Genomic DNA, 57,671 nt, shown 5'->3' on the forward strand with positions numbered 1-57,671 from the left:
CCTCCTTCAGTGCGGTACCTACATTGTACCATGAAATATTAGATTAGGAATTCTCATTTTGACTTGTACTATTTATATTCTAGCACCAATATATACTATTATTCTACATGCTTTTTGACCTATGCAGTGTGCTACGAAGCCCTGACCTCATTAGCAATCAGCCTCTTTATCTTGTCCTTCATGCTTTCCTTTGCATCCTCATTGAAATGCACCCTGACTACATAGGTTGTACCGCCTATCTGCTTTCTTAATGCTACCGGTGTGTTTGTTTTTTTATTCTCCATTTGTTTGTTCTCCTTTTTTGTTAATGCCCGATAAGGAAGTGCCTCTATCTCTCGACAACGGGCAACGACAACGGACACCTAAAAACTCCTAAACCTTATCATTTATAGTTACTTTTCTGCTTTTATTCTTTTTTTCAAATATTCCGTTGCTTTCGTTGTCAGAACTGTATCTATCCCTAAAAAATGTAGGAAATATAAGGATTATAGAAATATAGAACCGACAACGAACCCGACAACGGAAGCGACAACAGACCGACAATCTACCGGGCAGTTTTTACTTCATCCACTCTTCCGGCAACGATAACTGTTGCATCTGTTCTTCGGTTAATGGTTGAAATTCACTCTCTTTGTTGTCGGGCTTTTCCCATCCTCTCTGTCTGTTGTATGGGCTTGGGAAATATCTCGGATTAGTAAATGCTATCCAGCCACTACAATTATTCATAATATCGTTAATCTCCCGAATTTCCCACTGTGCCGGACTTCCGTCATTCCCCAGTGCCTCTGCATAAAGCAATCGGGAACACACCATATTGCCCTTGCAATGCTCCAAATAATCAAGAATAAGCTCCTTTTTGGTATCTTCCTGCATAAATCTCTTCTGATACTCACAAAGCTCTTCCTGCGTCTTTTTAGGCAGTTTCAGCATATAATTACCACTTCTGTATATCTCCATTGCCTCTGCCCACATCTGTGCTATATATTCTCTTGATACTTTCTCATCATCAAGGATGTGAACCTCTGCCTCATTCACATTGCACTGAATAGGAAGAAATCTTCTGTTCCCCGACCTATCCATAGGCAGGAAATCAAGAGAATTTGACGAACCGGCAAATACGCACTGCCTCTTATGGTCTTTCGGATGCTTGTCATACGGTGTTTTGTAGGTATCCTTCTGCCTGCTCATAAAGGACTTGGTATCCTCTACATTCTTCGCATTCAGGATTGCTACCATTTCAGGGAACTCCACTATCAGATGCCCCTGCAATTTCCGGTATACATTCTCGTCATCCATTTTCTTTAGGTCATCCGTGAACCAGTCATCTTTCATGGCGAGAAATCTGAAAAAAGTGGATTTACCGGCACCCTGCCCACCGACAAGACACAGCATAACCTCAAACTTAATGCCAGGGCGGAAAACTCTTGCGATTGTTCCCAGCATAAAGAGTTTCAACACTTCATAGGTATAATCACTGATTTCAGCCCCCAAAAAGTAATGCAGGGCATATCTGATACGCTCCACCTTATCCCATTGCAGGGCATTCAGATAGTCCTGCACCGGATGATAACGGTTTTCATTTGCCACTACCTTGATTGCATCATCAATTCTCTTTTCATTTGCCAGACCATAATTCTTTTCAAAGTACAGCACCAAGAATTTCAAATCAACATCTGTCAGATTTTCACTTTCCCGATACCAGCCCAAATCTCTTGTAATGTCGATTTTATCGGTAAACATATTCAAACGGAATGCTCCGCCTAAATGTGGGTCATGGAGCAAAACTGTACGATAATTACCGGCAGTCTGCCTTACATTTCCCTGCTGTGTGCACTCCAGCATCTCTCTCACTTCTTCGATACTCTTCAATTCTTCCGACAATGCTCTTTACCCCCTTTCCTATGTCTGAAATAACAAAAGCCCTGTCAGGAATATCTTTTTCAAGAAGAGTGTCAAGCTGATACTCCACTCTGCTGATATTCTGCAGGGCTTCCACAAAGAGCGGATGCAGTTCTTCATCCATGCTCTTCGGTGCATATTTTATTTTCCATTCCTTTAGCAGATGATAATAGTCGGATAATTCCCTAAAACATTTCTTCTGTTCCTCATCCAATATCTGCTCTTTCGATTTCTGCGGTACTGCCGGTTTTGGTAATGGACGGTTGGTTGCATCATAGTTTAGACCAAAGTCGGAGGCAATCTTCATTGCAGCCTCCTTTGGTGCAAGTCCAAAATATTTTGCCACCAAATCAGTAGCATCTCCGGTTTCTCCACAACCAAAACAGTAGTACCTCTTATCAATCTTCATACTGGGTGTCTTATCCCTATGAAACGGACAACAAGCCAGCCCGCTCCGATTGATTTTTATGCCATATCTCATAGCCACATCTTTTGCGGTAACATTATCCTTTACCACTGCAAAAACATTCATAACAGCCTCCTATCCAAGTTCTTCCGTTTTCTGCTTTTTCACTTTTGGAAGTTCCGCTTTTCTCTGCTTTTCCATTTCCACTTGCTTCTGATGTTCTGCCAGCCTCTCTCTGACAGACACTCTCGCCCTTTCCTTTATTTCTTCTTTTTTCTGTTCCTTTATCTGTGGACTCTGTAAGGCTCCCAGCACTTTCTTTGCAACTGCCTGTGCCATTTTTCTAAAGCGTGCTTCCAAATTGTCAAGGCACTTCCCCACAAAATCTCTCTTGTCTTTTGGAGTTTTCCGCTCATCCGAAGTCAGCCATTTTTTATAACTGCGAAGCTCTGCTATATCTTCTGCTCTGGTATGCTCTGCCACTGTATCAGCTACGACCTCACACGCTTTTTCATAGGCATCATCCGCTATCTGCTCCACCATATTTTCCATATCCAAGACCTTCAAGGTAATGTCATCCAAAGCCGCCTGCATCTTGGCAATTCTCTTCTGCTGATTTTCTATGATATAGTCCTGCTTCTCCAAATAGCTTGCTCCACCATATTCCGGTTCATATTCAAGCTCCACACCGTTCTTCTGCCCAATATCCAAAAACAGCTTCCTGCACTCTGCATCAAAGCACATCTTCCGGTTATTGAATCGACTTCTCTTTTTTGTCGGGTCAGGTAATTCAAACCCCAACTCTTCCAGTGCTTTTTCCTGCTGTGGACAAAGCTCCCCATATTTATTCAGGGCATCATAGACTTGTCTTACATGAACATGAGGAGTGGCTTCATCCAAGTGCAATGCCCAGTCAAGAATGTGAACATGGCTACCATATCTTTTTTCAAATTCCTCAAAGAACTCTGCCACCACTTTTGCCAATACATCGGGTGTCACTGAACAATCAATATTACCAAGTTGCAATATACTCTCTTCCGGACAGGTCTTATTATTTTTCAGAACATCATCTGTCGTTCTGTTCCGTTCTGCGTGACCCGCTTTCTCATTTCTTTCATTTTGTGCATCCACATGGTCTCCGTAATGCTCAAAATAATATGCTTTTTCAATTTCCGTGAAAGTCATTTTCCTTTCCGATGTATCACCGTTCAAACAGTAACCCTGATAGCAGTCCCAGTAAACATTCAGCTTCGTTCTCTCGGCATCAATATGCTCACTGTTGGCTACATCAAAGTTTCTGTCATTGTGCTTTACGTCATAAACACCATGCTTTCCGCTTCTTCCGTTGTGCCTTGAAGCTCTCATTTTCTCTTTGCTCATTTCTTCTTTTTCCTTTCAACTAACTTCCGTGGCGAAGCCAATTACTTGAGATTTTTTCGACAAGTAATACCCAGTACTTATTGTCGAAACGACAATAAACTGGGCAAGGCTTCCGCCCTTGACCTGATGAAGGCTCTGCCTCTCAACTCCGACAAAGGTTGCACCTCTGTACTCTGCTCCGAAGGAGTTGAAAACTGCCACCAAATAGCCGGTAGCACTGTTCAACTTCTTCGGTATGCCCTGCATTTCCTTTTGAAATTTGGGCATGAAAAAAGCACTCAAGATTATCTCTCAAGTGCTTTTTCCGAAATCCTATTCAGGTGTTCCGACTGTCGGTTTTAATGCAAGGCTTCCCACCGTTGCATACACTCCGTTCTCCCTATCCTGCTTACGGATTTCTTCTTTCATGGCTTGCAGTTTCTCACGCTTTTCACTCTTCACACGCTCCTCATATTTTCTCTGCCAGCCACTTTCTTTTCTGCGAAGATACTGCTGATGCCTCTTATCCTTAATCCGGTTAATTCGGTCTATCTCCGCCTGCTCTTCCGGTGTAAGTTCCACTTCCATTGCCGGTGGTACATACCGACCTACGAAATTGAAATAAATCTCAATCTCCTGCGTGGTCTGAATACTCCCTTTTCTGTCTCTCTCATGCACCAGCACCTTATCAACAAATTCATTAACCATTGCCGGTGTAAGTTCTTCAAATTTCTCGTATTTATCAATCAGTGCCATGAACCGGCTTGCTGAATTTCTGTTTCCGTCATACTCTGCAATCCTCTTCTCAAGCTCCATGATTTCCGCATCCAGTTCCGATTTTTCATTTGCGTACTGCTTATCAAGAACCTCATATCTGCTATCCGGCAACTTTCCGAGAATGTTATCCTCATAGATACGGCAGATTAGCTTCTCAAGCTCCTCACAGCGATTTCTAGCCACTTTAATCCTTGCCTTGACCTTTTTTACCTCTGCATCCTCTTGTGAGGACTGTGCGGTTGTTATCGTCTCCAAAAACTCTGCTCTGTCATACTTGGCACTTTCAAAGATTGCTTTCAGCATATCCCCTATCAGTTCCAGCACCACAGACTCGTTAATTCTGTGCTGTGTCTTGCATAGCGTACCGCACGGAACTTTGGTATATGCCGAACAAGTATATTGTGCAATTCTCTTACCATTGCTTGTTCTGTGAACATACATTTTAGCACCACAATCAGCACAATACATAAGACCGGTAAGTACATGATGCTCGCCCCATCCGTCCGGATATCTTCGTACATTCGCCCGAAGCTTCTGCACCGTATCAAAGGTATCTTGGTCTATAATGGCATCCTGCGTATTCTCAAAGATTACCCAGTTATCTTCCGATACATAATGGCTCTTTTTGTCCTTAAAGTGCTTCTGCGTTTTGAAGTTTACGGTATGTCCTAAGTACTCCCTTTTCTTCAAAATGCCGACCACCGTAGATGAACCCCACCCATACGGGTCTTTTACCTGCTTGTGCCTGTTGTTACCCTGCCCGAAGCGTGCCATGTGTACTGCCGGTATTTCCACTTTCTTCTCCTGCAATAAATTAGCTATCTGATAAGGACCCAGACCATCAATAGTCCATTTAAATATCAGACGAACCACCTCGGCAGCTTCTTCATCAATTATCCAGTGATTACCGTCATTTTCATCTTTCAGATAACCGTATGGAGTAACGCTTGCCACATGCTTGCCCGACTTACCTTTTGATTTAAAGGTAGACCGGATTTTCTTGCTGATGTCTTTTGCATACATTTCATTCATAACATCCCTGAACACAAGAAAATCATCATCTCCGTTGGAACTGTCATGGTTATCGTTAATGGCAATCAGCCGTACTCCCTTTTTACGGAAGAACTCTCGAAGCTGACCGACCACAAGATAATCTCGCCCTAATCGGCTCATATCTTTTAACACAATCGTTTCCACTTCTCCATCTTCCACAAGGCTAATCATTTCCTTAAAGGACGGTCTTTCAAAGGTTGTACCGGATATTCCATCATCAGTGAAGTGCCTGAACCTAGTCCACCCTTTTTCTCTACAAAAATCTTCTAGCAACTTCTTCTGGTTTTGAATACTGTACGACTCCCCCAAGTTCTCATCCTCACGACTTAGTCTCTCATACAATGCGATTATTTTTTCGCTACTCATGCTCTGCTCCTTTCCTCTGTATTTGAACCTAAAAGTAATAAGCTCAAAGAGAATTTCTAATATGTACTAAAAAGTCTCTTTCATCTTATTACACCGCTTGCCAGCTTGTACTTCTTATACTGCCTCACAGCGAAGTGCTGGGGACTGCGACGTTCCAACCCGTCAAACATATAGTCCACCGCATTTTTGAAGGTTTCGTCATCCTCCCGGACTTCCATGCTGTTTATCATTTCCACCAGCGTATTCATGTTGCGTTCTTCCTCCGGCCCCTCAAATACGATGTAGGCCACAAGGGCGCAGTACAAAAGGGTTTCGGCTTTAGTCCAGAACTCGTCGCCCTCCTTGCCGTCGCCTTTGGTGTTGGCAATCAGGGCGGTAACGAATTTCAGCACGTCGCTTTCCGTTTTGATGTAGGCCAGCGGATTGTAGTGCATGGATTTGGAGAAGTCGATACTATTGAACACCCGCACCTTATATTTCTCCCGTTGCAGGAACCGTCCGCATTGGTCGAGGGTGCCGCCCTTCGGGTCCACCACCACATACGAGGAATGGGCTTGAAGGAGCTGCGGGGTCAGCCAGAACCTTGTTTTGCCCGAACCGGACGAGCCGATAACGCAGGCGTTCAGGTTGCGGGCGTTGGCGGGTATCTTCGGGCGTGTGTTCATGGTAAGGAACTCCGTCCCGGTCAGAATGACATTGTTCTGAAATTTGGGGTCTACAAACGGCTTTATATCCTCCTTTGTTCCCCAGCGGGCGGTGCCGTACTCCGCATCCCGCCGGAATTTCTTTGCCTGCTTGATTTTGGACTGTATCAGCAGATACACCCCAGCCGCACCGGCGAGGCCCACCAGCAGGTCAATGCCGCCCAGTCCCGGCCAGTAGGTTTCAAAGGCTTTGGGGAAGGTGTCGAGCATCCCCATGAGCTTTGTCCCGAAGTCTGCACCGGACGCGATACGGTAGGCCGTCCCGATTTTGGAGAAAAACCAGAACACAAAGAGGTACGGCAGGTTGGGGAGCACATATTTTCTGATCTTGTCACTCAACGTCCGTCCTTCACCGCCTCTCTGGTCCGCTGCTTCTCCTTCGGCTTTGTCCTGATCTGCTCTGTGAGCTTGCGGAGCTGGCCGAGGATAGAAGCCTTGTCCTGGTCTTTGTTCAGCACCTTTGTACTGTATTTCTGGAAGGCCGCCGTGATGGCGTCCGCCTGATTGGCTTTGAAGAACAGCAGATAATGGCCGGGGCTCACTTTATGGAAAGCGTAGTCCACATGGAACTCCTTCGCTATCCGGTCAAAATCCTTCGGCGCGCCCACATACTGCATGGCGTTTTTACCGCCGTAGTGGTTCATCAGCTTTTTCACGCTCTGGCGGCCCTGTGGGGTCAGCGCCTTCCGGTGGTGCTTTTGCAGCGCCCGAACCACCTTGCCAAGAGCGGCGGCCAGCACTTTTCCCGTCAGCTTTGCCGTCTTGATCGAAAGGGCAACTGTTTTTTGGTTTACTTCTTCCTGCATAAAACCTCCTTTCCGTTAGGGCTCCCGGTAGACGGGAGGCCCCCGTACACTCCGGGGCAACAGAAAACCTCGGGCCAATGTGGCCCGAGGCTTACCGCTCGGCATCCCTGCCGGACGGAGCTTTCTTTTCCGGCTCCGTCTGGACTTTTTCGCCCTGTTCCCGCATGGTCTGCAAGATAGAGGGCTTCTTTTGAAGCTGGGAGGGCTTTTCGCCGGACAGCGGCTTGATACATTCCAGACGGTCAGCCGCCCGGATGGCGTTGTCCGTGAGCTGCCGCTGCCATGCGCCCACGCTGGGAGCCCAGCGAAAGCCGTTGCTTTTCAGCTCGGCTCGGGTGTCCGCGTCAGGCTTTCCGTCAAAGAACACCTGCAAGCGGTTGTCCTCCCGGTTCATTTCCACACGGCCCCCGTCAAACTCCCAGCCGGAAAACTCCCGCTGCGCCTGTTTGGAAAGCTGTTCGATACGGGCCTTTACCCGGCGGATCTCCGCGTTGTTGTTGGTAAGCTGGTAGCTTTCAAATGGCCTCGGGTCGCTCCGCCAGCTTGACGCCATGCTGGCTTTCAGCTTTTCGATCTGGTCAGGCGACAGCAGCGCACAGCCGTCCAGCTTGCCATGCTTGCGGTAATAAGCGTTGACCTCCTTCATAATGAGCTGGGAGCGTTCCAGCCCGTCCAGCTTTTTCTGGAGCTTTTCAATGGCCGCCGGGTCATCGGCGCTGATACCGCCCATGCCGGTGCTGCGTATCTTATCCAGCAGCCCTTGAATATGCCGCCATTCCTCCATGTTGCTGTCCCGGGCCCGGTTCTGTTTTTCCTTCTTTCCCACCGGGAAATTGGCAGGTCCGGCGATCATCACAGAGGGAACCCTTGCGTCAATGGCAAAGCCCTGGTTCATGTTTTCGGCCAGCTTGCGGGCGTAGGTGTCTAACAGATGGTCGATCTTCTCATGGTACATGGGGTCCACCCGGGATTTCTGCTTTTCCGCTATGGCGGCGGCCTTGTCCACCATTGCCCGGTATTCCGCCGTTGCGCTCCCTTCCTTGTAGTCGGAAAAGCTGTTCATTTCTTTTGCCCGGCGGGCGGCTCCTTCATTGATAGGGTAATAGTTGATGGTATGCACCTCCTTCATGCTTCGGGCCATGCTGGCCCGAAGTCCTACCGTTCTTCATGGGAAGGCCCCGCCTTGTCCTTTTTCGGAGCGGGCGGGGCTTCTTGAAACCGTTTGAGTGCAGCGAGAATGGAGTGGACAGGCTCGGCCTTTTCAGGATAGGCAAATATCCGGTGTTCCGGCGGAATGTCCTGCGGCCCGTGGTAATACTCCTTGAAGCCCTCCGGGACTGCCGAGACATACCCACCGGGAGCGAATACGCCGCCCTCGTTGATACGCACATCCCGCCCGTATGCCTCATAATCGAAGTAGTTCTGAATGTGCTCCGGTATGTCGATAGTCCCAAGCTCGTCGGCGTAAAGACGGCCCAGCCCTTCATCATCGGAAATATCCGGGTAAAAGCGGTAAAGGTCAAGGTTCTGCGTCAGGTTTATCAAATCCTTCACGCTCCGTGTGTGGTTTCCCAAGACAAGAGCGGCTTCAAAGGTTTCCAGTCCGCCCTTATCCCGTACTTCCAGCAGGGCGTGGCCCAGCTCGTTCAGCTCGTCGATGTTCTCACATTCGTAGAGATGATCGTAGAGCCCCAGCACATCACTGTCAAAGCTGGTAAAGAACACTTCGCTGTACCGTTTCCCGTCTATCCCGATTTTGGCAAGGGCGGCCTGCAACTCCTGTGTCGTCATGGGGAAATGTACCGTTGTCCCTACCTCAATCCCCATTAAGGGGTATAGGGCTGTATTGGTTATATAGGCTTCAAACATGGGCTTATTCCTCCTTTCCGGCCCGGTCAGCCAGCACCTCATAGATCCCGGCCATAATGTAATCGGCACAAGGGAGGGCAATCGCATTTCCCAGCGCCTTGTAGCGTTGCAGAGGCCGGATCTCCATGCCGTCCGCCCCGTACTTTGTCCAGCCCTCCGGCAGCCCCATCAGCCGTTCACTTTCTGTTTCCGTCAGAAAACGGATACAGCCGCCCTCCGGGTCGCCCTCATACCAGAAGGCAAAGGGCGTTACATCACTGGCTAAAAGAGTGGGAAAAGGGTCAGTTGGTAATCCGAAGCTGTTTCGGAAGGCCGTTTCTTCCTGCCTTTTTGCCGCTCCCCGCATACGGAAGCACTGAAAGGGGTGGATGACTGGTATCTGCCGCCCTGTTTCAAAAGAAGCTGTTCGATCTCCTTCGGCGGCGGCCCGCCCGCCCTCTCCGCAAGGCGGAGGAAGTGGGAGCATTGGACGGGGCTTAAATAGTATGTCTGCGGCACGTCTGCCTCCAAAATCCGCCACGACGAAAATCCGCTGCCTTCGTGCCAGCCTTCGGGAGCCTGCCCAATACTGGGCGTCCATGAGCCGCCAGCACACATCAGGCGTTCCCCCTCGCACCATTCCGGCGTTTCCCCATCTTCCCGAAGGAGGCATTGGAACTTCGGTGTCCGAGAAGGCGGATAGGACGGCTCTAAAGTCCATCCGGTCATTTGTAGAAAACGCTCCCATGACGTTTTCCCAAACAGCGATAGCTGGATATAGGTTATCAGTAGCATCCCTCATTTCCTGTATGATACGAAACGCCTGATAGAACAGGCTTGATTTTGCCCCGGCAAGGCCGGAGCGGTTGCCGATCAGAGAAAGGTTCTGACAGGGGGAACCGAAGGTAATTATATGGACAGGTGGGATTTTCCCGCCGTCCACCTTCGTAATATCTCCCAAATGCGCCATGTCGGGAAAGTGCCTTTTGGTTATGGAGATGGGCGCTTTTTCAATCTCGCTGGCCCATACCGGACGAATACCGCACCGGGAAGCAGCCAGAGGGAACACGCCGATCCCGTCAAAAAGGCTCCCCAGCTTAATGTCCGGCATGGCCCGGGATGCCGTGTCCCTTCACGGCAAGCACCCCTTCCAGCGTTGTCGCCGCAATGCCCAGCCGTCCGGCAACCGCAATATCATTTTTTACATCCTCGTCCACAACGCTGCCGCAGACGATCAGGGTATGGGAACGCCGCAGCATATCCCGGCGCATATCAATCCCGGCTTTGTGTTCCTCGGGAACGCTGTCATTCAAAAACAGCGGCAGATACAAGAGCGGGCAGATCGGGGAAAAGCCCGCCTCATAAGCAAGACGGCAGTAGTGGGCCGCCAGTTCCATATCAACATCCGGCTCGCCGCTCCATGCAGCGGTCAGGTACGCTAAAGGTCGTTTCATTGGTTGAGCCTCCATTTCTGTTTTGGTTTAGGGAAAAGCAAGAGTTCGCCCAACCCCTCCGCCCCTTCCCCCGGGAAGGGGAACGGCTCTGGAGAATTTATATCCCCGTCGCTTGACCGGGAAAAAGCATAACCGGGAGAAATCCGTCAAGGGTGCCTCTGGCACCGCCTGCGGCGGCGCTGCCCTTGACTGATTTTCCCGGCTATGCTACGGAATAACTGGCGACGGGGAATAATTTATATCTCCAGAGCTTCGGGGCGCGGGGCAGAGCCCCGCAATCCTCGGGCCATGCTGACCCGAAGTTTGGGCTTACTTTTCCTGTTCGTTTTTCTTCTCCGGCTTTTCGTGTTCCTTCTGCTGACCCTTCCAGTCGTCCAGCAGCTTGATGATCTGATCCTTCATTTCCCTCGGCGTAGTTTCCTTGCCGAAATACTTGCTCAGTTCCGCACCTGTCAAAATCACTTTGTCTACCTCCTTTTTGTCCTCCATCATAATGCCGTCGATCACATCCCCGTTGAGCAGCTTCTTTTCGTCCAGCTCACGCATACGCTTTGCCTGCGCCTGCGAAGGAGAGGACTGCTGGCTGTCAATGGCAACGGCGATATAGTTCTGGTTCTTTTTGCTGACATAGGAAAGCTCCACCGCCGTAGTAAAGCCCAGCTTTTTTTCATCCATCAGCTTCATCAGGTCGGGAACCAGCTCATTGAGACGGATATACCGCTGCACCTGCTTGACCGCCATCTTATTGCGCTCGGCCACGATCTCGTTGGAGCGTTTGCCAGCGTCCTTCGGGTCAATCTGGCCCGAAGTGCGGGAGCCCTGGTGCTTGATAGCCTCAAGCTGCATTTTCAAGGCTTTGGCCCGCTCACTGGGTAGGATTTCTTCACGCTGGTTGAGATTGTCCTCAACCATCTGTGTGATGGCTTCATCGTCTGTCAGGTTTCGGACGATACAGGGCATATCCGCATACCCGGCAAGCTCGCTGGCTTTCTGGCGGCGGTGGCCGGACACGATCTCATAGCCGCCATCCTCACGGGGACGAACAATAGCGGGCTGGGTCACGCCCTTGTCCTTAACGCTGGACACCATAGCCCGCATTTCTTCATCATCCCGGACTTCAAAGGGATGGTTCTTGAATGCGTAGAGCTCGTTCAGCTTGATATAGACGATCTGCTCCTTGCCCCGGCGTGGTGCATCCTTCGGCTTTTCGGGTTCCTTCGGAGTGGGAGCAGTCTGCACCGTTGGAGCCGTTTTTTTCTCCGGTTCCTTTTTGACCGCCTTTTCCGGTTTCTGTGCGGGAGCTTTGGGCTTCGGGGCTGCGTCCTTGTCCTTATCTGCCTTCGGGGGACGGCCCCGGCGCTTCGGCTGTTCCGGCTCTTTGGGTTTTTCCTCCGCTTTCTTCGGAGCCTCCGGCTGCTTTTCCGGTTTTTCCGTTTTTGCCGGGACAGGCTTTTCCCCGCTGGGAGCTGCCGCCCGTTCCTCGACCTTCTTTTCCTTCATAATTTCAGCGAAGTTATAGACGGAAACCTGCGGGTTCTTTACCTCCGGTTCCGTCTTTTTTTCCGGCTCCGGGGAAACGGAAACCTTCTCCGGCTCTTTTGGGGGAGTAGGCGGTGTTTCTTTGCCCGGTCCGGTATCCGTTACCGGCTGTTCCGGCGTTTTTGTGGTTTTATCATCTGCCATAAGCATTTACCTCCTGTTTTTTGGCATGAAAAAAGGGGCTCAACTTTTCAGTCAAGCCCCCGTGGGAAGTTCCTCCTTTCTCCGCCATGATACAAAAATACCGCCCGTAGTCTCGTTTGGGCGGTACTTTGCGTAAGATTGGCAGTCCATTATTAAGTTTTTTATTATGTTCCCTTTGTACACCGTTGCAAGCTGTACCATAATGAAAGCCGCTACAATAGCTTTTGTGTGAATATTACAGACATTGCAAATTACGGGAAGAAGCCGAATATTCTTGCAGTAGAGATTGACTGCAGTATCTGGGAGGGCTGGTGGTATGAAGGCTCGGGGATATACCGGCATGTCTGGCTGTTGAAGGAGCCTCTGGTACATCCGGTTTACAGCGGTATCTTTGTGCGGCCGGAACGGGTAGATGACGGCTGGAAGACGCATATAGAGGCCGAACTTGAAAATGCATCCGGGGAAGAGCAGCGGTATCAGTGCATCGTAGAACTGTGCGATGAGGATGGGAATGTACTGCCGGATATGCAGTACAGCACAGAGGGAACGGCAAAAGCGTTTGAGAGATTCAAGGTATGCTGTGAAATGAAAATAGAGGATCCCTTTTTGTGGGATATTGACCGCCCATATCTCTACCACTGCAAGGTGCGGCTGAAAGCTGGGGAAACCACAGATGAAACAGTCATCCCCTATGGTTATCGGACAATAAAAGTTGATGCAGACAAGGGCTTTTGGCTGAATGGACAGAGGGTGAAGCTTCTGGGGACATGTAATCATCAGGATCATGCCGGAATCGGGGCCGCACTGCCCGATGAGGTTCAGAGATACCGTCTGAAAATTCTGAAGGATATGGGCTGTAATGCCTATCGGTGCGTTCACCATAATCCCACGCCGGAACTGCTTGACCTATGTGACCGGATGGGCATTCTGGTGATGGATGAAAACCGGACATTCAGTACGGCGGAGGACGCAATGCGGCGGCTTAGGGGGATGGTGCGGCGGGACAGGAACCATCCGTGCGTTGTCATATATTCCGTATTTAATGAAGAGCCGCTGCAGGGCACCGCAAAGGGAAGAAAGATAGCAGAAAGGATGACGGCCCAAATAAAAGCGCTCGATCCGGACCGCCCTGTTCTGGGTGCATTTAACGGCGGTTATATGGAGGAAGAAGGAGCTGCCACAGTATTTGACATCACAGGTATCAATTATTATACGGACAGTTACGATGCTTTTCATAAAAAATATCCGCATCAGCCGGTTGCAGCCTCTGAATTAGTGTCCGCATTTTCTACAAGAGATACTTACAGAGATAATGAAGAAGAACAGGTATTCAGCAATTATGATGAAAAAACGGCACCCTGGGGAGAAACAGTGCGGGCAGCCAATGAGTCCGTTTTATCCAGAGACTTTATTATGGGGATGTTTGTATGGACCGGATTTGATTACCGGGGGGAACCCTCTCCTTATGAATGGCCGAGTGTAAGTTCTCATTTCGGAATAATAGATACCTGTGGATTTCCCAAGGATACTTATTATCTATATCAGGCCTGCTGGAAAAATGAGACAGTACTCCATCTTCTGCCGCATTGGAACCACAAAAGAGGGGAGACAGTACGGGTAATGACTTTCAGCAATTGTGAGGAAGTGGAACTCTTCTTGAATGGGCGGTCTATGGGCAGAAAGAAAAATGAGATATATGAACAGTGCGCCTGGGATATTGAATTTGAGCCGGGAACGCTGCGCGCGGCAGGCTATATCTCAGAAAAGCAGGTTATAGAGGCAGCACGTAAAACTGCAGGGGAAGCTGTTTCAATCCGGGTAGAATCCAATCGCAATTATGTGAATTACAGTACAAAGGATGCGCTGATACTAAACATATCGGTGGTTGATGCGAAAGGGGAAGTCCAGCCTTTGGAGGAGGGATATATAAAGGCTGCCGTTTCGGGGGCGAAGCTGCTCGGGGCAGGTAACGGCGATCCGAACAATCATGACCGTGAGGAAGACGGGCGGGTCAGGTTATTCCGCGGACGCTGTCAGATCATACTGCAGGCCGAGGATCAGGAGTACCTGCAGGTAACATTAGTTTCTGAGAAATTGGGGGAGTACACCGGAAAGTGGGAGATCCGCAGAGCGGAAGACGAAAAAGAAATATTGAGTGTGGATGCGGTGTTTGTGGGCGGCTGGAGGATGTCTCATAAAGCAGTGAGGGAAAAACCGGATCTGCACCTGAGTATGGATAAGTCTGATATGAACACGCTGGAACCTGTTGAATTCGAGGGAAAGGCACAGTCACAGTTATCCGGAAAAGACGGTTGGCACTGCCTATACCGGTCGACAGAGATTTCGCAAAAGGACGCTGGAAAAACCCTATGCTTTCACAAGGTGGCAGGCGATGTTGAAGTGTATCTGGGAGAGGAATGCCTGGCCCGAAATTCCTTTGTAATGCCCGGTGAATTGACGGTAACAATTCCAAGTCGAGCCGGGGAAGACTGTGTGCTGTCCGTGATTGTAAGAAATACGGCGGCGGACCGGAAAGCGGGAATCTTCGAACCGGTGTTATTGATTCCATGACTGATATACAGAAGCTCCAAAAAACTGCAAAATTCCATCTGACTGTGTTAGAATAGAAAAAGATAAAAGTTACTATGCACGGCCCATGGTGCGTGTATAGTAACAGATAAAATCAGATGGGAGATGGAAAAATGTTTAAATTGAGTACATTATGTTATATTGAAAAAGATAACCGTTACCTGATGCTGCACCGGACCGTGAAAGAGAATGATGTGAATAAGGATAAATGGATCGGTGTGGGCGGGCATTTCGAGGACAGGGAGTGCCCGGAGGAATGCCTGCTCAGAGAGGTTTGGGAAGAGACCGGCTTTATCCTGACCTCCTACAAATACCGTGGACTTGTTACCTTTGTGTATGGTGAAGACACGGTTGAATATATGTCGTTGTATACTGCGGACGGCTTTACAGGCGAGCAGACTGCCTGCGATGAAGGGGAGCTGGAGTGGGTAGATAAGAAAGAAGTCCTGGGCCTGAATCTATGGGAAGGGGACAAGATTTTCTTCCGCCTTCTGGACGAGGGCAGAGAATTCTTTTCTCTTAAGCTAGTATATGATGAGACGGATACGCTCCAATATGCGGCGCTGGACGGAAAAGAGATGGAATTATTCGATATACTGAATCCCGACGGCAGTAAGACAGGGATTGTCAGGGAGCGGGGCGTTGCCCACAGAGAGGGCAGCCTTCATGCTGCCTCACATATATGGGTAGTGCGGAAAAAGGAAAAGGGCGGTTATGATGTTCTTCTGCAAAAACGCAGCGCTGTCAAAGATTCGAATGCCGGATGCTACGATATTTCATCTGCAGGACATGTGGCGGCAGGGGATGAATATTTGACTACTGCGGTAAGAGAGCTTAAGGAGGAGCTTGGACTCCGGGCAGCGCCTAAAGATCTGAAGTTTATAGGTATTCACCATGGCGGGTTCGAGGACGTATTCTATGGCATGCCCTTCAAAGATGACGAGCTCAGCGCCGTGTATGTGTACAGTGAACCTGTGGACGTCGAGGGACTGAGGCTGCAGGAGGAAGAGGTGGAAGAAGTGATATGGATGGATTATGGCGATTGCCGCAGGGGGATTCTGGACGGAACACTTGACAACTGTATTTATATAGAAGAGTTTGAGATGGTAGGAAAATATCTTGGGGTGCTGTAGCTGCCGGGGACTCCGGCCTCTGTCAGACCGTACCGTGCAGCGGCCTGACGGGGGATGATACCCGCATGATCCGTTTCGTTCTAACAGAGAATCAATCCCGGATTGATCTTTTCTAATTTTTCTTTTTTATCTGGATCCAATTCATTATCAGTCAGAATGTAGTCAAAATCTGAAAGCTCCGCGTATTTTACAAAGCTGTTTCCGGCAAATTTTGTGTGATCCGCCATAAGAAAGGAGCAGCTGCTCTGCTCACGGAAGGTTCTTTTTAGCGCAGCATCCAGTTCATCTGTAGTGGTGATGCCAAAATCCAGTGAACAGAACATCGTGCCTACAAAGCTCTTATCCACATGATAATGCCTGCAGAATTCTATGGTCGAAAGGTCGAGAGTACCGCCGATCTGCTCCTGATAAGTTCCAGGCGCAACAAGGAGCCTGATTTTCCGGTTGGTGCTGAGCTGTTGGATGGCAGAGAGGGAATTCGTAATCAGCGTGGCGTGGATGTCGGGAAAGTATTTTATAAGCTGAATGGTGGTGGTGCCTGAATCCAGGAAAATGGTGTCGCCTTCTTTTATAAAGCTGGCGGCTTTTTTTCCGATTGACTGTTTGTACTGCCTCATTTTTTCATTGCGGGACGAAAAATTCGGAACCACTGCTCTGTTTTTACTTAGATGGGCGCCGCCGTAATGGGTCTCTAGGATTCCCTGCCTGGCAAAGAAGTGAAGGTCCCGACGGATTGTCATGGGAGAAACGGAAAATGCCTGTGCCAGTTCATTGACAGACACCTCCCCATTTTCCTCCAGGATCTGCAGAATTTTCTGGCGTCGTCCGATTCCGTCAAGATTTGTTTGATCTGGTTCGTTTTGATGATTCATGGCACATAATCTCCTTTGAAAATGGGTAAATAAAACATAAATAAACATTAATAAATGTTCCTACATGTGTTATTATAAACCTGTAACAAACAGAATGCAAGGCAGGGGGAATAGGAGATTTGAAATATGACGCAGTGATTTTTGATGTAGATGGAACTTTAATTGATACGGAGAATACGATTTTGCTGTCTTTACAGCACATGCTGCTGCGGATGACGGGGAAAATGTACCGGCCTGAGGAACTCTATTTTGCTTTGGGAATTCCAGGCGCCAGGGCCCTGGAGCTGCTTGAGCTAGAGGAGGCGGACAAAGCGATGAAGATGTGGCTGGACTACAGCGCCAGATATGAATTTCTCCAAAAACCTTTCCAGGGAATTCCTGAAACACTGCAGCGCCTGAAAGACGCAGGCCTCAGATTAGGGATCGTAACTTCCAGAACCAGGGAAGAGTTTAAGAAGAGCGTGGAAAGATATGATTTTGTCCGGAAACTTGAAGTCATCATCTGTGCGGATGACACGAAAAAACATAAACCGGATGCGGGGCCACTTCTTGCGGCGCTGGAAAAGCTTGATCTTGCACCCTCCCGTGCGCTGTACGTGGGAGATTCCACGTACGACATGGCTTGTGCCAAGGCAGCAGGGGTCCACGGGGCACTGGCGCTTTGGGGGGCTCACGAGACGGAAAAGATCCCTTCTGTATACCGTCTGGCGGATCCGGTGGACATTACAAGGATTTTGCTGCAGATGAAGGAAGTTTCCTAATACACCTACCTGGATGGAGGCGTCTGCCGGAATGTGTTGCAAGAAGTGTCTGTTCTGTAGGAAATACGATCCATTGTGCGGAGAAGCAGTGAGAGGAGATCTGTAAAATCAGCCGGAGCCGAACACATTCACCCCTTAATCAGATGATTAAGATCCTCAAGTGTTTTGATAAGCTGCCCTGGCAGTACTATTATTCCGGCTGATTTTGCAGATTTCCTCTTACTGCTTTTTCGCACAGCGGATTGTATTCAGAAAAAATTTATGGATAAAATTTATCAAAAAATATGTTGCATTTTATTCGACTTTGTGTTTATACTGAAAGTACGACATAAGTATTCAGGCTTCGTGGAAAACTGAAATGTTCTATGTGACTGACGGAAAAGTGGAGTATACCACATGGGAGCATAGGATAGAACGCCGACCGTCTGGGCAGCTCAATGATTTGGGCTGTCTTTTTTGTTTTTAACTTAGTGTGCATTGGAATTGTCTCCATGGCATCAGAGGGAGGAACGAGAAAGGCAGCGGGATGATTGGGAGAAATTTAATGACCTTGATAAATGGAGGATAATGTCATGGAACAGAAAAATTTTGAGCAATGGAATGGATTTGCAGCAGGAGATTGGCAGAAAGAGATTAATGTCAGGGATTTTATTCAGAAGAATGTAACCCCATATGAAGGCACGGACGAGTTCCTGGAAACGAAAACGGAGAGGACGGAGCGCTTGATGGAGCGTCTTAATAGTCTTTTAAAGCTGGAACAGGATTTTGGCGGCGTGCTGGATATCGACACGCAGTCAGTATCGTCTCTGACTGCATACCAGCCAGGTTATCTGGATAAAGCGGAGGAACTGATTGTAGGTCTGCAGACGAACCGGCCATTAAAGAGGGGGGTGAATCCCTTCGGTGGAATCAACATGGCCAGAAAGGCCTGCAAGGCTTACGGCTATGAGCTTTCTGATAAGATCGAACAGGAATTCCAGTACAGGACAACCCACAATGACGGTGTATTCCGCGTGTATACGGAAGAGATGCGCAAAGTCCGGCACGCAGGCATACTGACGGGGCTTCCGGATGCTTATGGGAGAGGACGAATTATCGGCGACTACCGCAGGGTGGCCCTGTACGGAGTGGATATTCTGATAGAGGAGAAGCAGAATGACAAGAGAATCATCGGCGAGGGGGATTTTGATGTCGAGTCCATCCGTTTATCGGAAGAAGTGTTCCAGCAAATCAATTTCCTTAATAAGATGAAGGAAATGGCACAGATGTACGGTTACGATATTTCAGAACCTGCACATAATGCCAGGGAAGCTGTCCAATGGACTTATTTTGCGTATCTCGCAGCCATCAAGGAGCAGAACGGCGCCGCCATGTCACTGGGGCGGACCAGCAGTTTTCTGGATATTTATATTCAGAGAGACATCGATGCGGGACTGCTGGACGAGGTGCATGCCCAGGAGCTGATTGATGATTTTGTGATGAAGCTGCGCATGGCAAGGCATCTGCGCACGCCGGAATATAATGAATTGTTTGGCGGGGACCCCATGTGGATTACAGAGTCCATTGGCGGGATGGACGAACAGGGCCGCACGCTGGTGACAAAGAACAGCTTTCGTTTCCTGAATACGCTTTACAACCTGGGACCGGCTCCGGAGCCGAACCTGACGGTGCTGTGGTCCGAAAAGCTGCCCCGGGGCTTTAAGGATTTCTGCGCAAAGGCTTCCATTGATACAGATGCGATCCAATATGAGAACGATGATCTGATGAGACCGGTATATGGGGATGATTATGGAATTGCCTGCTGTGTATCTGCGATGAAGATCGGGAAGCAGATGCAGTTCTTTGGGGCAAGGTGTAACCTGCCGAAGCTGCTTCTGCTGGCGCTTAACGGCGGATATGATACCTATACCAAGTCTCCGGCTGGACCGGAGATGCCGGTATATGAAGGAGATATACTGGACTTTGATACTGTAATGCAGCGGTTTGAAAAGTACAGGGAATGGATCTGCCGTCTCTATATAAATACCCTGAATGTGATCCACTATATGCATGATAAGTACGCCTATGAGAAGACACAGATGGCGCTTCATGATACCGAAGTGGAACGTTTTATGGCATGCGGGGTTGCGGGGCTGTCTGTACTGACAGATTCCCTGAGCGCCATCAAATACGCAAGGGTAAAGGTTATCAGAGATGAGAACGGATACATAGTGGATTTTGAAACACAGGGAGAATTTCCAACCTATGGAAATGATGACGACAGAGCCGATGAAATTGCAAGGAACATTCTGGCCGATATGTCTGCGGAGCTGAAGAAGACGAAGACATACCGTGATGCAGTACACACGCTGTCTGTCCTGACCATTACCTCCAATGTCATGTATGGGAAGAAGACCGGCGCAACCCCGGATGGGCGCAAGGCGAAAGAGCCGTTCGCACCCGGAGCAAATCCGATGCATAACCGGGAGAAGAACGGAGCGCTGGCATCCCTGAATTCTGTAGCCAAGCTCTCCTATGAAGACTGCCGTGACGGGATATCCAATACCTTTTCCATTACTCCGGATACGCTGGGCAGGACAGAAGAGGAACGGCTTGAGAATCTGGTGAATATCCTGGATGGATATTTCCGGCAGATGGCGCACCACGTGAATGTAAATGTAATAAACCGTGCAATGCTGATGGAGGCTTATGAGAATCCGGCAAAATACCCGAATCTGACAATCCGGGTTTCCGGATATGCGGTAAACTTCCACAAGCTGTCCAGGGAGCAGCAGAAGGAAGTAATTATGCGTACTTTCCACGAAAAGATGTAGAATAAAAAGAGAGCACTCAAAGAAAAGAAGGGACAACTATGACATATGAGATCGTATTTGACAGTGCAACCGGCAATACAAAGCTGCTGGCGGAGAAGATAAAAGAGAGCATGGAGCGGGGGGAATGTGCCTATTTCGGCGGCCCAACGGAGGCTCCTGCACAGTCTGAACTGATATTTGCAGGATTCTGGACGGATCGCGGAAACTGCAGTGAGGGAATGAGGAACTTTCTGGAGAGGCTGAATGAGAAAGAGGTATTTCTGTTTGGTACAGCGGGCTTCGGCGTCATGCGGGAATACTTTGACAGTATTCTGGAAAGAGTAGAATCATATCTACCGGATAGTTGTACTGTGAAGGGGACATTCATGTGTCAGGGCCGGATGCAGGAGAACGTAAAGAAGCGTTACGAGGCCATGCTGGAGAACGACCCGGCGGATGCACGGATAAAGGCAATGCTGGATAACTATGAAAAGGCGCTGCTGCATCCCAACAGTGAAGATTTGCAGGAATTAGAAGAAAGACTGAAGAAGCTATGAATATGACAGAACAGGTAAGCCACGAGTTTGAACCCGTATTTGACAAGAATTCCAGGGTGTTGGTCCTGGGCACATTCCCATCCGTAAAATCCAGGGAAAACCAGTTTTATTACGGTCACCCACAGAACCGTTTTTGGAAGATTATCGCACGTTTAACTGAAAGCGAAGTGCCGGAGACGATTGCAGATAAGAAAAAGATACTGCTGGATCATGGCATTGCAGTCTGGGATGTCATCGCCAGCTGTGAGATCCGGGGATCTAGTGACAGCAGTATCCGAAATGTGGTGCCCGCAGACTTATCCAGGATACTGGACAACTGCAGCATCAAACAGATCTATGCCAATGGGGGAACTGCCAAAAAACTATATGAAAAATACAGCAGGCCGAAGACCGGCAGGCCAATAACCGGCCTGCCCTCCACAAGTCCGGCGAATGCCGCTTACTCAGCAGACCGTCTGATGGAAAGCTGGGGAGAAATAAAAAAGTTTATTTTTTAGCTCAAAGGGGTCAGACCCCTTTGAGTTCTTTTCTGTTTACAGGAGTTTAATACAATATTAACATCCGCATGCTGGAGGTATGTTCCGCAGGCTGCTAACATATATTAGTAAAAGACTCGTTATTATTCACGGCCCATAGGCCGTAGATAGTACAAAGCCCCTATTATGAGGTCTTATATGAAATATAAACAGAGAGAAGCATCGTTTGAATGAAAAAGAAAAATAATAAGTTGAAAGCGAATTTGGTTAACAGTGATTTTAGTATTAAGGGCGAGTGTGCGATCAGCCTGCTTCTGACAAAACTGGATATCATTAATATCGAGCTGTCGATGGAGCTGGACCGCAATGTGATTCAGATGAAGACAGGGCGTATGAAATCCTACGAGAGCACCTGCAAGAAAATGGACAGAAAGGGGATTGAGAAAACCTTTTCGAATGCGCTGGAAAAAGTAAATGACCTGATCGGGGTGCGTGCGGTCTGCTCTTATATGGATGATATTTACCGAATCGCAGAGATTTTTTCGGAGCAGAAGGACGTTAAGATTGTAAAAGTAAAGGATTATATAAAAAATCCGAAGACATCCGGATACCGGAGCCTTCACTTGATTATGGAAATCCCCATTGGATTCCAGGGCGGCACCCAGTGGATGAAGGCAGAGCTTCAGCTGCGCACTGCGGCCATGGACTACTGGGCGAATCTGGATCATCAGCTGAGATACAAAAAGGGCAGGCGCGAAGCGGAACTAATCGACAATGAGCTGCAGAAATGTTCGGAAACTATTGGAAAACTGGATCAGACTATGTTGGAAATCCGAAAAAAAATAGATAAAATATAAAGCCCAGGCCTAAATAATAACAGGACAGTCATATTTGCTTTCTTAGAAAAACTGTATTATACTGATACTATGCGGGATATGAGCCAAGAAAAAGCGGATGTGCCATACCCCCAGAATACGGGAGAGGAGCCGGGAAAATGGTCGAGACAGGGGTTATACATGGAAGATTTCAGATCTTTCATTTAAAACATATGGAGTATTTGCTGGCAGCAAAAATGAGATGCAAAAAGCTTTTTATAGGGATTACACATCCTGATATCTCATCATTCGCAGCTACATCGGATTTGGATCAGCACGGAACAACGAGAAGAGATAACCCGCTCACATATTTTGAGCGTCTGGAAATGATAGAAGGAGCGCTGGCTGACTTTGGAGTAGGTCGGGAAGAATACGAGATCATCCCGTTCCCCATCAGCCATCCAGAACTCATTCTCCAGTATGCACCGAAAGATGCAACCTACTATATGAGTATCTGCAGTGACTGGGACGAAGAGCGCTGCCAAACACTCCAGGGCCTGGGGCTGGAGGTCGAGGTACTGTGGAGAAAAAGCAGAGAAGAAAAAGGAATCACAGGAGACGAAATCAGAAGACTAATTGCTGCTGATAAAGAATGGCAGCAGTATGTACCAAAGACCGTGGGTGAATACCTCACCAGCCATTCTATCACCGAGAGGATACGTGGGGTGCAGTATTTGTATGAGTAGGGGGGCCGCTGCCGGAGCCGGACATAGGGATGGTTGGAAACGGGATGGGGGCTGTAAGCTGGAGTAGAGGAAAAAAGACGGCAGACAGGGGGAACCTGGACACATCACCCAAAGCCTTGATGGCTTTGCGCGCTGGGTCCAGGGAATATTGTAATTCGGAATTACAATATTCCCCCCTGTCTGCCGTCTTTTTTCCTCAACTCCACCTAACAGCCCCCAAGACGCTTCCAGCCATCCCTATGTCCGGCTCCGGCAGCTGGGTACATCAAATCGGAAATAATGCACATGTGGGACGTATACGGTAGAGGCGGATCTGCGCGGCGGAAGCGGTTAATTGCTACTCCTAAAAACTGTATACACAACCCCGTATATTAAGCTCCCGCTTATCCAACTCCATCCGCTGCTACCGAATTGCCCCCCACCATAAGGCATGCCTTCAAATCCGGAAGAAGCCCAGCCTGTCTGGAATGGGGAACGGGAGGGCGGCGGGAAAGAAGGGATGGTTCCTGGAAGTATAGAGTGCGCGGTTTAGAAGTACTTACACAAAAGAAACTGCCCACGAGGGATGGCAAGTGATTTACCAAATCACTTGCCAGTACAACCTAAGACGAGAAAGCATCAAGCTTTCTCGTTGCATGTTGTACGTGCCCTCGTGGGCAGTTTCTTTTGTGTTAGTACTTCTCCGCAAACGGGTGACTTCCAGGAACCATCCCTTCTTTCCCGCCGCCCTCCCGTTCCCCATTCCAGACAGGCGGACTATTTCCCATGAATCCTGCCTTAAGGAAGCAAAAAAGCATACATCAATACGAAGTGGCAGGCGCTTCCCCCCATTACGAACAAATGGAAGATTTCGTGGCTTCCGAAATTTTTATGTTTGTTATCGAAGATGGGCACTTTCAGTGCATAGATGATTCCTCCGATTGTATAGATAATCCCTCCTGCAAGGAGCCAGAAGAATCCGGCTCTGGACATGTTATTCAAGATCTGCGTGAATGCCAGTACGCAGGTCCATCCCATTCCGATGTACAGAACGGAAGATACCCATTTTGGACAGAAGACCCAGAATGCCTTGATGAGGATTCCTACAATTGCTATGCCCCAGACAAGTGTCAGAAGGATCCGGCCGGTTTTACCGGGCAGAACAAGGAGACAGATCGGGGTATAACTTCCTGCGATCAGAATAAAAATCATCATATGGTCAATCTTTTTCAATATGGTATTGACCTTTTCTGATAAATCAAATGTATGATAAGTCGTGCTTGCTGCATATAATAAAATCAGGCTGGCTGCGTATATTGCCAGGGAAACCACATAGACACTGCGTGGTTCATGTGCCGCCTTTATCAACAACGGAATAGCGGCAAAGATTGCCATTAACATTCCTATAAAATGTGTAATTGCACTGCCCGGGTCTTTAATATGCTGCGTCTTAGTCATAATATCATGCCTCCTAAAAATGAAAACTTTTACATGTAGTTTTTAAAACTATGTTTAGTATATGCTTATATTACAACTATTATTACAAAATTGCAAGCGTTTCAGAGATTTTATTTTTTTAGAAACGGACATATTCCGGACGATTTTCAGGCTGCATGGGAAGCCGATCGTAACAATTCCGGCCTTCCTGAACTGTAACAGCCGATTACTGGCGGAAAATACAGGCAGCCTGTACTCAAAATTGACAATTGGCGCCAAGTCTGCTATGATAGCAACTGAGACTATGTGTATATCCTTTACTTGGTGTCCGGTAAAGGGTATTTTTTTGAGATTTTAAAGGTCTGTAAAAATGACACAGAATTAAGAATAAGAATAAAGGAGATTTATGGAAGAAGTAAAATTTGAAGATTTGGGGCTCTGCTCCGAGATAGTTAAGGCAGTTAAAAAAATGGGCTTTGAGGAAGCGTCACCAATTCAGGCCAAAGCAATTCCCATCATGCGGTCGGGAAAGGATATCATCGGCCAGGCACAGACAGGAACCGGTAAGACGGCTGCTTTTGGAATTCCTCTTCTGGAGAAGCTAGAGCCTAAGAATAAGAAACTGCAGGCAGTTGTTTTATGCCCCACAAGGGAATTGGCTATTCAGGTGGCGGAAGAGATCCGCAATCTTGCAAAATATATGCACGGCATTAAAGTGCTGCCCATTTATGGAGGACAGGAAATTGTCACACAGATCCGTTCTTTAAAGAGCGGCACACAGCTGATTATCGGGACTCCGGGGCGTGTGATGGACCACATGCGAAGGAAAACAATTAAGATGGATGAGGTCAGCACCATCGTACTGGACGAAGCGGACGAAATGCTGAATATGGGATTCCGCGAAGACATCGAGACTATTCTGGAAGGGGTTCCCGAAGACAGGCAGACGGTTCTCTTTTCTGCGACGATGCCACAGGCAATTCTGGATATCACGAAAAAGTTCCAAAAAAATGCGGAGATCGTTAAAGTTACAAAAAAGGAACTGACGGTACCGAATATTGAGCAGTATTATTATGAAGTAAAACCAAAGAGCAAAGAAGAAGTTCTTGCCCGTCTGCTGGATATCTATTCACCAAAGTTATCGGTGGTATTCTGTAATACGAAAAAACAGGTAGATATCCTAGTCAATGGACTGCTGGGCAGAGGTTATTTTGCCGCGGGACTGCACGGCGACATGAAACAGCAGCAGCGTGACAGGGTAATGCAGGGATTTCGTTCCGGTAAGACAGACATTCTTGTGGCGACAGACGTGGCCGCGAGAGGGATCGATGTGGATGAGGTAGAAGCCGTGTTCAATTATGACCTACCGCAGGACGATGAATATTATGTACACCGTATCGGAAGAACTGGAAGGGCAGGGCGCGAGGGACGTTCTTTCTCATTCGTTTCAGGAAAAGAAGTCTATAAGTTAAAAGAGATCCAGCGCTACTGCAAGACCAAGATCTATGCGCAGAAGGTTCCTTCCTTAAATGATGTGGAAAGTACAAAGATCGAAAATATACTCGGAGAGATCGACAACATCATCGAGACAGAGGATCTGACAAAGTATCTTCAGGCCATTGAAAATAAGGTAAACGAATCCGACTATACGGCGATGGACATGGCGGCAGCCTTCCTGAAGCTCAGCTCCGGACAAAATGAAGCTGGACCGGAGGATATAGAATTCGGAGATACCGGGGCAGAGGAGGCAGGCATGGTTCGCCTTTTCATTAATATAGGCAAGAAAAACAAGGCAAAACCGGGAGATATCGTCGGGGCAATTGCCGGAGAGAGCGGAATTCCGGGTAAACTAATCGGATCTATCGATATGTACGATAAGTACACTTTTGTAGAAGTGCCGAAAGAATATGCAAGAGAAGTGCTCGGTGCGATGGATCATGCAAAGATAAAAGGCAAAAATGTGGCTGTTGAGCCGGCTAACCAGAAATAAAGCGGGCAGCCCCGCGGTTAATAAAGTGTGTCATACAGCGCCAAATGAGCAGGCGCTGCCGAATTGCAGACAGAGAGAGCAGGAAAAAGGGGCAGGAGTGATTGTATTTTATCACACCTGTCCCTTTAGATTTACAGGAAAGAAAAAAGACGGCTGACGACAGCCGTCTTTTTTCTGTTAAAATATATTATCTTTTTATGAAGCTATAAGCATCCTACTTATCACAGAAAATGTCAGCAGATAATCGTTCCTGCTTTTCTTTTCATTCCCTCGCTGACTTTATCAAATGAAGTGATAAGGGCGCTGCGTCCTTCACGCTTTTCGATAAACTCCACTGCGGCCTGGAACTTAGGAAGCATATTATAGATGCCAAAATGGCCCTGCTCCATATATTCCCGGGCCTGGGCTGCAGTAATCTTTCCAAGCTTTTCTTCATCCGGCCTGCCCAGGTTGATGCATACCTGTTCCACACTGGTAAGGATGATCAGTTCGTCCGCATCGATCCCTTCGGCCAGCTTGCCGGCTGTCAGGTCTTTTTCAATTACCGCGCTGGCTCCTTTTAGATGATTGTCCTGTTCCAGGACGGGGATTCCGCCTCCCCCACAGGCGATGACAACCTGTCCCGCATCCAGCAGGGCAGTTACTGCATCCAGTTCTACAATCTTAACCGGATGAGGAGCGGAGACTACACGACGGAAGCCCTTTCCGGGTTCCTCGATGACATAATTTCCTTTTTTGCGTTCTTCATTGGCCTCCTCGGCTGTCATGTAACGTCCCAGTACTTTTGTGGGAGTATAGAATGCTTCATCGTAAGGGTCAACGATCACCTGGGTCAGTACCGTACTGACTGTCCGGTAGATCCCACGGTTCAGAAGCTCTTCTCGGATGCCGTTCTGCAGGTCATAGCCAATATAGCCCTGGCTCATGGCGGAACACACAGACATGGGGGCAGCGGTATAATCATCATGGGTTTTGCCGAATTCATTCATGGCAGTGTGGATCATGCCGACCTGCGGCGCATTGCTGTGCGTAACGGCAACCTGGTATCCTTCTTCGATTAAATCAGCAATAGATTTGGCTGTATTTTTTACGGCGACCTTCTGCTCCGGAAGCGTAGTTCCTAAAGCACGGTGTCCTAATGCGACAACAACTCTTTTTTTCATAATCTGGTCCCTCTGTTTCGTAATTAGATTAGTATCTGGCACATCGCCTAATCATTAACGGCACTTCAACTGGCTTACATGTTCGATAGCGCTGTGCCCAAGTCTCAGTGCAAGCATCATATCTGCGTTTGTAAAGCAGCATTCTCCGAAATTGAACTGAGCTTAAGGGTCAGCCGCCTTTTTTACGATGTACTAGTGAATATATAAGATTATATTATTTTTTCTGTAAAAAAGCAACGGTGAACTGCCTGAAAAAAGACGGCCATTCATTTCGCGCCCCTCATCAGAGCGATACAACACGGTAGCGATGGCCGGTATATTTTAAAAACTTCTTCAATATGTCCCCGGTTTTAATTTTCAGGCTTGTGGTATTCATACAAGGATGGCATCCCATATACTCCTGATCCAGGAGTTCCTTATCAACCAGCAGATCAACATACCAGTCTTTGTCATTCATAAGTCCGAGCACACTGACTGAACCGGGTGTAAGTCCCAGATACTGCTCCATAAATTCCGGCTCCGCAAAGGAAAGGCGTGAGATGCCCAGTTGCGCAGACAGGTCTTTTGTGAAAAACTTTTTTTCTCCGGGCATGAGAAGAAGAAAAAATGTGGTCTTTTGTCGGTTGCGCAAAAACAGATTCTTGCAGGGGAGAATACCGAGTTCCTCCTCCACGGCCCTGCAGGCTTCAATCGTAGGTGCAACATCATGGTCAACGCCCTCGTAGGTAATATGCAGCTGATCCAACAGGTCATAAACGCGGGCTTCTTTGTCAGTCCGGCCGGAGCAGTCGGGTTTCCCCGTAAAATGCTCCTTGCTTACATAGATTTCACTCATAATCATAGTCCTTTCTTAATTCAAGTATGTAACACATCCCGTGTATAAAGCAGAGGATCTTAAAATCACTCACACACTCATAAAAATCGTCCCCGGATTCAAAAGCCGGGAAATCAGCTCCGGATGCAGCGCGGCATAGATGAGATCGGTGACAAAAAGTATGCACAGTACGATGCACAGAGCTATGCGGAGATATAAAGGCAGCCTTAAAAACATTTCTTCCCATCTGGGAGCCAGATAATACAAAAATGCACAGCCCATCATCGCGAAGAACACGGCTCCGCCTAAAAATGTGCGGCCATTTAGGTTTATAAAATAACCGGTGTAATCCGATTGTATGATATCCAATTCGTATTCCAGCAGCCAGCTCATCAGGTATTCAATGGCCATGTAAGCCGCCATCATCATTGTAAAAGATAAGATCGGCCTGTGTGCAAACTTCTTAATAAAGATCAGCAGTATCAGTGCGCAGACGCCATAGAGCGGAATCCACGGGCCGAATAAGAATCCCCGGTTTAGAAAGACTCCGTCGCGTATGAGGTGAATTGCGCTCTCCACAATCCAGCCTAAGATGGAAAAAGCGAAGAACAGGAATACGCAGGACACAAAGCTATATTTTTTGTCGGCCTGTATGGGGGCTTTGACAGCCCTTTCAGGCGGCTGGATAGAATACAGGAACACCGGATACTGGTCCGGTGCAAAATATGAAATCTTGGTATAGGGACCCTCTGAGTCATCGTAAAGCGCCTTGCTGATCAGAAGCTCATCCTCGGAGGGAACACGTTCCAGCATGGGATCATTGAATGCCTCGTAGTGCGGAGCCCTTGACAGCACATAGCTGCGTCTCAATTCCATATATAGTTCAGTATCTGTTCCGGTCATATAGGGATTCACATAGAGAAAATCCAGTACTCCCAAAGTCAGGAGCGAAAGAATCTCCCAGCCTAAAAACGAAAAGTGCAGCAGGAACATTCTCCATTTATTTCCGTGCATCAGCTGCCGGGACAGCTGAAACGCATCTTTACGTGAAATGGCCGGATTCTCTGCGAGAATAAAGGGAATCATGCTGTATTCGTAGTGCTTGATGATACCGCCTATGACGGTAAGGTTCCAGAGCCACTGGAACACATTACGGCAGAACATAATCCAGGCCGGATTGCGTATGTATCTCAGTTTATATAGGAAGAAGATTTTACTGATTCTGGTCTGATGATAGTTCCGTGCCTCCAGGAAAAATCTTCGTTCGCCAACCAGGATCAGGTTTGCAATAAAAAACTGAAAGAGTATGGCTGTAACAGCGCCGGCGGCCAGAAAGAGCGAGGAGAGATAGGAGTGATCGGTAAAAATACTGTTCACGGTCTTTAATATGGAAAAGAGTACGGACTTTCCGCTGGTATACATGTCGATAAGCAGCTGTGCAGCAGTCCTGACAGGGGGCGTAAGAATCGTTTCCTCCTGATCCGTATCGGCAATCTGCTCTACGGTATCCGTTATGACTGCAGAGTTAGACTGGCCGCCGGTGACGGCTGGTTCGGTATCCGCATGTACTTCAGTTTCCGGATCATACTGGTTGAGAAACGTAGTAGAGGAAGTGTAGGCAGTCGTCAGCATTGCAGCCAGAAAACAGACTGCAATCATACGCCAGTAGTTAATTTTCACAGAAAACCGTGCCTTTTGCTTCAGTACTTTTCTCTTCCACATAAAATGGAACCTCCATAGAAAGTGATTATTATCTCCATTATAGTAAAGAAGTAAAAATAACGCAATCGTAAAAGGGAAGAAACCCCAGATTGTATTTTATATAAAACCATTTAGATTTTCCATGTTTATTCAGCCGCAGATCCTGTACTATTTTTATAAACTAGTACATCGTAAAATCAGTTACTTATTTTACAATGTACAAGGAAGGAGGAGACAGCATGGGGCAGACAATATTGGAGCTGCATGATATTGTAAAAACATTTCCTGGAGTTCTGGCGTTGAACGGCATTAATTTTAATCTGCAGAGCGGCGAGATACATGCAATCTGCGGCGAGAACGGGGCCGGGAAGTCCACCCTGATGAAAGTGGTTTGCGGCGTACACAAGGCCGACAGCGGAACAATGGTGGTAAACGGCAAAACAGAAGACTTTGCCAATCCGATGGAAGCCTATGGGAAAGGCGTATCCATTATTTTTCAGGAAACAAGTCTGTTTGAAGAAATGACAGTGCTCGATAACCTGTTTCTTGGACATGAGATGACTAAGAAAGCAGGAATCATAAAGGTGCTGGATTACAGTGCAATGAGGAAAGAGGCGGAGAGGATCTTCCAGCGTCTGAATACAAAGATAAGCCTGGATGCACAGATAAAAACACTTGGCATGGCACAGAAACAGATGGTTGAAATCGCAAAGGCGCTGACCTTTGATGCGAACATTATCATCTTCGACGAGCCTACTGCATCCTTGACACAGCGGGAAGTAACGGCACTGTTTAAGATCATCAATGACCTCAAATCAAGCGGGCTTGGAATCGTATATATCAGCCATCGTATGGAAGAAATTTTTGAACTGTGCGACAGAGTGACGGTTGTCCGGGACGGACAGTACATTTCTACAAAAAATATTGCAGAGACAAATAAAGACGAATTAGTGGCCGATATGGTCGGACGAAAGATGGGGAGCTATTATCCCAAGTCAGAGACTGTCATCGGCGGGGAAATATTCCGGGTAGAGGGATACTATGATGAGGGTTTTCTGGAGAATATCAACTTCCATGTAAATAGAGGCGAGATTCTGGGATTTGCCGGCCTTGCAGGGGCAGGACGCACAGAGCTGATGGAATCAATCTGCGGGTTCACCGGCAGGGCGGCCGGCAGTGTCTGGCTGGAAGGAAAAAAGCTGAACATCCACAGTTATAAGGATGCCATGGCAGACGGAATCGTGTATGTGTCGGAGGACAGAGGAAAGTACGGCCTGATTGTGGATATGAGCATTCAACAGAACATTTCACTCCCCCAGCTGGAAAACTTCAGCAAAGGTCCTGGCTTTCTGGATGAAAAAAAGGAGAGAGCGAAAGGGGAAGCGTACATCAAGGAGGTTGGAATCAAAGCTCCGGCCCCGGATTTCCTGGTTGCGAACCTGTCCGGGGGCAACCAGCAGAAGGTATCCGTATCCAAAGCGCTGGCAATGGGGCCGAAGCTTTTGATTCTGGATGAACCAACCCGGGGGGTTGATGTCAACGCAAAAGCAGAGATACATAAGATCATCAGTGAACTGACGCAAAAGGGCCTTACGATCATTATGATTTCATCCGAGCTGCCCGAACTGATCGGCATGTGTGACCGGATCTATGTTATGAAGGACGGCTATATTGCAGGATGCTTTGACCGGGAAAATGTAACACAGGAAAAGATCCTGACGGTTGCATTGGAATCTAAGAAAGACAGGCAGGAGGGCTAACAGATGACTGAGAAGAAAAAGAAAGCATCCTTTCTGACAACAGAATTTTATCTTGCGGTATTTTTGGCAGCGGTACTGCTGCTTCTGGGCGTGCTGGCAAGAGATTTTTACTCGATTAATAATATGATGAGCCTGCTGAATACATTCAGCTACATCCTGATTTCAGCCATAGGCATGAATATGATCATCATCACCTCCAATATCGATGTTTCCACGGGCGCGCTGATCTCGGTGGTCTGCCTGTTTACCGCCGCTCTGGGGAAAGCAGGAGTTCCCTTTGCAGGGCTCCTTCCGGCGGCGATGCTGATGGGAGCAGGCTTAAGCACCCTGAATGGCCTGTTCATAACCAAGATGAAGATACCGGCCATCGTGGCAACGCTTGCGACAACTCAGATCTTCCAGGGAGTGCTTCCGCTGCTGGTGGAGGGCTCGATTTACGATCTGCCCGCAAGCTTTACCTGGCTGGCGTTTGATGCCAAGATCTTTGGAATCATACCTGCAAGCGTACTGATCTGTCTGATCGTGACAGTGTGCGCGCTGCTGTTTATGAAGTATTCCAAGTTTTCCAAGAAGATTTACGCGATTGGGAATAATGCCAACGGCGCAAGGCTCGCCGGGGTAAATGTAAACCGGACAGTGGTAATTACCTATGCCATTGCAGGCGCGCTGTTTGGAATCTCGGCCATCATCATTGCCACGGCAGGACAGCGCGTGACAAACACAATGGGAACCGGGCTGGAGATGACCTTTATCGCCGCTGTCGTACTCGGAGGAACCAGTACGGCCGGCGGATCCGGAAAGATCATTGGTACGGTAATCGGGGCCTTTATCCTGGCTCTGATTGCACCGGCGATTAACTATTTGGGAATCAGCCCCAACTGGTCAGATGCGGTAAAAGGCGCAATCATCATTATTTCCGTCGTTGTGAGCGGAGCTAAATATCTGAAGAAAAAACGGGTGATTCCGGCAGAAAAGCTGATAAAAACAGGAGGTGAGAGAGCCTAATGAAAAAAGTACTGAAGTTTTCATTTAATAAAGCCCTGTTTTTGATCTGGCTGGTCATATTCAGCGGAATCGCGGTCAAGAGCCCGTCGTTTCTGACCGCGCCATATATTATCAACGTAATGCTCAGAAACATTGTGGAGATCGGTATGGTTGCGCTGCCTATGACGCTTATCATCATCACAGGGGGAATCGACCTGTCTGTAGGCAATACGATGATCCTTTCCGCCATGCTGGGAGGAATCGCCTATACAAAATGGGGGACCGTGGCAGCGGTTGCGGCAACCCTGCTGACAGGAGCGGCCTGCGGGCTGCTGAATGGGGTGATCATCGCAAAGGCGAAGATTTCCGCCATGGTCACCACGCTGGCAACCATGTACCTGTTTCTGGGGCTCGCGAGAGGAATTTCAAAGGGAGACAGTGTTTACTCCTACGGTTTTGCAGAGTTTATGGGTAATATATCGATCTCCGGTCTCCCGATACAGATCTGGTTGTTTATCATACTGGCGGTTGTGTTCACGCTGCTGCTGGGGAAAAGCATTTTCGGAAGAAAACTCTATGGGATTGGGCTGAATATCAATGCCACAAAATACTCCGGCGTCAATACAGACCGTATGCTGATTGTTATCTATACATTATGCGGAATTGTCTGCGCCATTGCTGCATTCATTTTCCTGGGAAGATTTACAAGCGTGAAATACGATGCGGGAACCAGTTTCAATCTGAAGGTCATTACAATCGTAGTTCTCGGAGGCACAAGCATCATGGGGGGCGTCGGCGATATGAAAGGAACGATTCTCGGCACACTTATTATTGCAACTCTGAACAGCGGCCTCACGGTCATGAATATACCGATCGATGTACAGACCATCGTACAGGGGGCGGTACTGATTATTGCCCTGATCGCATGTGCAATTGTAACAGAACGTACGAAGAAAAAGCGGATTATTAAAGTGGATTCACACGGATAAAGTTCAGGCCGTGCCATGGCTGCACGGCATCGGAGCCAATAAAGTGACGGCTTCGGGGCATCTGCCCCGCCGAAGGCTGCTTTAAATGGGCCGATGCCATTACTGTGCACGCCCGGAGGGAGTGCACAGTAACTTCTCACGAGAGGGCCAAGTCGGACCCGTTATAAAAAGATTGTAATACGCAAGTATTATATATACAATAAAAAGGAAAGGAAAGAGGATGTATGAAAGCAAAAGAGTTAATGAAAAAGGTAACTGGCGGAGCGCTGATTGCAGTTATGGCAGTCACGATGCTGGCGGGGTGCGTATCTAAGACGGAGACGCCGCCGGCGGACACCAAGACGGAGGATTCGGACAGTAAGGATGCGGAGGGAGATATGACGGTCGCAATGCTGCCGAAGTTCAAGGGAGAGAATTACTTCGATGCATGTAAGACAGGCGCACAGGAGGCTGCAGACGAACTGGGGATTACGCTTCTGTATGACGGGCCTTCCCAGGACCAGGCGACGAACCAGAAACAGGTAGATATTCTGGAGGGATGGATTGCACAGGGGGTTAATGTCATCGTTGTATCACCGAACGATCCCACCGCGATTGCTCCGACTCTGAAGAAAGCGCAGGATGCGGGAATCAAGGTGGTTACCTTCGATGCAGATGCCCAGGAAGATTCCAGGGACATATTTGTAAATCAGATCACGGCGGAGAGCGCAGCCAAAGGACTTCTGGACGGCGCTGCAAACGACCTGAAAGATAAGGGCTACGGAGACAGCAAAACTGCCAATATCGCACTCGTATCAAGTTCAGGAACGGATGCAAACCAGAAGGCATGGGAAGATGCAATCAATAAACTTCTTGAGACAGACGATTACAAGTTCATGAAGATTAAAAACAAAGAGACCGACGTATATTATCCAGGAACCGATGAGACAAAGGTGAACAGCGAATGTGCAACTTTGATCGGACGTATGGGCGAAGGCGAGGATAAGATCCAGGCGGCAATCGGACTATCATCCATGGCCACACCTGCACTTGGGGCACAGTACCAGTCTGCATCCAGTAAACCGGACGCAAAAGTCGTTTCCATGACAGGGCTGGCAACACCGAACGCACTCAAGACTTACATCAAAGACGACGAGAATCCGTTGAATTCCGGTGTACTCTGGAACTGTATGGATCTTGGATATCTTGCAGTACAGACGGCATACCAGCTTTCAGAAGGAACAATTACACCTGATTCAACATCCATCGACGCAGGAAGGCTTGGCGCAAAGGATATTGTTGATTCACAGTGTGTACTGGGAGATGCTCTTGTATTTGATGCATCCAATGTAGATGAATTTGATTACTAAAATATAGGATAGATAAGGAGGGGGCTGCGGACGGCGGCGGCCCTCCTTAAGTGCTAGGGACGGGAGATGGGCGAAGGACATGAGAAAACAGAAGGCGGGGACGAAACTGTCTATTACATATGCCGTATTTGTCATTCTGATGATTACCGCGGCGGCTGTTATATTTTTCCGGTACAGCAGAGACACCGTCCACAACGACGGTGTCAGCAACCTGATACAGACAACGGCTGCTACAATGGAACAGATTGATAACAGGCTGACAAATATGGAACAGGCTTCGGTAGACGTCCTGACAAACGCCCATTTTCTGGAGCTGTGGGTGGAATTTACGGAGAGCTGGAACCAGGAGACCGGGCGGAACGTAAAGCGGATTCTGGTTAATGCCTATAAAAATAAGTCCGATATCCGCCGTGTTGCCGTGTATGACAAGACGGGCAGCTTTATCTGCACTGGAAACACAGAGGCAGAACGGGAAGAGGTGGCTTCAAGGGTTGCCTATATTGAGGACAAATACAGCTTTAATGTGGCTGACAGCCGTGTATTTCTGGGTCCGGCGGCGGATTTCTGGGAACCATCCACAAAGGGAACAGTCATAACGGAGATTAAACCCATTAAAACCCCATCCAAAGAAATCGTAGGATATATTGAGGTTCAGCAGAACTATTTTTACCTCAGGAATATATGCGATGTAAAATGGAGCGGTTATGATCTGAATACGATGGTTTTCATTGGAGATCAGGCGGATCTCTTTTATGCGGATGTGACATGGAAGCAGCCGAAAGAGAAGATCAGATATTTTGCCGAGCTTACGGAGCAGTATGTGAAGGCCCAGGATACGGGGGAAGAGATCGTGACCATGGCCAGTTCCAACTATTATCCCTGCCGGACAGTGATCGTGCTGCCCGAGAGCATTTTGTATAAATCACTGCGGAATACCATTCAGGGAATCAGTCTTGTGGCGTTGCTGCTGATTGCATTTACCATCTTGTATATTCTGTTTGTGACGAAGAAAATCATGCGGCCCATTGATACCTTTGTAAAAAGGATGCAGGGGACAAAACTGGAAAACTTTACAGAACATCAGGCCACCCGGGACATGGACTGGGAGACTATGATTCTGGTTACGGCCTTTGAGGATATGGCGGCCCGTCTGCGGGAATCCATGGAGCGGGAGAAGCAGATGGCAGATGTGCAGACCAAGACGCTGTTCGGCATACTGCAGTCCGAGATCAGCCCCCACTTTATGTATAACACACTGGGCAGTATCGCAAACATGTGCGAGAACGGAGAGCGGGAGGAGGCGGCGAATGCTTGCTATTGTCTGTCCGAGATCATGCGGTATGCGTCCGATTATACAACGGTGGAAGTGACCTGGCAGGAAGAACTGGAGAACCTGAAGGCATATATGGCGATCATGAAAAGCAGATACCGCCAGAGGCTGGATTATGAGATCACAGTGGACGGGAATCTGGACTATTTTATGCTGCCGAAAGTGACATTCCAGCCCATTGTGGAAAATGCAATCAAGTACAGTCTTCTGGAATCCGAACACGTATTTATCCAGATCTATGTCGTCGAATTTGACGGATATGCGATTGTGGAGATCAAAGATAATGGCTGCGGGGTAACCAAGGAGGCTGTGGAACTGGTAAGAAGCAGAATTGAGACCTTTTACCGGGATCACGGCTCCCAAGAAATCACAGACAATCTCCAGTTCGGCGGCATGGGGCTGAGCGGGACGCTGATCAGGCTTTCTATTTTCTTCGGAGAAGGCTTTTCCTATGAAATACTGGGGCAGAATGATACCGGAGGTACAACGATTGTACTGAAAATGAAACTCGAGTAGTTTAGGGAGGTTAACATGTATAAAGTGCTTTTAGTAGATGACGAGCCGGCGATTCTGGAAGCAGAAAAACGGGCGATTTCGCAGCGCATAAGGGATTTTGAAGTAATCGCAGAAGCTTATTCCGTGGACCGGGCAATTGAGATCTTCGAAGAGATCCACCCGGAAGTCGTGCTTACGGATATGAAAATGCCAAGAAAAAGCGGGATTGAACTGATAAAATACATTGGGCAGCAGGAAGAGAAACCTGCGGTCTGCATCGCAGTCAGCGGCTATTCGGACTTTCACTATGTTCACGATGCATTTCTGTACGGAGGCTTTGACTATCTGCTCAAACCAATAGAACCGGCCAAGATCGAGGAATTATTTGACCGGATTCAAAAACTCCTGGCATCAATGAAAAAGGAGCAGAGCAGAGTGTACCTGTCTTCTGAAAAGCCCTCAGGCCGGGAGCTGGTGTCCATGATCGAGCACTATGTTAAGCACCATTTATCGGAGGACAACAGCATCATCAGAATCTGTAGCAGATTCATGATAAGCCAGCCGTATCTGAGTAAAATTTTTAAGAAATATGAGGGCTGTACTTATAACGAATACATTATAAATCTGAAGATCACGGAAGCGAAAAAGCTGCTGGAATGCCATGACTGCCTCATTGGAGAGGTGGCAGAAGCGCTGGGGTTTACAGATCAGTTTTACTTCAGCAAAGTATTCAAAAACGCGGTGGGATGCACGCCCCGTGAGTACAGAAAGCAATTCCTGGTTTAGTATATGAATGCGGCGAGGGGAAGTCCCTTTACAGTGCATCTTCACATCATGTATCTTTCCTGGTCCTGAGGCTTTAGAGAGAAAGGTTTGGTTTTGGATTTTACAAAAGAATGTTTTACATTTCCATGTTTTTATTACAGGCTGCCTTTTATAATAAAACTATCATAATGACAGTGGAGGAATGAAAGATGACGAATAGAGAACGGGAACAGGCTACACTTAATTTTCAGAAACCCGAAGGAAGAGGCACAGTCGCGGAGACATTCTATCCATGGGTATTGACCACGAACCGGTTTAAAGAAGAGGGAATGCCCGCCGAGATTGCAGACGGAGCCAAGGATATTACAAACAATATTGTCGGAAATAAAGCAAATCAGACCGAAAAGTATCTTGCAGCAGAGTGGGGCCAGGGAGTTATGGAATATGAGCAGTATCTGGGCTTTGACCCAGTCAGAAGAATCCATTTTGTACTTCCTTTCCGCCGCTTTGAAGAGAAGATCATAGAAGAGACACCGGAACATATCATCAAGCAGGATATCTACGGCCGGCAGGTGCTCAAAAATACCGGTTCAGACCTGGAGCTAGACTATAAGCCGGTCATAGAAACCATGGAAGACTGGGAAAATCTGAAATCGCACGCAGAGAAAGAGCTGGAAGCATATTTCTCAGATAAGCAGATCGAAGCCGCTTACGGCCATCTGGCAGAGGGGCACGACAGAGGGGACTATTCTATCCGCCTTAACATAGAGGGCTTTTTCTGGGTACCCCGGGAACTGCTTGGAATAGAAGCCCATATGTATGCATTCTATGATGAACCGGAACTGCTGCACGCCATCAATGATTACATACTGGAGATTTACCGTACAAAGTTATTAAAAGTAATAGACCTCGTACAGCCGGATGTCATCTATTTTATGGAGGACTTAAGCGGAAAGAACGGCCCAATGGTATCCCCGGACTGTTTCGAGGAATTCGTGGCAGACTATTACAGAGCGCTGATTCCGCTGTTCAAGGAGCATGGCGTTGGAAATGTTTTCGTAGACACCGACGGAGACTTTGCCCGTCTGATCCCCAACTTTATGGATGCCGGAGTTGACGGATTCCTGCCAATGGATGTTAATGCGGGAATGGACATCGTAGAGGTAAGAAAACAATTTCCAAAGCTAAAATTTATCGGAAGCTTCAACAAACTGGAGATCGCAAAGGGCCCCGCGGCCATTGACAAAGAATTCGACCGTATCCTGCCTGTCATCAGGGGCGGCGGCTATATCCCGGGATCCGACCACCAGGTGGCGCCATCCACCTCACTGGAGAACTATAAATACTACATAAAAAAACTCAGAAAAATAATGGAACAGGCGGGGGCGGATTTATAAGGGGACGCTTGTCTGTGCTGATGACTGCGGGGCCGGAGGGGATGCCTCCGTAGACATCCCCTCCAGTGCCGCAGTCATCGGCACAGACCGCTGGTGCATCCGACGGGAGACAGGCGCCCCCCCCCCAGTCAAATCACATCAAAAACCGCAAAAAATCCTCCTCTGCGAGAGGTTTTGAGTAGTAGAAACCCTGTATCTGATCTATGCCAAAGTCTATGACGAGCTGCTTCTGTTCTTCGGTTTCTACTCCTTCTGCGACTACTTTCATTCCAAGCTCCTGGAACGTGCGCACCATATTTTTGACGGCCAGGGCGGAGGTGCTGTTTTCCATGGATGCGCAGATAAGACTGCGGTCCAGCTTTACGGTACCGAAGGGGAGGCTGATGACGGTGGCGATGTTGGAATAGCCGGTGCCAAAATCATCCAGGCCCATCATGATGCCGTGTTTTTCCACTTCCAGCGCGAATTCTCTTACGATCTCCGGATTCTCTGCCAGGGTGCTTTCTGTAAACTCGATCTTGAGTGTATGTGCCGGAGTGTGGCAGCAGTGAATGATATCCAAGACCTTTTCCGCCAGGTTTGGCTGGGAAAACTGAATTGCTGAAAAATTCACATGTATACATTCGATGGGTATCTTCATATCCAGAAGCCGATTGATGAAGCAGCACACTTTCTTTATTATGACGTATGTAATATCAATGAGAAGCCCTGTCTCTTCGGCGATTGGTATAAACTCGGACGGATAAACAGGTCCGATGGGAGTGTCATTCATCCGCATCAGAGATTCGGCATAGAGAAATTTACCTGTTTTGACTTCATATATGGGCTGATAGAACATCTCAAAACTCTCGTCGGCCAGTTTGTCTTTTAGAATCTGTATGATACGGCGTCTTCGCTTCAGCTTGGACAGCATCTCTCTGTCACAATAGCAGATCTGTCCATATCTGCCGGTTTTAGCCTGCACAACGGCGTACTCTATGGAGGTTATGACCTCCTCCAGCGTCTGTGCGGCCTCTGTATGGCGGATCACCCCCATGACTGCCGACAGATTGAATTGATAGTCATTGACCTCCCATGGGTGGGTCATGTGGTCTTGTATTTTCACGATGCAGCTTCGTATCCTGCTGTCCTCTTCTTTGGGAAACAAAAGCGCAAATTCATCCCCGCTGAAACGGTAGACATTCTGGGACGGACCAACGGAATTCAGAAATTGAGAAAGTGATTTCAGTAAAGCATCTCCGTTATGCTGCCCCCAAGCGTTGTTAATCAGCCGGAAATCGCGCAGCGACACGACTACAAGTGTAAAGGGCCTGTCAGGATAGCGGGTGAGCAGCAGGGTAAGCATATTCAAAAGTTCCTGCCGGTTTGGAAGATTAGTCAGGTAATCCAGAGAGATCTGTTTATTCTGCAGGTGAAGGTAAATGATAAGAAGAGCACATGTGGCGGCGGTACCTGAAAGAATAATTTGAGGATATGCCTGTTGAAATATAATTACCAGAAACGCAAGCACAGGAAATGAAGCTAAAATCCGTGAAATCTCCTTGTCTATCTTTTTGTAATTTACTAGAGTAATAACAAGACATGCGAGGCAGTAAAGATAGAAAATCAGATAAGTTGTGATAATCAGGTTTCCACGTGTATAACCTTCCACTGCGGTCAGATCGAAAATATTCCTGGTAAACGGATTCAGCAGAATCAGTACAGCATACCCAAACCCGGGAATGGAACAAAATAGAAAAGACTTCTTTAACCCCGGGCTTTCGACATAAATAATGGCCATAGTATAAAGAAAATAAGCCAGGCCCATAAGAGGGGTAAGAAGAAAATAAAGAGTCGTGATGATCCAGATGCTCCATAGAGGAACAATCTGATCAAAATAAATCATAACTGTGGAAAGGATATTAGTAAGCATGGCACAAAAAGTAACCATCAGACATCCCTGAAACATTCTGTTCTTCAGAGTTGGAAGACGGCTGCCTTTTCGTGAATAAATTAAAATAATCCCAAGCATAACCAAAGAAATGCTTTCGGGTGCAATATTCCAGGTCATAATCGCATACTCCTCACAGGAAAATCCTCATCTGTCATCATCGTAACATAATACCGTTTCCCCACCGGAACCAGAATAACTACAGACGTTTTCACCACACACAGAACCCACGTATTTATTATTATAAGTACAAACCCTCAATAATACAACAATCTTGTAAAAAATAACCAAGCAATAAATAAAAATTCCAATTCTATGCCTGTTTAAACGTCCCTTCCCTATCTCCTGACTAGTCAACTGATCACCTATACCAACTCCATCCCCATTCCCCCGTAAGAGTCCCTCCACCAGTAACACAGTCCCATCAGCCTGGATGCACCAGCTGAGTGGAAGTGGAATAGGCCTCTTTCCGATGGGGCCGTGAAGTAATGGAACAGCCGTAAGCCTGACAAATGCACATATGCCGTTTCGGGGTGCTAAAGCGGACCTTAGAAATTCTTGGAAGCCGACAGCCCCAAAAGTGGAGAGATTTTGTGATTACCAAATCACAAAATCAGGGGACCCAGCGCAAGAAATCATCAGATTTCTTGTGATGTGTCCCCTGTACTCCACTTTTGGGGCTGTCGGCTTCCTAGAATTTCTTAGGTTCGCGTCCACACCCCAAAACGGCATATGTGCATTTGTCAGGCTTACGGCTGTTCCATTACTTCGCGCCCCCATCGGAAAGAGGCCTATTCCACTTCCACTCAGCGTCCCCTCCTATCGTTACTCAGAAAGATACCACCCCCAGAGGTACAGCAGAGGCCAGATCAGCCCCACCAGGCTGAATGCGGAGAATCCCGTAGTCATAGCAGCGTAAATAATATTAAACACATAGTATGCTGCCAGTATAATTCCTATAATCAGCACTATTTTTCTGGATTTATAGGCTACACCTATGATACCGGCTGCCAGTATGATCAGCCCGCCAATAATCGAATATACATAAGAGAACGTCGTCGGCGGTACGATACCCATTGCCTCATAGGTCGCATCCATTGTTGATTTCATAGCGATAGCAAACACACCTGACAAGAGGGAAATTGCCCCAATGACAATCAGGATGATAGAGAATACTTTTAAAAGCTTACTTTGTTTTTTCATGTGAAAACCCTCCTCGTTTTATGAGATTAGTGAATAAGTTGTATAGAATCATGTGCTGTCTTTGCAAGAGCGCACAGGATTTTCTGTTAAATCTATTAATAAATATTATTACATCCGTCTAAGCGCCTCAATTGGGCTGAGTTTGGCCGCCTTCTTTGCCGGATAGATGCCGAATACGATTCCCACACTGCAGGAGAATATGGTTGCAATCAGAATCGCCGGGAAGGAAAGTTGAGCCTTGATGCCGCCGATTCCAAGGGCGCTGATCAGGGCCGTTAGCGCGGCGCCGAGTATGATTCCGATGATTCCTCCCATGCCCGAGATGATCGCGGATTCACAGAGGAACTGTGCGATGATGGATCCTGTCTTGGCCCCCAGGGCCTTGCGGATTCCGATCTCGCGGGTACGTTCTGTGACGGATACAAGCATGATATTCATAACCCCGATACCGCCGACAATCAGTGATATGCCTGCAACCAGAGCTACGAAGGCGGTTACTCCGTCCATGATGGAACCGAACATATCGGAGAAATCCATTGGCTTCTGCTGGATGAATGGCGTTTCGCCCAGATTCTGGTGTCTGGAATTCAGGATCTGTACCGCGTTTTTTGCGATCCTGGATGCCTGGTCTTTGTCAGCAGCAGTGATGGAGACGGAAGCAAAAGCTTCTACCGGAGTTCCCAGGTCTGCAGAGACAGTATAAGGCATCTCGATGGAAATACTTTTATCCATTCCCATTGCCAGGTACTGTTTTTCTGCTTCCATCATTTCCGGAGCAGTCTCACGTATGCCGATGATGTTAAAATTTTGTATATTGCTGTCTATCTGCAGTTCGATGGTCATGCCAATGACATCTGTATTACCGAATAAGTATAGTGCTGTCAGTTCGTCTATGACGCACACTTTGTTGGCATTTGCAACATCATTATCCGTGAAGTAACTTCCCTTTACCAGAGGATTTTGGTATTGTGCGTTTTCATAATCAGGAGTTGTCAGCCCTACGTAGGCATCAAATTTCCCTTTTCGGGTTGTAATGGATCCTAATGTACCCGAATAGGCGGATACGCTCTGTATGGAATCTCCCAGGGTTGTTTTCAGATAAGAAATATCTTCGCCCGTAATGCAGTTGGGGTCCGATACCTCGTCGGAATTAGCCTGGACCGTGACGGTGTTGTTCTGTTCGTTTGAAGCATCGACCACATCTTTTTTCAGACCGTTTCCGATGGAAACGATGGTGACGACAGATGTGATGCCTATGATGATACCCAGCATCGTAAGGAAGGAACGGCCTTTATTGGAACGGATATTATCAAGAGCCATTTTTACGTATTCTAAAAATTGTCCCATATTAAGTCCTCTTTTCTCAATCAGTCCGTTTATTCTTTCGCTGCTTCTGCACCGGCATCGGAGCCCGTGCCCTTTGCAGGCGCCGCAGTAGCCTTCATGCCGTCCTCAATATCTACGTTCAGATCATTTACCACTTTATCCCCCTTTTTCAGGCCGCTCTTAACTTCGATCTGTGTGGTGGATGCGGTACCCAGTTCGACCGGTTTTTTCTTTACAACACCGTTCTCAATTACATAGACAAAATCGCCCTCAGAGGAGGTGTTGATGACTTCCGTCGGAACAACCAGTACATTGTCGGCTTCCGCAACGGTCATTGTGATTTTGGCTGTAGCGCCGATGCAGAGGTTTTCATCCGGATTGTCGATATGGATCTCTGCACCGATGACCGGGTTCCCTTTTTCATTATTAACGGCTATTTTATTGACCTTTGTCAGTTTCCCTTCGTATTTATAGTCTCCAACGGTGACGGTGGCTTTATTGCCAACCTTCATCTTTTCATAGTCATCGGGAGATACTTCGATTTTTACACGAACCTTCTCGGTACTGGCGATGGTGAACATGGCCATTCCCTGGGTGGCTGTGTTGGTCTGCAGCGCATCTACGGCTGCGATTACACCGTCCATGTCGGCCTTCATGCCTTCCCGGCCCTTTTCCACAAGCTCGGCGGGGGTCAGCGCCGTGAGTTCGGCAAGGTTGTCGCTGATATCCAGGTTAGCCAGCTCTGCGGAGGACATTCCGGGGTCTGTGGCCGGTGCGTTGGCCGCATTGTAAGCTGCTTCCCATTCTGCGTAGGCTGCATCATACTGCGCCTTGAGCTGTGCATAACCGGCATCATTCACGGGATCATTATTGATGCCAGGTGCCGTCTCGTCGATTATCTGCTGGGCATCATTGATTGCTTGTGCTGCATCATCGTATTTTTTGAAAATCGGCTGAAGTGCTTTAATCACAGCAGTGTCATCAGCAGTCCTCTGATCGTCTGGTTTTGCAAGTGCAGCCTCAAGATCAGCGCGGCGTCCCGCGTAGTTAGTATTTATTTCATCGATCACTGCCTGGTTGGTATTGATAATTTCCTGCTGTTCCGCGACGATTTTCTTCAGGCGTTCCTGTTCCGGGGCAGCGGCGTCTGCCTCTGCCTGGTTGGCCTGATATTGTGCATAAGCGGCGTCAACCTGAGCAGCAAGGTCGTTTACTTTATCAGCCAGCCGGTTGGCCTGGTCTGCAGCCTGTGCAGATGCCGCATTTGCCGCGTCAATGGCTTTGGCATTTTGTGCCTTTGTAGCCTGGGATGCGTTGAGGCTGGACTGCAGGCTCAGTTGTGCCTGCTGGTTGTCTCGCTCCAAATTTGTTGTGTCAAAGCTCACCAGGAGATCGCCGGCCTTTACGGAATTGCCCACAACAGCGTTGCAGATGGCAACGGGTGCGGTGACGGGAGAATAATAGGTCTTCGTGTTTTCACTTTCTATCTTTCCGCTTGCATTGTAAACTTCTTTAATATCGCCTGTTGTGACTTCAGCAACCTGCAGTGTTGTCGCCTGGTTGCTGCCGCTGCCAGTGGTTAGCTTTGAGGCCGCGAAGATTACTATGCCCAGAACTGCAATTACCGGGATGATGATCCAGGCAGGAAGCTTCTTCTTAGGGGGCTTCGCCGCTTCGGCATCTTCCAGTTCGTAGGAATCATCCCCGGAAAGTAAATCTTCATCGGTCAAATCGTTATCAATGGTGTCTAAAATTTCTTCCTGTTCTTTTTTCTTTTTGGAAAACATATTATGCCCCTTCCCTTTCTTCATTCAGATAATCATTTTCGATACGCCCGTCAATGATGCGGACGACTCTGTTGACCTGTTGTGCGATCTCATCATCGTGAGTGATGATAATAACGGTGCGGCCTCCCTTATGGAGGCCTTTCAGAATCTCCATGATTTCCTTCGTGGATTTGGTGTCCAGGTTACCGGTCGGCTCATCGGCCAATACGATCGGAGGCTGTGCGGCAATGGCGCGCGCCACAGCTACCCTTTGCTGCTGACCGCCGGATAGCTCATTTGGCTTGTGCTTCATCCGCGTGCCCAATCCGACCTTTTTCAAGGCTTCGACCGCAATCTTGCGGCGTCTCTGCTTCCCAAGTCCGCGGTAAATCAGCGGCAGCTCAACATTTTCGACAGCATCGAGATTGGCAATCAGGTTAAATCCCTGGAAAATAAATCCGATCTCTTTATTGCGTATATCTGACAATTGGTTGTCTGTCAGTTTAGAGACATCGTGTCCGTTCAGAAAGTAATTTCCCGAAGAGGGGACGTCAAGACAGCCCAGCATGTTCATCAGTGTAGACTTTCCGGAACCGGAGTGCCCGATGATTGCGACAAACTCGCCTTTTCCGATTTCCAGATCGATACCGTCCAATGCACGCACTTCGTTTTCGCCGGGATTGTAGATTTTATGCAGGTTCTCAACTTTGATGAGTGGTTCCATGAAACATCCCTCCATGATTTAGTGTAATGGTAGTTGTATTACTTAACTAATACAATATTCTTTTAAGATTAAAAAGTCAATACTTTTATGGAGAAAACGTGCTCAAAAAATAAAAAATTGATAATAGTTCAGGTTACTATTCACGGGGCCGTGCACCCCGCTGCACGGCATCCGAACAATTAAAGTGATGGAGCCGGGCATCTGGGCCCTCGCCCCAGGCGACTTTAAATGGCCCAGATGCCGTTACTATGCGCGGCCCCCGGGCCGTGAATAGTAACCAGTTCAGACTTGTCTGAACTGTTACAATAATGGGAAACATTTACAGTAGAGGTATTGTCTGTTACAATACAGTCGTGCAATATAACGGACTTGGAGGAAAAAAGCGTGAGAAGATTACTGCCGTTTTTAAACGGGTATAAAAAGGAAAGCATTATCGGGCCGCTGTTTAAACTGCTGGAGGCAACATTTGAGCTGATTGTACCGCTGATTATGGCACAGATTATTGATGTGGGAATCCGGCACCGGAATGTACCATATATATGGAAGATGGGCGCTGTCCTTGGTGTTTTCGGCGTGCTGGGGCTGAGCTGTTCGCTTCTGGCACAGTATTTTGCGGCGAGGGCGGCCGTTGGGTTTGGCACCGGGCTAAGGCACGAATTGTTCCGCCATATCGGTGATCTGTCCTATGCGGAGATAGACAAAGCAGGGAGCTCTACATTGGTTGTGCGCATGACGAGCGATATTAATCAGGTGCAGTCTGGGGTGAATCTGGTGCTCAGGCTGTTTCTGCGTTCCCCGTTTATTGTGGTTGGCGCAATGATTATGGCATTTACGATCGACGTGAAGGTAGCGGTTATATTTTTGATCACCGTGCCGGTTTTGTCCCTTGTAATATATGGCATTATGATGCTGACGATTCCTCTGTATAAAAAAGTACAGAAGAGCCTGGATCAGGTTCTTCTTTCTACACAGGAGAATCTGGCCGGGATTCGTGTGATCAGGGCGTTTCGAACACAGAATCAGGAGAAAGCAGAGTTTGAGGATAAAAGCGGTACACTGATGCGGTTTCAGCAGCGAGTCGGAAAGATATCGGCTCTGCTGAATCCCCTGACCTATGTGCTGGTGAACCTGGGCATCATCGCCGTTGTCTGGTACGGCGGGGGCGCGGTGCAGGCAGGACGGATCACCCAGGGGGAAGTCATTGCGCTTGTGAACTATATGACGCAGATACTGCTGGCGCTGGTGGCGCTTGCCAATCTCATCGTTTCTTTTACAAAGGCGATGGCATCCGCGGGCAGAATCAATGAGGTATTTGACCTGAAGCCGGGGATTACGGATGGCGCGGGATCGATACAGAACGGAACCAAAACGGCATCTGCCGCAGATCCTCTGCCGCGTGTGGAGATGCGGGATGTTACCTTTTACTATGAAGGCAGCCAGGAGCCTGCGCTGTCGCACATTTCATTTTGTGCAGGCGCGGGTGAGACGATTGGAATCATCGGAGGAACCGGCTGCGGTAAGTCTACGCTTGTAAATCTGATCCCTCGTTTTTATGATGTCAGTGAAGGCGCAGTGTGTGTGAACGGAACGGACGTGAGGGAATGGAGGCTGGATGATCTGAGGGGGACAACCGGCGTTGTTCCGCAGAAGGCGGTCCTTTTCCATGGAACGATCCGGGAAAACATGAAAATGGGAAAAGAGAATGCCTCGGATGACGAGATCAGAACGGCACTGAAGACGGCCCAGGCGCTGGAAATCGTGGAGGGAAAACCGAAAGGGCTGGATACCATGGTCAGCGAGGGCGGTAAAAATCTGTCCGGCGGGCAGAAACAGCGCCTTACGATTGCAAGGGCTTTGGTGCGGCGGCCCCAGGTATTGATTTTGGATGACAGCGCATCGGCGCTTGATTTTGCTACAGATTCCCGGCTGCGAAAGGCGCTCAAAGAAGACACATCGGGAATGACCGTGTTTATCGTATCCCAGCGGGCGGCCTCTATTATGTATGCGGACCGGATTCTCGTGCTGGATGACGGGGAGATTGCAGGCTGCGGAACGCACGGGGAACTGCTGGAGAACTGCCAGGTCTACAGGGAGATCTGCTACTCGCAGCTTTCCAGAGAGAAGGTGGGCTAAGATGGCACGAAATCATGACGGTACTATTAAGAAAATCCTGCGCCTGATTAAGCCATACCTGCATTATCTGGCGCTCTCGCTGGTCTTTGCGGTGATATCCGTTGCGCTGACTCTGTATGCACCGATCCTGACCGGAAATGCAATTGATTATATAATAGGAACAAATCAGGTGGATTTTGACTCTATTTTCTATATTCTGAAGATTCTGGCCGCTGTCATATTCATTACGAGTGCAGCGCAGTGGCTGATGAACCTGTGCAACAATACGATTACCTTCCGTGTTGTAAAGGATGTAAGGACCCGCGCCTTTGCGCAGCTGGAAATCCTTCCTTTAAAATACATTGACAGCCATCAGTACGGCGAGACGATCAGCAGGATTATCACGGATGTGGAGCAGTTCTCAGACGGACTGCTGATGGGATTTACACAACTGTTCACGGGGATTGTGACAATCGCCGGGACGCTGATCTTTATGCTTTCTATCAATGTGAGGATTTCCCTAGTGGTCATTTTGATCACGCCGCTGTCTCTTTTTGCAGCCAGCTTTATAGCAAAAAGAACGTACACCATGTTCAGGGCACAGTCTGAAGCGCGGGCGGAGATGACTTCCCTGGTGGATGAAATGGTGGGAAACCAGAAGGTCGTCCAGGCCTTTGGTTACGGGGACTGTGCGCTGGAACGTTTTGATGAGATCAACCGCAGGCTGCAGGAAGTAAGCCTGAAAGCCATATTCTTCTCTTCCATTACCAATCCCAGTACGAGGTTTGTAAACGGGCTTGTATATGCGGGAGTCGGGATTGTGGGCGCATTCACGGCGATAGGCGGGGTGATTTCCGTTGGACAGCTGTCCTGTTTCCTGAGTTATGCGAACCAGTATACAAAGCCCTTTAATGAGATTTCCAGCGTGGTGACGGAGCTGCAGAATGCATTTGCATGTGCAAAACGGGTCTTTGATTTTATCGAGGAGACGCCCGAGATCCCGGATTCCGGGGACGCCATAGTTATGGGGCAGGCGGACGGCAGCCTGAAGCTGGAGAATGTCTCTTTTTCGTATAGAAAGGATGTACCGCTGCTGGAGCATCTGAAGCTGGATGTGAAACCCGGGCAGAAGATCGCCATTGTGGGGCCAACGGGCTGTGGGAAGACAACGCTTATTAACCTTCTGATGCGGTTCTATGACGTGGATGCGGGACAGATTATCCTGAGCGGTCATGATATCCGGGAGGTGACCAGGGACAGCCTGCGGGCAAACTATGGGATGGTGCTGCAGGAAACCTGGCTGAAGTCGGGCACGGTTGCGGAAAATATTGCCTATGGTCGCCCGGACACCCCGCGGGAGGAAATCGTAGCTGCAGCCAAAGCCGCTCACGCCCATGGATTTATTAAGCGGATGAAGGACGGGTATGATACACTGATCCAGGAGGAGGGCGGGAATCTTTCCCAGGGACAGAAGCAGCTGCTCTGTATTGCGAGAGTTATGCTGAATCTGCCCCCTATGCTGATTCTGGATGAGGCAACCTCTTCGATCGATACAAGGACGGAAATTAAGATACAGGAAGCATTTCAGAAGATGATGGAGGGGAGAACCAGCTTTATCGTGGCACACCGCCTGTCTACCATACGGGAAGCGGATGTGATTCTTGTGATGAAAGACGGGAACATTATTGAACAGGGGAACCATGAAGAACTGCTCAGAGTGGGCGGGTTCTATAAGAATCTTTATGAGAGCCAGTTTGCCCATTAGTGCAAACACGTTGGCTTAAAATACAGTCATTTCCAGTTCACAGAAAAAACACAATTCTACTACATGGTATTCAAATTTTCTTCATACAATGGTGAGGTAATAAGGGGCAGAAAGGATGGTTGGATGAAGAAAAGGGTGATACAGTTACTTCTGGGGACCGCGGTTTTATTATATGTCTTTACCGGATGCAGCCATCAGGGGAGCACAGACGATAAAGATACGGATTCAGTAAATTCAGGGGAAGTAATTGTTGAAGAGCAGGAACAAGATTTTATAGATGAGGAATCACAGGGGAGCATTGAGTTAAACGGCATGCTGCAGGTGGACGGGAAGAGTGAGAACTCAGAATCGGAATCCATTAGTACCAGCAGCGAAAACCAGAATGCCGTGCTGGTAAAGAACGGAGGGACGCTTACCATGACAGACGGGAAGCTGACAAAATCGGGGAACACGTCCAGCGCGGATGAGAGCAATTATTATGGCGTAAATGCGGTATTTGCTACAACTGCAGGAAGCGAGTCCAGTATCAGCAAAAGTGAGATCACGTCGGCGGCCGAGGGGGCGACCGCAGTTTTTGCAACCGGGACGGATGCACTCATACATGCGAACCATGTGAAGATCAATACGTCGGGTAATTCTTCCAGGGGATTGAAGGCTACCTATGGAGGCAGAATTAAGGCAGAGAATATAGAAGTAACCACCAGCGGCACCCGCTGTGCGCCCGTGGCGGCAGAGAAGAGCGGCAGTGTGTTCGTACAGGGAGGCACTGTGCTGTCGTCCGGTACCGGCAGCCCATGCATCTTTGCGGCCGGGACAGTAACAGCAGAAAAGCTGGAGGGCAGTGCGGATGACAGCCAGATACTGATGATAGAAGGCGGCAGCACAGCAGTCTTAAACGGCTGTGACCTATCCGGTTCCGGTGAGAACGGTGTGCTGCTGTACCGGAGCAGCTCCGAAAACCAAGGGGAAGGGGCCTCAAACCTGAAAGCAGCTGATACAAAGCTGACATTCAGGACAGAAGGGCCGCTGTTCTATGTGACAAATACAAAGGCGGATGTAATTCTTAAAAGTTCGGAATTAAAGTACGAAGGCAATGTGCTGGCCAAAGTATCCGGCAACAACATAAACAACTGGGGAACCCCGGGCAGCAACGGAGGAAACCTGACATTGACTGCCATAGATCAAAAACTGAAGGGCAGAATAATCTGTGACGAGATCAGTACCGTGAATCTGAAGCTGAAAGAAAGTTCCAGCTTCAGCGGCAGCATCAACAGCGATAATAAAGGAAAATACATAAAAGTGTCCCTGGCGGAAGATGCAGACTGGAAACTGTCGGGTGACGCCTACGTAAATGTTTTGACGAATGCAGATCAATCCTGCAGCAATATAGATTCGGGAGGATACAGCATTTACTATGACACTGCGGACAGTGCGAACAGCTGGCTCGCAGGAAGAACAATCAGCCTGGCAGGCGGAGGGAAGATTGCGCCAAGGGGATAGGCGGCGGGGAGGGGGACGCTCTATAAAGGGATAGCCGAAAGACGCCGTAAGAACATACCTGTCATTATAAATCGCGGACACGACCTAAGTAATTCTAGGCGGAAACCAGCCATGAAAATGGAGCACAGCTGACACATCGTAAGAAATCTGATGATTTCTCGCGCTGGGCCAGCTGATTTTTTGATTCGGGATCAAAAAATCTCTCTATTTTCACGGCTGGTTTCCGCCTGGAATTACTAAGATCCGCTTTAGCGATTTATAATGACAGGTATGTTCTTACGGCGGCTTTCGGCTATCCCTTTATGGAGCTGGTGCATCCAGTAGGGAGATATGATCCGTTCCTAGGCGAGGGGATTGAAACGGGGGCCGTGTATGGAGATTGAATTGGTGGTGCTTTCGTGTCCACGGCATCTCTGTTAGTGAGCGTTACGTCTCCCATCAGCGCCGAGACGAAAGTTCGTCACTGGAAAATGTAAAATGTGCTTGACATTTATTGTAAAGCGTACTATACTTTAAATGTAAAACAAACTATACATTTTCTTTAGAGGCAAAGGAGAGCGGTGATTATGAAAAAAGGTGATATGAGGAGAGAATTAACGTTGGGTCTTGCATTTCATGCGCTGGCTTTGCTGCTTCAACAGTCTGCGGATACACCGGAGCTGATTAAGGGATTCCTTTTTGGGATGGCGATCTGCCTGATGTTGACCGGGATTCTTCCGGAAAAGTCCTACCGCAGAATAAAAGCGTTTAAGGAGTCTTTGTTTTATGGAGGAAAGCAACGCTGAACACGACGGTCAGAAATGGGGGATGTTTTTGGAAAATAAAATTCAGCAGTTGAGGAAGGAACGCAAGATTACGCAGAGTGAACTTGCAGATGCAGTTGAGGTGACAAGGCAGACCATCATATCGTTGGAGAACGGCAGGTATAATGCGTCATTGATACTGGCACATAAGATTGCCCAGTATTTTGGAGTCAATATTGAGGATATTTTTATTTTTAATCTGGAGGAGGAAAATATATGTTTATAAAAGCATTGCAACAGGGGGCTAAGACAGACGAGGAGTACAGGGAGAAACTAAAAGCCAGGATCAGAATAGACTTTTTTATGTGCGGTGTGGGGCTGCTTACCATCGCAGCGGCGATTGTGATGATGCTGAGAGGCGGGGAATATGAGGAGGGATTTTTATGCGGGGTCTTTACGGGAACCGGTGCAGCCGTTCTTTTCTTCGCGGTCAAAGAGATCTTAAAGGCAAAAAAACTTCTTAAGAATGAAAAACTTCTGCGAGAGGAACGTCTCAAAGTATCTGACGAGAGAAATAAAATGATTAATGAAAAAACCTCATATTGGGCAGGCATGATTGTTATGGGAGCCTGTTATGCAGTTCTTTTGATCTCAGGATTTTTTAACTTTGCTGTATTCTGGACGGCATGGGGAGTACTAATGCTGTATTTCCTTGTTACCGTTATCGTGAAAAAATATTATGAAAAAAAGCTATGATTCCTGCTAGTACAGCAGTGCATTAATCTTTCAGTAATAAGTGCCTGATATCTGCGTCAGAGTTGTGCCTGCTTTCGCGACGGCGTAGTGGTTCCTACGTCTAGCGAAAGCAGGTACAGCTATGACGTAGAGAGCAGGTGATTATTGCTGAATTATTAGTGCACTGCTGTACTAGGGAGTCATAGCCTCATGTTCACGTTTCAGTTCTGCCAAGCATTCGTGGGCAGTCCAGAACTGGTTGGTCGGAGTAAGGACCGCCTTGTAGGGCAGAGGGCCGGCGCCGCTTTTCTTCAGCGCTGCCAGTGCCTGGTTGAGACGGTTGTCATCAAAGAATGCAAAAACGATCATGGTATCGGCCAGGGCGCTGCCGGTATAATTTCCTTCGGCGGGTACCGCGTCTTTTATACCCGCCAGTACGCCGAGCGGCTGGTGATACTCTTCCTCTTTCACATGTTTCAAGCGAACATGCAGGGGAAAAAGTGCCATTTCGATTTTTAACAGCTTTTCTTTATCGGGAACGTGAAAAAGTAAGATAGTTTCTTTCATGGATAGTCCTCCTTATTTTTTTAATATTGTAATCTATTTGGTAAAAGATTGAAAGGGCTGAGGAAGGAAAAAATTGTTATTGACAAATCAATAACAAGGATATATAGTTGTATTAACACAATAGTACAGAATGAGGAGGGAGATCATGATAGAGATCAAAAACCTGACCAAGATTTATAAACTGAATAAAAAGCAGATGAAGGAATCCAAGACGACAAACCCCGTAAAGACTGCTGTTAATGACCTGAGCCTTACGGCAAAACCGGGCGAGATATACGGCCTTTTGGGACCAAACGGCGCGGGGAAGACAACGACGCTGCGGTGTATCTCTACCATCATCAAGCCGACAAAAGGCGAGATCTATGTTTCCGGCCATGAAGTGCAGAAGGAGCCGGAAATGGTGCGGGAGAAGCTCGGCTTTCTGACAGGGGATATAAAGCTGGATCCTCAGTTTTCTGTGGATTATATGTTTGATTTCTTCGGAAGATTACATAACATTCCGGAGGATAGGCTCAAAGCGAGAAAAGAGGAGCTTTTTGAATACTTTGGGATTAAAGACTTTTCCCAGAAAAAAATCAAAGAACTTTCTACAGGTATGGCACAGAAAGCTGCAATCGCGGTGTGTCTGGTTCATGATCCTGATATCGTAATCTTTGACGAACCGACCAATGGGCTGGATGTAGTGACGGCACGCGGCGTTACTGATTATTTAAGAAAATTAAGAGACGAAGGCAAACTGGTGATTATCTCCACGCATGTCATGTCAGAAGCCGAAAAAATCTGTGACAGGATCGGAATTATCATTGATGGTTGCAAGGTGGCTGAGGGAAGCCTGGATCAGATACTTCATGATACAAACACAGAGGATCTGGAAGATGCCTTTTTCGAACTTTACAGAATTCAGAAAGGAGGAAAGTAAGATGAGCGGGATTAAACAGATATGCGGGAAAGAGCTGGCAAGGGTTTTCAAAGACAAGAAGATGATCTTCTCAGTATTTTTCCTTCCGGTGATTATTATGGTTGGTATTATGACTCTGGTCAGCAGTCTGAGCAGCAGCGCTCAGGAAGACGTCGAATCGCATAAGGCGATCGTATATCTCCAGAATGCGCCGGCAGGTTTTGAAGAATTTTTAAAGGCTGCGGACAAAGAATGCGATGTATATACGGTCAGCGACAGGGCCGAGACCGAAGATATGATAAAAAACGGAGGGGCCGATCTGCTGATCGAATTTCCGGAAGGCTTTTTGGATGAGGTTTCCAGTTATCAGACAGGAGCGCCAACCCCTCAGGTTAAGACGTATTACAATCCGTCGGAAGACTATTCACGCGCGGCATATGACACAATATCAAATGGCGTCCTGGAGTCATACAGACAGCTGCTCTTATCCGACCGTGTGGAGGACATGGAAGGTCTTACCGTATTTACAGTAAATTCGGATAATCCCGAAATGGTAATTCAGGACGAGGAGAAAGCCAGCGGCAAGGTTCTGGGAATGATGCTTCCTTATTTTGTAACCATCCTGTTATTTGCGGGGGCTATGGGAATCGGAACTGATATGGTGGCCGGGGAGAAGGAAAGGGGCACGATGGCAAGCCTTCTGGTTTCCCCGATCAAGAGAAGCTCCATTGTACTTGGAAAAGTATTTTCACTGATGATTATCTCCGGAGTATCCTCTGTCGTATATGTGGGTGCAATGGTTGCCTTTATGCCGCAGATGATGAGCGGCATGGGCGGAGATATGGGACTGGATCTGTCGTTGAATCCAAAGCAGATCGGAATGATGGCCGCTTTGCTTGTGGCAATTGCATTTCTGTATTCGGCAATTATCGTCCTGGTATCCGTATTTGCCAAGACCGTGAAGGAGGCCAATTCTTACGTGATGCCGGTTTACATGCTGGTTCTGGTGCTTGGGATCACGACAATGTTTACAACAAAGACCCCGCACGAATGGTTCTACGCCGTGCCGATCTATAACACATCGCTTACGCTGCAGGGCATTCTGACGCAGGAAGTGACTATGATGCAGTATGGGATGACACTGGGCGTAACACTAGTTCTGGGAGCCGTATTAATCGGTGTGATTGCAAAAGCATTTGAAAGTGAAAAGGTAATGGCAATTTAACACGCATTTCAGAGTGCCCGCATATAGTAACAGTGAGAGAAGCTGCTGCTGTATGCGGGCATTTTTGGTGTGGTGAGATTATGAGATTATGTGAATTGCGGGAAAAGGAAGTTATTAATGTATGCGACTGTAAAAGGCTTGGATGCGTTGTGGATGTGGATATCGACATCAAAGAGGGACGGGTGGAGGCCATCATCATTCCGGGGCCGGGGAAAATCTGCGGATTCCTTGGAACAGACTGTGAATATGTCATTCCGTGGCACTGCATCAAGAAGATCGGTCCCGATATTATTTTGGTGGAAATAAGGGAGGAAAAGTTTTTGCAAAAGTTCTAGTTATTGTGTATAATGGGGGAAGAAATGGGAGGAAAGGCGGAATATATTATGAAATGTCCTTATTGTGGAAACCCCGACACAAGAGTAATTGATTCTAGGCCTGCAGAAGATAATAATTCTATACGCAGAAGACGTTCCTGTGACGAGTGTGGAAAACGTTTCACAACCTATGAAAAGGTTGAAACTATTCCGCTGATCGTTATCAAAAAAGACAATAACAGAGAACAGTATGACCGCGCGAAGATTGAGCAGGGCATTTTAAGTGCCTGCTATAAAAGACCGGTTCCGGCATCGGAGATTCAGCGGACGATAGATGCCGTGGAACTGGAGATATTCAACCGCGAGGAAAAAGAGATACCGAGCAGTATGATCGGTGAGATTGTGATGGACAAGCTCAGGGCTCTGGATCCGGTGGCTTATGTGCGGTTCGCTTCCGTATATCGGGAGTTTAAAGATGTAAACACCTTTATGGCGGAACTGAAGGAATTTTTAGAGTAGGGGGGCGCCTTCCCGGGATGGTGAATGAGACGCCGGAGGGGATTTGTGCAGGTGTTTTTGGATACCGGGCGTTTAGCCTAGTTTCCGTAAGGATAAAATAGAAAAATCTGATGGAACCAGCAACATGCGGTGCCAAATCTGATGATTTGGCGCCTTAGTTGCTTCAAACTTTGCTTGGGAAAGCAAAGTTTGTCCATCAGATTTTTCTATTTTATCCTAACGGAAACACGGCACACTTTAGGCATCCAAAAACACCTGCACAAATCCCCTCCGACGTCTCATTCACCATCCCGGGAAGGCGGCGCTCATCCGGGCGGGTGGCCGGAGATGGCGGACGGAGGCGGCGGCGCGAGGGGATGCTGGGGGGAGAATGTTATAGCGCCTTAAGTTGGAAACTGTGGGCCAGGGGGCAGGTATATGCAGAATAATGTGTGTTCAAAGGGCACGCCGTAACTCATGCCCTGCGGGCGGATCCGCAGTAGACTGCGGAATAAGGTATGTCCAAAGGGCGCGCCGTAATGTATACCCTGGCGGGCGGGACGGCAGTATGGGGGCAGAATAATGTTCTGCTTTTGTTAGATTATGTCTACCAGTTTGGCGGCGGCGTCCTGGAGCATTTGGTAGAAGGCGGGCTCGTCGGAGGTGCATTTGTGTTTGCCTTCTTCTATTATGGATATGAGGTCTTTTAGGTCCTGATTATCGGGGTCATCCTCCAGGCGGAGTTGGCACAGGCGCTGGGAGGCCTCTATTAAGCGGAGGGGGCCATAGATGTGAGGCTCGTTTTCCAGGCCGGCGGCGCTGGTTATCATGTAGATTAAGAGTTCGAGACTGGCTTCTTTATTTTTCATTTGTTTTCCTCCCATTGATTGAAGTATAGGATTTCTTCCAGGGGTTTTCTTCTGGGGTCTCTTGGGTCTCCTTCGGGGTAGCCTATGGACATTAGCATTTCTATACGGTATGTATCGGGGAGACAGAGGAGTTTGCGTACGGCGGCATCGGTTTAGGACTTGATGGCGCAGGTGCCGAGGCCCTCTTCGAGTGCCGCCAGCATGATGTTTTCGGCCGCCATAGAGGCGTCCATCATGCAGCCGTAGA

General features: G+C 48.1%; 50 protein-coding genes, 1 pseudogene and 1 riboswitch (1 of these 52 running past the window's edge). Of the genes and pseudogenes, 26 read left to right on the plus strand and 25 right to left on the minus strand.

All coding sequences use genetic code 11. The features are described from left to right. Nucleotides 1-131: 131 nt before the first annotated feature. From ARB69_RS26145 to ARB69_RS16395, 12 genes and pseudogenes are all read right to left on the minus strand, one after another. Nucleotides 132-284, minus strand: coding sequence for a transposon-encoded TnpW family protein (locus ARB69_RS26145; protein ID WP_080633429.1), 153 nt, complete (start codon nucleotides 282-284; stop codon nucleotides 132-134). 274 nt (nucleotides 285-558) lie between these two features. Further along, on the minus strand, nucleotides 559-1,842 hold the full coding sequence (locus tag ARB69_RS16340) for a virulence-associated E family protein (protein WP_002592617.1): 1,284 nt from the start codon (nucleotides 1,840-1,842) through the stop codon (nucleotides 559-561). Then, nucleotides 1,796-2,431, minus strand: a complete 636-nt coding sequence (locus ARB69_RS16345; protein ID WP_002592618.1) for a CHC2 zinc finger domain-containing protein — start codon at nucleotides 2,429-2,431, stop codon at nucleotides 1,796-1,798. Before ARB69_RS16345 ends, ARB69_RS16340 begins: the two co-directional genes overlap by 47 nt. 9 nt (nucleotides 2,432-2,440) lie before the next feature. Further along, nucleotides 2,441-3,670, minus strand: a complete 1,230-nt coding sequence (locus ARB69_RS16350; protein WP_038292023.1) for a serine/arginine repetitive matrix protein 2 — start codon at nucleotides 3,668-3,670, stop codon at nucleotides 2,441-2,443. Nucleotides 3,671-3,997: 327 nt separating this feature from the next. Next, nucleotides 3,998-5,860: a recombinase family protein gene (locus ARB69_RS16360; RefSeq protein ID WP_002592621.1), complete on the minus strand. Its 1,863-nt coding sequence runs from the start codon at nucleotides 5,858-5,860 to the stop codon at nucleotides 3,998-4,000. 92 nt (nucleotides 5,861-5,952) lie between these two features. Beyond that, a pseudogene (locus tag ARB69_RS16365) lies at nucleotides 5,953-6,903 on the minus strand (type IV secretory system conjugative DNA transfer family protein); the annotation flags it as partial. Continuing rightward, nucleotides 6,900-7,370: a PcfB family protein gene (locus ARB69_RS16370; protein WP_055154329.1), complete on the minus strand. Its 471-nt coding sequence runs from the start codon at nucleotides 7,368-7,370 to the stop codon at nucleotides 6,900-6,902. The gene ARB69_RS16370 and the pseudogene ARB69_RS16365, both read right to left, overlap by 4 nt. 91 nt (nucleotides 7,371-7,461) lie before the next feature. Beyond that, nucleotides 7,462-8,511, minus strand: a complete 1,050-nt coding sequence (locus ARB69_RS16375) for a hypothetical protein (protein WP_055154331.1) — start codon at nucleotides 8,509-8,511, stop codon at nucleotides 7,462-7,464. Between the two features lie 14 nt (nucleotides 8,512-8,525). Beyond that, a complete protein-coding gene (locus ARB69_RS16380; protein WP_005927704.1) occupies nucleotides 8,526-9,239 on the minus strand; it encodes an antirestriction protein ArdA in 714 nt (237 codons plus the stop codon). Nucleotides 9,240-9,243: 4 nt separating this feature from the next. Further along, the gene (locus ARB69_RS16385; RefSeq protein ID WP_055154332.1) at nucleotides 9,244-10,329 is read right to left on the minus strand and encodes a DNA cytosine methyltransferase; all 1,086 of its coding nucleotides are present in this window, start codon (nucleotides 10,327-10,329) and stop codon (nucleotides 9,244-9,246) included. Continuing rightward, nucleotides 10,316-10,672 carry a hypothetical protein gene (locus tag ARB69_RS16390; protein ID WP_032520990.1) on the minus strand — a complete coding sequence of 119 codons (357 nt, stop codon included), beginning with the start codon at nucleotides 10,670-10,672 and terminating at the stop codon, nucleotides 10,316-10,318. Before ARB69_RS16390 ends, ARB69_RS16385 begins: the two co-directional genes overlap by 14 nt. Before the next feature lie 309 nt (nucleotides 10,673-10,981). Next, the gene (locus tag ARB69_RS16395) at nucleotides 10,982-12,361 is read right to left on the minus strand and encodes a ParB/RepB/Spo0J family partition protein (RefSeq protein ID WP_055154334.1); all 1,380 of its coding nucleotides are present in this window, start codon (nucleotides 12,359-12,361) and stop codon (nucleotides 10,982-10,984) included. A gap of 222 nt (nucleotides 12,362-12,583) precedes the next feature. Here ARB69_RS16395 and ARB69_RS16400 point away from each other — a divergent pair, with 222 nt between their 5' ends. Together ARB69_RS16400 and ARB69_RS26150 are read left to right on the plus strand one after the other, a co-directional pair. Beyond that, nucleotides 12,584-14,926, plus strand: a complete 2,343-nt coding sequence (locus ARB69_RS16400) for a glycoside hydrolase family 2 TIM barrel-domain containing protein (protein ID WP_055154336.1) — start codon at nucleotides 12,584-12,586, stop codon at nucleotides 14,924-14,926. 131 nt (nucleotides 14,927-15,057) lie between these two features. Next, nucleotides 15,058-16,077 (plus strand): NUDIX domain-containing protein, encoded by a 1,020-nt coding sequence (locus tag ARB69_RS26150; RefSeq protein ID WP_167702507.1) that lies wholly within the window; start codon nucleotides 15,058-15,060, stop codon nucleotides 16,075-16,077. An 80-nt stretch (nucleotides 16,078-16,157) separates the two neighbouring features. On the opposite strand, the gene ARB69_RS16410 is transcribed toward ARB69_RS26150, so the two are convergent. Then, on the minus strand, nucleotides 16,158-16,949 hold the full coding sequence (locus ARB69_RS16410; protein ID WP_055154338.1) for a DeoR/GlpR family DNA-binding transcription regulator: 792 nt from the start codon (nucleotides 16,947-16,949) through the stop codon (nucleotides 16,158-16,160). A 119-nt stretch (nucleotides 16,950-17,068) separates the two neighbouring features. On the opposite strand from ARB69_RS16410, the gene ARB69_RS16415 reads away from it, so the two are divergent. The 6 genes from ARB69_RS16415 to ARB69_RS16440 all read left to right on the plus strand — a co-directional run bounded on the left by ARB69_RS16415 (nucleotide 17,069) and on the right by ARB69_RS16440 (nucleotide 23,096). After that, nucleotides 17,069-17,710: an HAD family hydrolase gene (locus tag ARB69_RS16415; protein WP_055154340.1), complete on the plus strand. Its 642-nt coding sequence runs from the start codon at nucleotides 17,069-17,071 to the stop codon at nucleotides 17,708-17,710. Nucleotides 17,711-18,067: 357 nt separating this feature from the next. Beyond that, nucleotides 18,068-18,148, plus strand: a riboswitch (ZMP/ZTP riboswitch). A 134-nt stretch (nucleotides 18,149-18,282) separates the two neighbouring features. After that, entirely contained in the window at nucleotides 18,283-20,523 is a 2,241-nt protein-coding gene (pflB, locus tag ARB69_RS16420; protein ID WP_055154342.1) for a formate C-acetyltransferase, read from the plus strand. Between the two features lie 38 nt (nucleotides 20,524-20,561). Further along, on the plus strand, nucleotides 20,562-21,059 hold the full coding sequence (gene bilS / locus ARB69_RS16425; protein ID WP_025654833.1) for a flavodoxin family protein BilS: 498 nt from the start codon (nucleotides 20,562-20,564) through the stop codon (nucleotides 21,057-21,059). A 2-nt stretch (nucleotides 21,060-21,061) separates the two neighbouring features. After that, nucleotides 21,062-21,556 carry a DNA-deoxyinosine glycosylase gene (locus ARB69_RS16430; protein WP_330377718.1) on the plus strand — a complete coding sequence of 165 codons (495 nt, stop codon included), beginning with the start codon at nucleotides 21,062-21,064 and terminating at the stop codon, nucleotides 21,554-21,556. Nucleotides 21,557-21,765: 209 nt separating this feature from the next. Beyond that, nucleotides 21,766-22,392 carry a GTP pyrophosphokinase gene (locus tag ARB69_RS16435; protein ID WP_025654835.1) on the plus strand — a complete coding sequence of 209 codons (627 nt, stop codon included), beginning with the start codon at nucleotides 21,766-21,768 and terminating at the stop codon, nucleotides 22,390-22,392. 137 nt (nucleotides 22,393-22,529) lie between these two features. Then, nucleotides 22,530-23,096 (plus strand): nicotinate-nucleotide adenylyltransferase, encoded by a 567-nt coding sequence (locus ARB69_RS16440; RefSeq protein WP_025654836.1) that lies wholly within the window; start codon nucleotides 22,530-22,532, stop codon nucleotides 23,094-23,096. 777 nt (nucleotides 23,097-23,873) lie between these two features. Here ARB69_RS16440 and trhA read toward each other — a convergent pair. Beyond that, nucleotides 23,874-24,533, minus strand: coding sequence for a PAQR family membrane homeostasis protein TrhA (trhA, locus tag ARB69_RS16450; RefSeq protein WP_025654837.1), 660 nt, complete (start codon nucleotides 24,531-24,533; stop codon nucleotides 23,874-23,876). A gap of 385 nt (nucleotides 24,534-24,918) precedes the next feature. On the opposite strand from trhA, the gene ARB69_RS16455 reads away from it, so the two are divergent. After that, nucleotides 24,919-26,502 carry a DEAD/DEAH box helicase gene (locus tag ARB69_RS16455; protein ID WP_025654838.1) on the plus strand — a complete coding sequence of 528 codons (1,584 nt, stop codon included), beginning with the start codon at nucleotides 24,919-24,921 and terminating at the stop codon, nucleotides 26,500-26,502. Between the two features lie 233 nt (nucleotides 26,503-26,735). Here the strand turns inward: ARB69_RS16455 and arcC are convergent, their stop codons facing one another. The 3 genes from arcC to ARB69_RS16475 form a co-directional block, all read right to left on the minus strand. Next, entirely contained in the window at nucleotides 26,736-27,665 is a 930-nt protein-coding gene (arcC, locus tag ARB69_RS16465) for a carbamate kinase (RefSeq protein WP_025654840.1), read from the minus strand. Between the two features lie 283 nt (nucleotides 27,666-27,948). After that, nucleotides 27,949-28,500, minus strand: coding sequence for a prolyl-tRNA synthetase associated domain-containing protein (locus tag ARB69_RS16470; RefSeq protein WP_055154363.1), 552 nt, complete (start codon nucleotides 28,498-28,500; stop codon nucleotides 27,949-27,951). 69 nt (nucleotides 28,501-28,569) lie between these two features. Continuing rightward, a complete protein-coding gene (locus ARB69_RS16475) occupies nucleotides 28,570-30,201 on the minus strand; it encodes a DUF975 family protein (RefSeq protein ID WP_025654841.1) in 1,632 nt (543 codons plus the stop codon). Between the two features lie 218 nt (nucleotides 30,202-30,419). On the opposite strand from ARB69_RS16475, the gene ARB69_RS16480 reads away from it, so the two are divergent. The 7 genes from ARB69_RS16480 (at nucleotide 30,420) to ARB69_RS16510 (ending at nucleotide 39,249) form a co-directional block, all read left to right on the plus strand. Further along, nucleotides 30,420-31,940 (plus strand): sugar ABC transporter ATP-binding protein, encoded by a 1,521-nt coding sequence (locus ARB69_RS16480; RefSeq protein WP_044926439.1) that lies wholly within the window; start codon nucleotides 30,420-30,422, stop codon nucleotides 31,938-31,940. Nucleotides 31,941-31,943: 3 nt separating this feature from the next. Next, the gene (locus ARB69_RS16485; protein WP_025654843.1) at nucleotides 31,944-32,945 is read left to right on the plus strand and encodes an ABC transporter permease; all 1,002 of its coding nucleotides are present in this window, start codon (nucleotides 31,944-31,946) and stop codon (nucleotides 32,943-32,945) included. Continuing rightward, nucleotides 32,945-33,913, plus strand: coding sequence for an ABC transporter permease (locus tag ARB69_RS16490; RefSeq protein ID WP_025654844.1), 969 nt, complete (start codon nucleotides 32,945-32,947; stop codon nucleotides 33,911-33,913). The genes ARB69_RS16485 and ARB69_RS16490 overlap by 1 nt, the downstream gene beginning before the upstream one ends. Nucleotides 33,914-34,137: 224 nt before the next feature. Further along, nucleotides 34,138-35,262, plus strand: coding sequence for an autoinducer 2 ABC transporter substrate-binding protein (locus tag ARB69_RS16495; RefSeq protein WP_025654845.1), 1,125 nt, complete (start codon nucleotides 34,138-34,140; stop codon nucleotides 35,260-35,262). A 79-nt stretch (nucleotides 35,263-35,341) separates the two neighbouring features. Beyond that, nucleotides 35,342-37,108 (plus strand): sensor histidine kinase, encoded by a 1,767-nt coding sequence (locus ARB69_RS16500; RefSeq protein ID WP_055154347.1) that lies wholly within the window; start codon nucleotides 35,342-35,344, stop codon nucleotides 37,106-37,108. Nucleotides 37,109-37,123: 15 nt separating this feature from the next. Further along, entirely contained in the window at nucleotides 37,124-37,873 is a 750-nt protein-coding gene (locus tag ARB69_RS16505) for a response regulator transcription factor (protein ID WP_025654847.1), read from the plus strand. A 188-nt stretch (nucleotides 37,874-38,061) separates the two neighbouring features. After that, entirely contained in the window at nucleotides 38,062-39,249 is a 1,188-nt protein-coding gene (locus ARB69_RS16510) for a uroporphyrinogen decarboxylase family protein (protein ID WP_025654848.1), read from the plus strand. Between the two features lie 133 nt (nucleotides 39,250-39,382). On the opposite strand, the gene ARB69_RS16515 is transcribed toward ARB69_RS16510, so the two are convergent. The 5 genes from ARB69_RS16515 to ARB69_RS16535 form a co-directional block, all read right to left on the minus strand. Next, entirely contained in the window at nucleotides 39,383-41,299 is a 1,917-nt protein-coding gene (locus ARB69_RS16515; protein WP_025654849.1) for a putative bifunctional diguanylate cyclase/phosphodiesterase, read from the minus strand. A gap of 705 nt (nucleotides 41,300-42,004) precedes the next feature. Beyond that, nucleotides 42,005-42,382: a hypothetical protein gene (locus tag ARB69_RS16520; protein WP_025654850.1), complete on the minus strand. Its 378-nt coding sequence runs from the start codon at nucleotides 42,380-42,382 to the stop codon at nucleotides 42,005-42,007. Between the two features lie 108 nt (nucleotides 42,383-42,490). Next, a complete protein-coding gene (locus tag ARB69_RS16525) occupies nucleotides 42,491-43,729 on the minus strand; it encodes an ABC transporter permease (RefSeq protein WP_025654851.1) in 1,239 nt (412 codons plus the stop codon). Between the two features lie 29 nt (nucleotides 43,730-43,758). Then, nucleotides 43,759-45,495 carry an efflux RND transporter periplasmic adaptor subunit gene (locus tag ARB69_RS16530; RefSeq protein ID WP_055154349.1) on the minus strand — a complete coding sequence of 579 codons (1,737 nt, stop codon included), beginning with the start codon at nucleotides 45,493-45,495 and terminating at the stop codon, nucleotides 43,759-43,761. Between the two features lies 1 nt (nucleotide 45,496). Further along, entirely contained in the window at nucleotides 45,497-46,198 is a 702-nt protein-coding gene (locus tag ARB69_RS16535; protein WP_055154351.1) for an ABC transporter ATP-binding protein, read from the minus strand. A gap of 384 nt (nucleotides 46,199-46,582) precedes the next feature. On the opposite strand from ARB69_RS16535, the gene ARB69_RS16540 reads away from it, so the two are divergent. The 6 genes from ARB69_RS16540 to ARB69_RS16565 all read left to right on the plus strand — a co-directional run bounded on the left by ARB69_RS16540 (nucleotide 46,583) and on the right by ARB69_RS16565 (nucleotide 53,074). Further along, complete coding sequence (locus tag ARB69_RS16540; protein ID WP_055154353.1) at nucleotides 46,583-48,331, plus strand: ABC transporter ATP-binding protein; 1,749 nt, start codon at nucleotides 46,583-46,585, stop codon at nucleotides 48,329-48,331. Nucleotide 48,332: 1 nt separating this feature from the next. Further along, nucleotides 48,333-50,075 carry an ABC transporter ATP-binding protein gene (locus ARB69_RS16545; RefSeq protein ID WP_055154355.1) on the plus strand — a complete coding sequence of 581 codons (1,743 nt, stop codon included), beginning with the start codon at nucleotides 48,333-48,335 and terminating at the stop codon, nucleotides 50,073-50,075. Between the two features lie 123 nt (nucleotides 50,076-50,198). Then, nucleotides 50,199-51,575 (plus strand): hypothetical protein, encoded by a 1,377-nt coding sequence (locus ARB69_RS16550; RefSeq protein ID WP_055154357.1) that lies wholly within the window; start codon nucleotides 50,199-50,201, stop codon nucleotides 51,573-51,575. A gap of 566 nt (nucleotides 51,576-52,141) precedes the next feature. Continuing rightward, nucleotides 52,142-52,360 (plus strand): hypothetical protein, encoded by a 219-nt coding sequence (locus tag ARB69_RS16555; RefSeq protein ID WP_055154359.1) that lies wholly within the window; start codon nucleotides 52,142-52,144, stop codon nucleotides 52,358-52,360. Between the two features lie 22 nt (nucleotides 52,361-52,382). Continuing rightward, nucleotides 52,383-52,604, plus strand: coding sequence for a helix-turn-helix transcriptional regulator (locus tag ARB69_RS16560; protein ID WP_373596796.1), 222 nt, complete (start codon nucleotides 52,383-52,385; stop codon nucleotides 52,602-52,604). Next, nucleotides 52,595-53,074 (plus strand): hypothetical protein, encoded by a 480-nt coding sequence (locus ARB69_RS16565; protein ID WP_055154361.1) that lies wholly within the window; start codon nucleotides 52,595-52,597, stop codon nucleotides 53,072-53,074. Before ARB69_RS16560 ends, ARB69_RS16565 begins: the two co-directional genes overlap by 10 nt. Before the next feature lie 171 nt (nucleotides 53,075-53,245). On the opposite strand, the gene ARB69_RS16570 is transcribed toward ARB69_RS16565, so the two are convergent. Then, the gene (locus ARB69_RS16570) at nucleotides 53,246-53,620 is read right to left on the minus strand and encodes a DUF3783 domain-containing protein (RefSeq protein WP_050641692.1); all 375 of its coding nucleotides are present in this window, start codon (nucleotides 53,618-53,620) and stop codon (nucleotides 53,246-53,248) included. A gap of 145 nt (nucleotides 53,621-53,765) precedes the next feature. Here ARB69_RS16570 and ARB69_RS16575 point away from each other — a divergent pair, with 145 nt between their 5' ends. The 4 genes from ARB69_RS16575 to nrdR all read left to right on the plus strand — a co-directional run bounded on the left by ARB69_RS16575 (nucleotide 53,766) and on the right by nrdR (nucleotide 56,576). After that, nucleotides 53,766-54,539 carry an ABC transporter ATP-binding protein gene (locus tag ARB69_RS16575; RefSeq protein ID WP_025654861.1) on the plus strand — a complete coding sequence of 258 codons (774 nt, stop codon included), beginning with the start codon at nucleotides 53,766-53,768 and terminating at the stop codon, nucleotides 54,537-54,539. Between the two features lies 1 nt (nucleotide 54,540). After that, nucleotides 54,541-55,743: an ABC transporter permease gene (locus ARB69_RS16580; RefSeq protein ID WP_050641691.1), complete on the plus strand. Its 1,203-nt coding sequence runs from the start codon at nucleotides 54,541-54,543 to the stop codon at nucleotides 55,741-55,743. Nucleotides 55,744-55,823: 80 nt separating this feature from the next. Next, on the plus strand, nucleotides 55,824-56,078 hold the full coding sequence (locus tag ARB69_RS16585; protein WP_025654863.1) for a YlmC/YmxH family sporulation protein: 255 nt from the start codon (nucleotides 55,824-55,826) through the stop codon (nucleotides 56,076-56,078). Between the two features lie 48 nt (nucleotides 56,079-56,126). After that, nucleotides 56,127-56,576, plus strand: coding sequence for a transcriptional regulator NrdR (gene nrdR / locus ARB69_RS16590; protein WP_025654864.1), 450 nt, complete (start codon nucleotides 56,127-56,129; stop codon nucleotides 56,574-56,576). Nucleotides 56,577-57,151: 575 nt separating this feature from the next. On the opposite strand, the gene ARB69_RS16595 is transcribed toward nrdR, so the two are convergent. After that, on the minus strand, nucleotides 57,152-57,424 hold the full coding sequence (locus tag ARB69_RS16595) for a DUF6092 family protein (protein ID WP_050641690.1): 273 nt from the start codon (nucleotides 57,422-57,424) through the stop codon (nucleotides 57,152-57,154). Between the two features lie 152 nt (nucleotides 57,425-57,576). Then, nucleotides 57,577-57,671, minus strand: partial view of a nitroreductase family protein gene (locus ARB69_RS16600; RefSeq protein ID WP_242857623.1) — the 3' portion only. 274 nt of this gene lie beyond the right edge of the window; only the last 95 of its 369 coding nucleotides appear in the window; its start codon lies beyond the right edge, outside the window — the gene reads right to left on this strand; its stop codon occupies nucleotides 57,577-57,579.

It is taken from the genome of Faecalicatena contorta, assembly GCF_001404335.1.
Taxonomy (GTDB): domain Bacteria; phylum Bacillota; class Clostridia; order Lachnospirales; family Lachnospiraceae; genus Faecalicatena; species Faecalicatena contortus_B.

Bases quoted from the DNA above. Each gene is read 5' to 3' on its own strand.
- arcC (WP_025654840.1), bottom strand. From the start codon at position 27,665: ATGAAAAAAAGAGTTGTTGTCGCATTAGGACACCGTGCTTTAGGAACT.
- ARB69_RS16440 (WP_025654836.1), top strand. From the start codon at position 22,530: ATGGTCGAGACAGGGGTTATACATGGAAGATTTCAGATCTTTCATTTA.
- ARB69_RS16490 (WP_025654844.1), top strand. From the start codon at position 32,945: ATGAAAAAAGTACTGAAGTTTTCATTTAATAAAGCCCTGTTTTTGATC.
- ARB69_RS16360 (WP_002592621.1), bottom strand. From the start codon at position 5,860: ATGAGTAGCGAAAAAATAATCGCATTGTATGAGAGACTAAGTCGTGAG.
- ARB69_RS16430 (WP_330377718.1), top strand. From the start codon at position 21,062: ATGACAGAACAGGTAAGCCACGAGTTTGAACCCGTATTTGACAAGAAT.
- ARB69_RS16345 (WP_002592618.1), bottom strand. From the start codon at position 2,431: ATGAATGTTTTTGCAGTGGTAAAGGATAATGTTACCGCAAAAGATGTG.
- ARB69_RS16395 (WP_055154334.1), bottom strand. From the start codon at position 12,361: ATGCTTATGGCAGATGATAAAACCACAAAAACGCCGGAACAGCCGGTA.
- ARB69_RS16495 (WP_025654845.1), top strand. From the start codon at position 34,138: ATGAAAGCAAAAGAGTTAATGAAAAAGGTAACTGGCGGAGCGCTGATT.
- ARB69_RS16575 (WP_025654861.1), top strand. From the start codon at position 53,766: ATGATAGAGATCAAAAACCTGACCAAGATTTATAAACTGAATAAAAAG.
- ARB69_RS26145 (WP_080633429.1), bottom strand. From the start codon at position 284: ATGGAGAATAAAAAAACAAACACACCGGTAGCATTAAGAAAGCAGATA.
- ARB69_RS16380 (WP_005927704.1), bottom strand. From the start codon at position 9,239: ATGTTTGAAGCCTATATAACCAATACAGCCCTATACCCCTTAATGGGG.
- ARB69_RS16470 (WP_055154363.1), bottom strand. From the start codon at position 28,500: ATGAGTGAAATCTATGTAAGCAAGGAGCATTTTACGGGGAAACCCGAC.
- ARB69_RS16565 (WP_055154361.1), top strand. From the start codon at position 52,595: ATGTTTATAAAAGCATTGCAACAGGGGGCTAAGACAGACGAGGAGTAC.
- ARB69_RS16530 (WP_055154349.1), bottom strand. From the start codon at position 45,495: ATGTTTTCCAAAAAGAAAAAAGAACAGGAAGAAATTTTAGACACCATT.
- ARB69_RS16350 (WP_038292023.1), bottom strand. From the start codon at position 3,670: ATGAGAGCTTCAAGGCACAACGGAAGAAGCGGAAAGCATGGTGTTTAT.
- ARB69_RS16435 (WP_025654835.1), top strand. From the start codon at position 21,766: ATGAAAAAGAAAAATAATAAGTTGAAAGCGAATTTGGTTAACAGTGAT.
- ARB69_RS16455 (WP_025654838.1), top strand. From the start codon at position 24,919: ATGGAAGAAGTAAAATTTGAAGATTTGGGGCTCTGCTCCGAGATAGTT.
- ARB69_RS16525 (WP_025654851.1), bottom strand. From the start codon at position 43,729: ATGGGACAATTTTTAGAATACGTAAAAATGGCTCTTGATAATATCCGT.
- ARB69_RS16520 (WP_025654850.1), bottom strand. From the start codon at position 42,382: ATGAAAAAACAAAGTAAGCTTTTAAAAGTATTCTCTATCATCCTGATT.
- ARB69_RS16550 (WP_055154357.1), top strand. From the start codon at position 50,199: ATGAAGAAAAGGGTGATACAGTTACTTCTGGGGACCGCGGTTTTATTA.
- ARB69_RS16580 (WP_050641691.1), top strand. From the start codon at position 54,541: ATGAGCGGGATTAAACAGATATGCGGGAAAGAGCTGGCAAGGGTTTTC.
- ARB69_RS16410 (WP_055154338.1), bottom strand. From the start codon at position 16,949: ATGAATCATCAAAACGAACCAGATCAAACAAATCTTGACGGAATCGGA.
- ARB69_RS16545 (WP_055154355.1), top strand. From the start codon at position 48,333: ATGGCACGAAATCATGACGGTACTATTAAGAAAATCCTGCGCCTGATT.
- ARB69_RS16375 (WP_055154331.1), bottom strand. From the start codon at position 8,511: ATGGCCCGAAGCATGAAGGAGGTGCATACCATCAACTATTACCCTATC.
- ARB69_RS16385 (WP_055154332.1), bottom strand. From the start codon at position 10,329: ATGCCGGACATTAAGCTGGGGAGCCTTTTTGACGGGATCGGCGTGTTC.
- ARB69_RS16560 (WP_373596796.1), top strand. From the start codon at position 52,383: ATGTTTTTGGAAAATAAAATTCAGCAGTTGAGGAAGGAACGCAAGATT.
- ARB69_RS16370 (WP_055154329.1), bottom strand. From the start codon at position 7,370: ATGCAGGAAGAAGTAAACCAAAAAACAGTTGCCCTTTCGATCAAGACG.
- ARB69_RS16480 (WP_044926439.1), top strand. From the start codon at position 30,420: ATGGGGCAGACAATATTGGAGCTGCATGATATTGTAAAAACATTTCCT.
- ARB69_RS16570 (WP_050641692.1), bottom strand. From the start codon at position 53,620: ATGAAAGAAACTATCTTACTTTTTCACGTTCCCGATAAAGAAAAGCTG.
- trhA (WP_025654837.1), bottom strand. From the start codon at position 24,533: ATGACTAAGACGCAGCATATTAAAGACCCGGGCAGTGCAATTACACAT.
- ARB69_RS16515 (WP_025654849.1), bottom strand. From the start codon at position 41,299: ATGACCTGGAATATTGCACCCGAAAGCATTTCTTTGGTTATGCTTGGG.
- ARB69_RS16585 (WP_025654863.1), top strand. From the start codon at position 55,824: ATGAGATTATGTGAATTGCGGGAAAAGGAAGTTATTAATGTATGCGAC.
- nrdR (WP_025654864.1), top strand. From the start codon at position 56,127: ATGAAATGTCCTTATTGTGGAAACCCCGACACAAGAGTAATTGATTCT.
- ARB69_RS26150 (WP_167702507.1), top strand. From the start codon at position 15,058: ATGTTTAAATTGAGTACATTATGTTATATTGAAAAAGATAACCGTTAC.
- ARB69_RS16505 (WP_025654847.1), top strand. From the start codon at position 37,124: ATGTATAAAGTGCTTTTAGTAGATGACGAGCCGGCGATTCTGGAAGCA.
- ARB69_RS16340 (WP_002592617.1), bottom strand. From the start codon at position 1,842: ATGCTGGAGTGCACACAGCAGGGAAATGTAAGGCAGACTGCCGGTAAT.
- ARB69_RS16500 (WP_055154347.1), top strand. From the start codon at position 35,342: ATGAGAAAACAGAAGGCGGGGACGAAACTGTCTATTACATATGCCGTA.
- ARB69_RS16510 (WP_025654848.1), top strand. From the start codon at position 38,062: ATGACGAATAGAGAACGGGAACAGGCTACACTTAATTTTCAGAAACCC.
- ARB69_RS16555 (WP_055154359.1), top strand. From the start codon at position 52,142: ATGAAAAAAGGTGATATGAGGAGAGAATTAACGTTGGGTCTTGCATTT.
- ARB69_RS16595 (WP_050641690.1), bottom strand. From the start codon at position 57,424: ATGAAAAATAAAGAAGCCAGTCTCGAACTCTTAATCTACATGATAACC.
- ARB69_RS16475 (WP_025654841.1), bottom strand. From the start codon at position 30,201: ATGTGGAAGAGAAAAGTACTGAAGCAAAAGGCACGGTTTTCTGTGAAA.
- bilS (WP_025654833.1), top strand. From the start codon at position 20,562: ATGACATATGAGATCGTATTTGACAGTGCAACCGGCAATACAAAGCTG.
- pflB (WP_055154342.1), top strand. From the start codon at position 18,283: ATGGAACAGAAAAATTTTGAGCAATGGAATGGATTTGCAGCAGGAGAT.
- ARB69_RS16390 (WP_032520990.1), bottom strand. From the start codon at position 10,672: ATGAAACGACCTTTAGCGTACCTGACCGCTGCATGGAGCGGCGAGCCG.
- ARB69_RS16485 (WP_025654843.1), top strand. From the start codon at position 31,944: ATGACTGAGAAGAAAAAGAAAGCATCCTTTCTGACAACAGAATTTTAT.
- ARB69_RS16535 (WP_055154351.1), bottom strand. From the start codon at position 46,198: ATGGAACCACTCATCAAAGTTGAGAACCTGCATAAAATCTACAATCCC.